This is a genomic window from Allorhodopirellula solitaria, assembly GCF_007859855.1.
Classification (GTDB): domain Bacteria; phylum Planctomycetota; class Planctomycetia; order Pirellulales; family Pirellulaceae; genus Rhodopirellula; species Rhodopirellula solitaria.
Genome location: NZ_SJPK01000005.1, coordinates 163,429 through 221,099, shown reverse-complemented (window position 1 = coordinate 221,099; position 57,671 = coordinate 163,429). Strand labels below are relative to the sequence as shown.

Sequence of the window (57,671 nt, the reverse complement as noted above, 5' to 3'; positions counted from 1 at the left end):
GAGATAGTTTGGTCAGTCATATCGGTTGTGAAATGATAGTCTTTCGTGCGGGGTGTTTTGATTCGCGTAACACCATCAACGAGGACTGGTTGATATTGGTCAGTTTCACCGCCAAAGAACCCGTAGAACTTTTCGAATCCTACTTGGCTGGGCCATAGCTTTTGGTTCGCGGCCGGGCCGGTTTGCCAGGGTGGAATCTCGTGATTCTTGCCAAACATTGCTGTTTTGTAACCATTGTATTTCAGGATTTTCGGCAAGGCCGCAATGTAATTTGGCCTCATGCCGGTACTGCCGGGGAAGGCCGTTGCAGTCTCTGCGATAGAGCTCATGTTATTTTGGTGATGATTACGACCTGTTAGCAACGCAGTTCGAGTAGCTGAACAGACTGCTGTCGTGTGGAAATTGTTGTAAACCAAGCCTTGATTTGCGATTGAATCCAAGGTTGGCATGTCTACCAGACCACCGAATAATGATGACTGGCTGTAGCCAACGTCATCAAGCATGACGACGAGTACGTTAGGTGCTCCTTCAGGAGGACGAAGTTCTTCATAGGGTTCAGGACGTTGCACCTCTCTTACATCGAGCTGTGTATAGCCCTTGGGCTCCACATCGGGGATTGGGAGTCGAGTACGATCAGGCGTTTCCGCCAAGACGGGGCTGGCACAGAGTGCGAACACCCCTGCCATTAAGGTTGATTTGATGGTGATTTTCATATGTCTGCCAGGAATTTGCTTTTTGCGTGTGGCGCCCGAGGACGCTGTTGAAAGGGGGGGGATAAATCTTTAACTGTAAAACACCTAGTCTACCTGCGGCGTTCCGCAGGGTGCGAGCCCGATGGAGCGGAGCGGAATCGGGCTCGCGGACGGCTCTGCCATGGGGTGGTGTCGTCCGCCCAAAGCCCCAGTCTGATCAGTGAGCGATCATGGCGAAACAGGTTCGATCCGACACCTTTCACGCTGAAGGCGAACGAGGAGTCACCTTCTGCTCGCGCATCGTTCTCCGGCGTTACCGTTTTTGCATCCTCGGCGCGGGCGCTAAAGACACCGAGTACTCCGATCACCGCTGCAGCACTAATCTCTTTCATTCGCTTTAAATGCATTTCTATGTCCGGCCTGATACTGGTCTTTAATAAATGCACGTGCTTAGCGGTTAGCTTGTCAGTGAACCTTTTTGACGGCGGGCGGTTGCCAAGTGCCATCGAGGATGGCGGGCTTGCCCCAGTAGGCGCGGATGTAGAGACAGAACGTTCCCTGCGGCGCAGGCAGCCAATTGGACTCCTTGTCTTCGCCTGGTGACTCGGAACCGACATAAAGAGTCAACGAACCATCGTCATCGGTCTTGAGCGATTTGTTCTTGGTTCCCAGGGAGAAGCGGTTCAACTCATTGGGTGCGAAGAAATGCGACTTGTCGTAAAGGGTCAGTGACCAGAAGCCGTTGACGGGCGGCGTCTGCCCGGCAGCGAAGGTGACTTCATAGGAACTGGAGCCATCGAGTTGCTCTCCATCGGAGTCAAAGTCGGTGTAGTAGTAGCGTGTCTCGTCGATCTTGTTGTCGTAGATGTTCGAACGGGCGGTGCCGGTGCGGTCATAATAGTCGACGCCCCACTCGGCATTGTGGGTGGAACGATTCCAACGGTTTCCCGCTGGCGTGCCATTGTGTTCCCACCTCAGGAACTCAGAGATAACATTCTTGTCGGTCTCAATCGCGGTCTCCACGAGGGTCTTCTTGATTTCGGGATCGCGATCGGCCACGGCGAGCAATTGACGCAGCTGCGCATAGAGCGCCTCTTCACCGGGCAGTGGTGGCACGACATCGAGCACCTCACCCAAGGTGTCGAAGAAATTTTCGGGAACGACCCACTGTGTTTCGCCGCCCGATCCAGTGCCGCCCATGTCGAGACTCTTGAGTTGGCTCCAGTCCTTCGTCTTCATTTGGCCGTCAAACTCGGAGAGCGGATACATCACGACCTGGTTGATGAAGGGTTGGATGGCCTTCTTGTCCTCGGCGGTCTCATCCTGAAAGACGCGGGGCACGACCATTCCGTACTCGGTCGAGCTCTGCACAACCGCTGTGATGCCTTCGGGCTTCTCACCGTCCCAGTTCGGGCCGACGACAAGATAGAAGCCAGGCTTGGTGTCGTAGGGTTCGCCGAGTTCGGAGAACTGGTCGGTGCGAGCGTCGTACATGGCGTAAACCCAAAACCGATCTTCGAAGTCAGGCACCTGCACAACGACGGGTTCCTTGTCGAGGAACATGTAGCCGAGGCCATAAACAACATCTTGGTTCGGGCACGCTACGAAACGCTGCTCGGGCTTGATGTAGTCGTGCAACATCGCAAGGTGACCGCCTGGGGCGACGGGGATCGTTCCGTTCATCAGGGACGGTTCGGGCGCCTGAGTGATCTTGGCACGGCGGTTGTGCTGGTTGATCAGCGGCCAGCCCCAAACGTAGGCGCTGGCGGCGAGTGTCTTGGCGTACTCCTTGGGCATCTGGACGTCGGCAGACGGTTGGGCCAGATCGTCAAAACTATTGGGAGCGGGTACCTGTTGGGCGACCAGCGATGAGGTGAGGAGTCCGGCGATGCCGAGGGCAGAAAAGAGAGGTTTCAATTTCATTGTTTTGCAAGTCGTTGAGTAGCGGGTGAGAAGGAATAGTGAGAAGACGGTGCCGGCGTCGCTTGTGTAATGTCGAGGGACGTCGATTTTATTAATGAAGCTTCTGTTGATGATCGGTGTCTCTCAGAACGACATGGTCCTGAGCCGCGAAGCGGCGGCATGATGTAGCCATGGGCGTGAGCCCAAGCAATTGCAGTTGTTTTAGGCCGGAGGCCGACACAACCTCTGCCGGTGGCGTCAGCCACCGGAAAGAGTGGCAAAGAAATCGCAAGCCCCGGAGGAGGCGACACAGGTGGGCAACTGTGTCGCCCCCTCCGGGGCTTGGTGGGTTCGTTAAACATCCAGACCGGTGGCTGACGCCACCGGCAATTCCTGTGTCGGCCTCCGGCCTGGAGGGTCCAATTCCACTGGCTCACGCCCGTGGATAGGGACGGAACACGAATCGCAAAGCTGCAGTAATATAATCGACGTCCCATGCCCTGGGCTTTCGTACAGCCGCCCCGTTGGGGCTCAAGAACGCCGAGTTGAATAGCTGCACTCATTAAATCGACGTCCCTCGCGCTTGGCGTGAAGAAACCGGGGCTAGCGCCCACCGGCTCATTGGGTTATACCGAATGGCTTGCCCACACCTACTTACTTCAGCGAAACAACGACTTCACCAAGCGTGCCTTGGAAGTCGAAAGGCTCGCGGTAGTCATAGGTGACCGGCGTGCCGGTATCCGTGCCGATGTCCTGGTTCTCCGATAGCGAGTATTTCATCGGCGAGGTCTTCTCAACCTTGCCACTGCCCACTTGCTCGCCGTCAACGGACAGCGAGAGACTGCCGCCTTTGCCGACTTCTCCTTGCTTGCCGTCATAGGTGAACTCCATCTTCAGGGTGTGATCACCAGCAGCAATCACATCATCGCTCGACACGGTGTAGCGTGCGACGTCGAGAAAGTTGTGCGTCGCCACCAGTTTTCCGTTGAGCAGATAGAAGCCCCACCCGCCGGTATTGCCACCCTGAGTAAAGATCATGCCGTTGGCATTGTCGTCGATCTTGACCTCAGCGGTGATGGCGAAGGACTTGCTCTTCAAATCCGGCGCCGATGCTTCGGGCAACCCGACGACGGGAATCGGATAGACAAACTTATCGCGGCCTGCCGCCAGATTGGGTTTGCCCATCAACTCGGCGCTAAAACGTTCGGCACCACGCCAGTCGAGTGGGAGGACCTGTGCTTTGGCCGCGGTAGCCCACCAGAGCTTGATCATCTCATCGAGCTTCTTCGGGTTGGATTCGGCGAGGTTATTTGACTGAGAAAAGTCCTCTTCCAGATTGTAGAGTTCCCATTGGACACTCAAGGGATCGAACTCACCCCGGTTGGGGTTCCAAGGCTCGAACGATAAAGCGCCGGCCCACCAACCATCTTTGTAGATGCCGCGGTTGACGAACATCTCGAAGTACTGGCTGGTGCGAATTTCTTCGGCGTCTTTATCTTCCAGAACGCTGAGGAAACTGCGGCCTTCGATCGGTTTCTGCGCCGTGCCGTTGACGCTGCGTGGCTCTTCGATTCCGGCGGCATCCAGGATAGTTGCAGCCACATCGATGACGTGTGTGAATTGGCTACGAACTTCTCCGCCATTGTCGTACTTAGCAGGCCAACTGACCAACATCGCGTTGCGGGTGCCGCCCAGGTGGCTGGCGACTTGCTTGACCCACTGGAACGGCGTGCACACGGCATGCGCCCAGGCGGCGGGGAAATGATTGAAGTGTTTCACGGTGCCGATCTCGTCGATGAAGGGCATCATGTCTTCGGTTTGCATCTGCACGCCGTTGAAAAAGGCGTTCTCGTTGAGAGTGCCGGGGATGCCGCCCTCGGAGGATGCTCCGTTGTCACCGATGATGTAGACGACCAACGTGTTGTCCGAATCGGGAAGTGTTTTGACATAGTCGAGCACGCGGCCGACTTCCTGGTCGACGTGTTTGCCATAGGCGGCGAACACTTCCATCATGCGGGCCGACAGTTTCTGCTCGTCCGCCGAAAGAGTGTCCCAGGCCGGCAGGCTGTCGTGGCGTTTGGTCAGCTTGGTATCCTTGGGGACAACGCCCATCTCGATCTGGCGGGCGAGGGTTTTCTCGCGGTATTTATCCCAGCCATCATCGAATTTCCCTTTGAATTCTTCAATTAACTCTGTTGGCGCCTGGTGGGGTGCGTGAGTTGCTGCAGGCGCGAGATACATCATCCAAGGTTTGTCGGGCTGGATGGCCTCGGCTTGCTGTAGCCACTCGATGGAATGATCGGCCAGATCGACGCTGAGGTAGTAATCCTCGGCTGTCCGCTGGGGCAGTGGTGTCTGGTTCTCATACAGATTTGGCCTCATCTGGTTGGTGTCACCCGCCATGAAGCCATAGAAGTAGTCGAAACCCAGATTGTTGGGCCAGTGATCGAAAGGCCCCATCGCGCTGGTTTCGTATGTTGGGGTGTTGTGATTTTTACCGATCCATGAGGTGATGTAACCGTTCTGCCGCAGGACCTCCGCGAAGGTCGCGGTGTCTTTGGGGATGATTCCGGTGTAGCCGTCGAAGCCCGTGGCCACTTCGGTGATGTTGCCAGAACCGGCGACGTGATGATTGCGGCCGGTCAGCAGTGCTGCGCGGGTGGAGGTGCACACGGCCGTGGTGTGGAATCGATTGAAGAACACACCTGTTTGGGCCAGTTCTTCCATGTGAGGTGCGGGGGTACCGCCGCCCGAAACAGAGAACTGGCCAAAGCCGACGTCATCGAGTAGCACCACGAGCACGTTGGGTGCGTTCTCAGGAGCCGCAACCTGCTTAGGGAATGCTGCAGGATCAGAATTGAGATAAGTGGTACCGACGTTGCCCCGGTACTTCTGCTCGGCATAGGGCAGGCCGAGCTGCGGCGCGGTCACGCCCGGTCGACCTTCCTGGGCCACGGCTACTGCGCTGCACAATCCGATCGTGCAGGACGCACTGAGCGTCAGCGCCATCATTCGAGTGAACTTCATCTTGAGATTCTCCTGGTAACAGATTGACGGTGTTCTGCCGATCGTTCAGCACTAGCGGGTCGACATCGACTTTGGACCGCGTGCCCACTCTCTCGTCGTCTATTCGTGAAGACCTTCTGTTCGGTGAAACCAGAACCTAGACCGCCGGCGGCCGTGTGAGATCACGGGGTACCGAGGGGACGCGTTCCAATGGCGAAGACAAGAGCCGTAGCGGGGGCGAGAGATAACTCCGGTGCACCGTTATGTTCTTACGGCCACTTGAGTCAATCGATCGTCCCACGCCAGTACCGGCTGGAAAGAACCGCATGGTATCGACCAGGCAATCGAGATGCAAGGAAATTCAGCTCCCTCAAGCCGTTGAGTCTTGCGGGGTGGGGGGGGGGTAGTCCGCTGGGCTGGCCCAGACAACCAGATGGCCCCTGGTCGCGTGCGATCGGGGGCAACGCCGAATACCGCTTCGCAAACTAAAGTAAGTGTCATTCGAGCAACGCCCCGGTGGATTGCTCAGGCCAGATCGGAAATCTGATTTGCCCGGAAACTCAGTTCACACATCAGCCGTCGTCACGATAGAGAGCCAAGCATCGAGATTGCTGCTCAATTCTTGCTGAACATTGGCCCCGTCTCGAATGCTGAGACACCGCGTACCGTGATCGTTTCATGCGAGATCCAGCCTCGCATCATGCGTCCCCGATGGTTGCCAGCCCGTTGAATGCAAGCTTTCTCCGGTCCATTGTTTTGAACACGAGTTTTGAAGACAAACGACACACTTTCTATCTTTGCTCAGCCCACAGAGTTTGTCTCCACGCAAGACATGCTCGTCATGCTTTTGCCGAGTTGCGATAGTGATCGACACCCCCTACCATTGGAGTCCGTTCGCAAAGCAATCCGTTTCAACCATGCCCACCCCGAAAAAGGCACCTCATGAAAAGAACACTTCCACTGACAGTCGCCATCCTGATGCTAGGCTTGCTCGGATGTGGCTCTTCCTCTCAAACAAATGTGCGAGAGGGGGCCGATGATCAAGCGATTGCGGATTATGAAGCCGCAATCGCAGAACTCGAAGAGAGTGACAACAACGCTGAGCAATAGTCACCAGCGTTTGGCAACATGCAATGCGGGCGAACCAGATCAGTTGGCGCCGCATCAAAAACTGTCGCTAATGGTTTCACGGGCTCCACGCGTGCCCAGGGCGCCCCAAAGTCCATAAGGACTCTTGGCGCCAGGCTGATTGTTATTGGCGTCGTTGCCATTGAGGTACACCATCGGATTGCGGCTGTTTCCTGCTTCGATTGAGTCGGTAATGAACTTGACGGCCCCATCAGCCATCAAGACATGTGCTCCACCTTGATGCCGACTCGAAGCACCAACGAGATTATTCCGTGTTGAGCTACCCATCGAACAGAATTCACTATTGGGCGGCAAAATGGTAAAGAACATCCCAAAGGTGGGGATGTAGTCAGCCCAGCGGAATCCTCTGCCTTCTACCGAATTGAGCACGTTCACGCCACCATTCCAGAACTGTGGTCGCTCGGGATCGATAAGAGGGGGTGACTGGTCTCTGCACCACGATGGATTGTCTCGGAGCACGGCTTCACTATTGTCGGTGCTATCACTACCTCCCGTGCCCATGGTACGAGTGTCTCGGTCGCCAAGATCGGTAGCGATCTCGCCAGCGGCGATGGTATTCGACGTTCCGTCGAGGATGTCGCGAAACCTCATCGATGCATGCGACACAAAGACTCCTCGCGAGGCAGCTTGGGCATGCATGGCCTCGCTGCTGCTTATCGGATATGGCAATTCCGTCGCACTACTTCTCACCCGAAGCCGACCATCACGGGCTCGATAGGTTGAGTCACCGACACAGGCAACGTAATTCGTACGACCCAGGGCCGGCAGACCGACTCCCGGATCACTCGGGCAACGAAACGTGGCAATATCCGAAACCCATGGATCATACTGAATTTGCTGAGGTGTTGGCCCCATCGGGTTGTAATTAGGACCCCTGTTATACGGATTGCTAATTTCCTGCCATAGCGCCTGCTGCTCAATCATTGGAAGGAGCCCGACCAGGAAGCTCAGCCGCATATTGCTGGATTCATTGCTGCTCGACCAGATGTTCAGGGGCGACGAGGGATGCGTTCCAGATCCGTGGATCGGCAACTGATTGAACGAAGCGTGATAGTTATGTATTCCCAGTCCAATCTGCTTGACATTGTTGCTACAACTCATTCGGCGCGCTGCCTCGCGAGCTGCCTGTACAGCGGGCAATAACAATCCGACCAACACCCCGATGATCGCGATCACCACCAACAATTCTACCAGAGTGAATCCTGGCAACATTCGAACTCGATTCATCGCTAACTCCAACTGACTTACAGGCAAACAAATCCCACTAAGGGGAAGCTATCTCTCGATGCTACGCGATAGCGTGTGACGAGACAGCGTAGCAGTCCGGTCGAGGCCACGCAAACGCTGTACGGCCCACACGCCAGTCTTTCGAGGCGAGGGGGCGAGCTTCGTCTACCCGAGACTGGCCTGACCTCAGATAGCAACGGGGGATCACTCACTGCCATAGCCGACAGGGGGCAGCGTGCGGTTCTCGCTTTGCGTTACCGCTAGGGCTGGAGGGTCTCGTCGCCCACTCTCGAGTGTTAAACGTGACGCTTCGTCGGCTTGGTTGCCCGACGCACACGAGCTGCCCGCGCTGCGGTACAAGAGGGCGCAGCACAATCGCTGCGGCGACGAAGCCACTTACGCAGTGAGCGAAAACCGACTACGTCCGGCTTTTAGCGGCGTAGAGTTCGGCGTATTCGATGGCCCAGGTATCGATCAGTTGCGAGAACTCTTCCGGATCGACTTCGGGGATCTTTGCGTAATGGGCGCGGTTGAAGATCTCGCGGTTCATTACGGTGCCTTTGGCCTTGAGGTCGAGCACGCGGAGGTTGCTGTAGGGCCGGATCACGAGTTCGAGGCGACTGTAGAGATTGCTTCGGCGACCTGACTCGATGCGTAGATCGTCGCGGTAACAAGCTTCTCCCCAGCCTTCTTCGCCGAAGATCGCCTCAGTACGAAAGCCGGGGAAGTGTTCAGCGACACGCTGGACCGCCGTTTCGATCTGCTCCGAGAGCGACAGGCGGTAGGAGGTGTGCAGTCGCTTCAGTTCTTCGTCACTGAGTTCCTTGCGGCGTTCTTCGGAGGCTTGGTATTCGCCGCGGCGGCGGCCTCGTTGGATCGCGGACTCGAGCCGAGAAGTGAAATCATCGCTCATGAGGAGGTTTCCTCGCTCGATCCGGCGGTGGGATTATCCGTTCCAGCGTTATCAGCGGCTGTTGCGTCTGCAGGCGGTGTCACTTTGGCTTCGCCGGATTGCTTGGCAGGTTGCTCTGCGGGAGGCGTTTTCTCCGCAGGTGCTTTGTCCTTGGTGACAAACTGCATCAGATCGCCGAAGGATCGCAGCGGCTCCTTGCCTTTTTGCATCGCGTCGGTGAGCGGCGCCGAATCGGTTTCTTTGCCCACGACTTCGTAAACTTCGGGGCGTCGCGAGCCGCGTCCGCCGCCACGTTGATCGCGTCGTCCGCCGCCGGAGCGACCTCGGTTGCCATCGCGTCCGCCGCCACGGTTATCGCGACGGGGAGCGCCACCGGATTGCGAGCGATCGCCGGGGCCGGAAGAGCGGCCACCGCGTCCGCCGGACGGATTGCCGCCACGGCCTTGCGGGCCACCAGAGTCTTTCCCAGTCGCTGCGCCGGCCCCGCCGCGTGAACCACCTGGTCCGCCGCGGCCGCGACCGCGTCCGCCGCCGCGTGAATCATGGCGATGGGACTGGAGCTCGGCTTCTCGTTCAGGCGAAATCGCGCTGAGGCCTACGCGGCGTCGCTTGCTGTCGATGCCAGTGACCCAGGCCGACACCACGTCACCGACTTGGACGGCCTCGTGCAAGTCTTCGACGAATCCATCGGACACGCGGCTGACGTGGATCAGCCCGCTGCACTCGGGCGTCAATTCCACGAAAACACCAAAAGGCATCACGCCGACAACGACGCCGATCACTTGGTCGCCTTGCTTGAGTTCGCTCAGAGCGGGCATACGATTCATCACGGCTGGGGCGGGTCCGCTGACGGTGCCCTCTCCAAACGGTTCGCATAGCCAGCTGACGATCTGCAGCGATCGATGGACGCCGACTTGCCATTCTTTGATCAGCTTCTCGACCTTGGCACGCTCCGGCTTAGCTTGGCGGAATGGTTCAGCTGCCGATGGTGCCGCTTCGCCGTCCTGCGTTTGAGATTCCGTGCTCGAAGCATCGGCTGAGGCCGTTGCCGGTTCTGCCGCAGCTTCAGCGGATTCGGACGCCTCGGTGTCAGTAGATTGCTCGCTCGCCTCGCCGGACTCGGCCTCAGGCGACAGTGGATCACCGGCGTTTGCGGACTCTTCCGCACTGGCCTGATTGGCCGCGGGCGGATCGCTATCGTCCGGCGCGGTCTCACTCTCGGCGTCGGGCGTGTCGGCGGCTCCGGTATCGGCGGAATCCGTATCGGCGGAATCGGTGGGGCCGAAGGCCGCCGTGTCTGCGGCGGGATCGGCCGCATCGCCGGAAGATGCTTCGCCTTCAGCGTTCTCGGCGGTTTGCGGCGCGTTGGCGGGAGCCTCGCTCGGTTGCGGGGCGCTTGGTTGTGGTTCGCTGAAATCGGGGAGTTCGTAGCCAGCGGGTGAAGCCGGTGGCAGTTCGATCTCGAGGGCCTTGGCCAATCGTTTGGCCAAGGGGTAGTCATCGGGATGAATCAGGGTGCCATCGAGAGTCTCGTCGCTGCAGAAGACCCGCAGGAACGGGAGTGCTTGGCGGGTGTGAATCGGCGAGGGCCAATCCGCTCGAGCCAGCAGGTCGTCACGCGAGCTGACGAGTTTTTCTCGCCGCTGGGTATCGATGGCGTCGGCGGTTTGCCGCGTCATGCCCGGCAATCGCTCCAGCCAAGAGGGGGTGGTGGAATTGACGTCGACGCCACCGCGAGCAGCACCGCTGACGAGCACATCCTCGAGCGCATCCAAGATGGCTTGGTCGGAGAGTTCCCGCTGGAACGATCCCAGACGCAGTTTGAGTGGGTCGACTTTGACCATCGCTTGGGATGGTTGGAGCGTGGAGAATGCGATCCAGGCGGCGGCGCGGAACCGTCGCGGCGTCGATTTCATCTCTTGATCCCCCGCAGCGCTGCCCGCATAGGCATCGGCGCCACTGCGATCAGCGAGCGTCCAGCGAATGGACTGCTCGGCGGACTGTTTGATCAGCTCGCCGATCGCGATCATGCAGGCGCGGCGGGCGGGCCCGTTGCTGATCACGATCAGGTCAACATGATGCTGATGGATCAGCTCGCCGATCTTGGTCACCGCGAGCGTTCGCATCGCAGCGGACAGTTGGCAGGGAATGTCCTCGTTGTGTAGCACACGACCATCGGCTGACACGATCGAAGTCGCGGCGGTTCTGGGGCCGACGGCATCGATCGACATCACCACCTTCGCCGAGACGCCACCGCGATTGATTTGGGCGTGTAGGTTATCTGCGGCGATCGAGACGAGTCTCGCTGAGGCTTGTTCTTGAATCTCGTCCCACCATGCCCCTTCGGCGGCGTCACGCAGGGCGGCTTCGTTGGTGGCAACGATGCCAGCGAGGTGTTCACCGAAATGGCGATTCAAGTTGCCGGCGGCCTTTTGCATCTCGGCCACCAATTGAGCGGCATCGTAGTCAAAGGCACACTGGGCCACTTGGCTCCGCAACGCCCGTCCGAGCATCACGATTTGGAAGGCGCTCAGTTTCGACGCAGGCATGCGTTTGCCGGCAAGCGGTTTGAGCGTACTGACAAGCCATCGGCGGCGGCGCTGACGCGGCGAAATCTTTTTCTTCTTGGGCGGTTTGGCAGCCGCTTTTTGCTCAGTCGGCACCTTGGCGGGTTTCGCTTCGGCGACAGCTGCCGACGTTCCGGTTGCCCCAAACTCGGTTGTCGCGGGAGCGGCGGCGACGCCGGTGTCGGCAACGGGTGTGGTCGCGTCGGCGCCCTCGGCGGCTGCCCCAGAATCGGGGGCCCCCGTTGGCTGCGTTTCCGGTGCCGGTGCCGTCGCAGCGGCGTCTGCGGCGGGCGGTTGGGCTGTCGGAGCCTCAGCAGTTGGAGTCTCGGTCGCAGGAGTCTCGGTCGCTGTCGGTTCCGTTGCTACGGGGTCGGCAGCAGGCGATTCTGTTGCCGGGGCTGCTGCTTCGGTGGGTGCATCGCTCGTCGCTGGGGGGGCAGTGTCAGACGGTTTCGCTGTTTCGGCAGGCTCGGTCGACTCCGGCGAGCCTGTTTTCACTTCGGCTGGATCAGCGGCCGGTGGCGTGGCCGCTTCGGCTGCAGCTGTTTTTTCGCTTGCATCGCTATCCGCGGCGGCCGGGGCCGCGTTCTCGCTCGGTTGGGGTTTGCCCTTCTTCTTTTTCTTCTTGGCGCCTTTGCCCGAGCCTGACTTCGCGTCGTTCTCGTCGCCACCGTGTGGGTCGGTGACCTCGACGACGTGGATCTTCGCGTGCTTAGAAAGCCACCGCACGGCGGCGCCCATGATACGCGGATCACCGCTGAGCCGTTTGGCCAAGGCGTCATCGAGCTTCGCCAAGACAGCATCGGTAGCCGGGGCCGCCGGTGCTGTATCGTCCGTCGCTGTATCGTCCGTCGCTGTATCGTCCGGCGTCTGCGAGGCTTCGCTCGCGGCGTCGCCCGGGGGCTCTGGAGTAGGCGTTTTCGCTGCCGATTCGATCACCGCTGCGGCGATCCCCTCGAGGTCATCGCCGTCGCCCTTCTCGGGGCTGAGCAAGCGAACGGCCAGCCGTTGGGCGAGGCTGCCGGATTCCCCGGCCTCGGATTTGACCCGGCGACTGAGTCGATCGAGCAGGCGGCGTGATTTCGCGCCCGAGATCGCCCGCCCCAAGGCTGGATCGGCCAATTGGGTGGATTGCCAAGCCGCGTGCAATTGGTCGCGATATTCATCGAGTTTCTGTTGCGACCGCACGGCGTGCGAGAGCGCCCACAAGCTCGACTCGTCGAGGCCCCCCAATTCGTCCCGCCGATATCGGGCCAAAAACGGGGGCGTGTAACCTTGCTCAATCAACGGCAGGGCCAAACGTAAACTCGACACCTCGCAACGCCCGCGTTGGGCGATTGCGTCCAGATCAACGTTCATCAGATGTTCGGTCGCTTTACTAGCTTGAAGGGGACGACGCGAGAGTCAAACGGTCGTCCGCGAAACATGCAAAAGTGGGTAAGAAGATCAAGCGGTCGCCGTCGCGTAGGGTATCTCTATCAGGCACAAACCCGTCTTTTCAACCAGACGCATTCACTACCCCATCGAGACGCTGCGAGGACCATAGACGAACCGCTCGCAATCGAGCCTGGGGAGAATACGGTCGCGACCCCAACATTGTCAACATGGTTGACATTGTCGACCGACGGCTCCGCCCGTCGTGAGTTGGTCGTGGTGTGTTAGCTCAGACGGTCGGAGCGGTCTGGCTACGATGTTTTGCGTTGACATTGTCGACCGACGGCTCCGCCCGTCGCGAGCTGGGCGTGGTGTGTTAGCTCAGACGGACGGAGCCGTCTTGCTACGATGTTTTGCGTTGATATTGTCGACCGACGGCTCCGCCCGTCGCGAGCTGGGTGTGGTTTGTTAGCTCAGACGGACGGAGCCGTCTGGCTACGATGTTTCGCTTTGATATTGTCGATCGGCGGCTCCGCCCGTCGCGAGTTGGGTGTGGTGTGTTAGCTCAGACGGACGGAGCCGTATGGCTACGATGTTTCGCTTTGATATTGTCAACCGACGGCTCCGCCCGTCGCGAGTTGGTCGTGGTGTGTTAGCTCAGACGGTCGGAGCCGTCTGGCTACGATGTTTCGCGTTGACACTGTCGACCGACGGCTCCGCCCGTCGCGAGTTGGTCGTGGTGTGTTAGCTCAGACGGTCGGAGCCGTCTGGCTACGATGGATTCGGAGCGAATTAGCTATTTTCAACATTTTTCTTGAATCGGCCAGTCAGATCGGCTATACAGGAATCCGGGGACCAGGTGGTGTCCCCTCGCTATTCTTATCGCCCCTTTGGTGATTTCTTGCAATTTCGAAGCTCGCGAGTCGTCTTGACGATGGTGTGCGGCGCGGTTTTGGCAACTGTGTTGGATTCGGGGCCAAGGGTCTATGCGGCGGATCCGGTGTCGTGGTCGACGCCCATGGGTGAAGTGCCTGCGGCGACGGCCGATGACGCGTTAGTCGTCGTGCTGATGACCAATGATGTCGCAGCACAGCAAAATGCTAGGAAGCGACGTTCCCAGCCCGTGTCCTGTTGGTGCCAGCGTTCGTTTGAGCGGTCGGTATCGCGGGTACCCGCCGGTTACTCTCTGCCGTCGGCACCCATCGATTTCCAGCATTGGGCCGTCGGCCTGCCGCCAATCGTCACAGGCGGCGAGCGGCCGAGCGATGTCGAGCGTGCCATCGCGATCGTTACCGATGGCAAATATCGAATTCTGGCGTTGTCGGTGGGGGTGCCACACGGTCAGGACCTCAGGCAGTTGATCGAAGACGCCGAGGACACGCGGGTGTTGCTGCGCCAAGATAGCAGCGACGCCAATGAGAGCAGCGTCAAGGAAACCGTCGGGCGGATCGTCGATCGCATTCGCGGGCGTCTGAATCGAATCTGGCAACGCGAACTCGATCGACAGTTCGATGCTCTGGGAGAACCCGACGGCGATCCCATTGATGATCTGTTTGAGGAGACGACGCGTTACACTTCTGCGGTGAAACTGCGACTCGGTTCCATCGCCGGTCAGCTCCATCAGGTCTACCTGCAGGACGCTCAGACCCGATTTGGCTTGACCGAGGCCAGTGACCTCAATCGGCTGGCCATCCTCGAGCAGCATCCCGCCACACGACTGCCATGGGTGACAACGCTCGCGCCCTTTGTCGTGGGCTCCGACCTCCGCTCGCTCTACACCGATCTCGCCGAAGTCACCTGGGGGCAGTGTGTGATGCCCGTTGAAAGACCGGGCGAGCAACCGAGCGAGGCAGCGGACGATCCCTTGTCGCTGGCGGAATGGGTGTCTCAGCGTGACGAGAAGCGTCCCTTCACGCTGCAGCTGCGACCGCCCCTGCTCGAGGACCGTATCTCTCCGCAGCGCGCGCAAGTCACCGACGTGGCACGCCGCCGCGGATTGGGATGGCAGGACCTCGATGCCGTCGTGAAGGTCACCCCCAGCCGCGAGGTTAGCCCGGGGGAAATCGCAGCCTGGTTATCGCAAACCGATGGCAAGCCGATTGACCTACGCCGTCCCAGCCGCGCGCGCTTTCTCTTCTTCCGATCCCCCAGCGATCCCCCCTACCCGATTCGTGACGGCAGCCCTCCCGGCCGCGCGATCTCCATGATTCGACAGGTGCAAAAATGAAATTCAAGTTGTTGACGATCGTTCTGCTAGCACTCGTCCCCACGACCGCGTGGGCGGTGTCGCCTCCGGAAATTGCCGGTGGCGCCCAGCTCTTCACGCAGGAGTGGCAACCGCACAACTCGGCCCTTGGTGGTGACGGGTTGGGGCCACTCTTCAACGCGACCTCCTGCGCGACCTGCCATCAACAAGGCGGCATCGGCGGAGGCGGTGAAGCGGCGTTCAACGCCACCTCTATCGGGATCGATTCCATTGAAGTCTACGGCCGCCGAGTCACCCTGGCGGTGCTCGCCAACCTGGTCTCGCAATTCCACCCAGGTTTTGTCCAGCCCGACGGGAACGTGGCCAACGTTGCCGGGCTGCCGCATCATGGCGGGAGTTCGATGCTCCGCGGATTCCATGAAAAGGTGCTCCAGCAGGCCGGTGCCAACTACGCTGACGAAGGCGGCCCTACCGAGGCAGCCGAGGTGCGGATCGCCAACGGGAACCCTATTGTTTTCGACGACACCATCAACGGCTATCGAATCCGAATCAAGGCCCGGATGTACAGCCGCAACACAACCGCGTTGTTTGGCAGCGGTTTGATCGACCAGGTCTCCGACAAGCAACTCGATCGACAGGTCCGATTGCAGAAGAAGCACCCGGAAATCAGCGGTCGCCCCTCGACCTTGCAGGACGGTCGGTACGGCAAGTTCGGTTGGCGTGCCAATATCGCTTCTTTGATCGAATTCAACGACCAAGCCTGCGCCAACGAGATGGGACTGCAGACCCGCCGGAAGGTTCAGACGAGCGACTCGACGGTGCGTGGGTACCAAAACACGAGCTCAGACATCAGCGACGAGCAGATCGAAATGCTGACCCATTTCACCGCCGCGCTGCCGGCCCCCCGGCAATCCATCCCAAGTGACTCAGCCGTCGATATTCGCCGTGGTGAGGCCTTGTTTAATGAAGTCGGATGCAATGTTTGCCATGTTGCCGATATGCCGCCGGCCAGTGGTTTGTATAGCGATTTGTTGCTGCATGATATGGGACGCGAGTCCATCGATTTGAGCCATGCCGAGCCCTATATTGTTCGCCGCGAGTTGGTCACCAAAGACGCGGAAATTCTCCCAGAGGCACCCGCCGGGTTTACTGCTAGCACCGCATACTACGGCAATGTGACGATGATGCCGATTACCTTTGAAAGTCCTCGCGGCTATGAGTCCAGTCGGCCTGCGTTCACGTTCCAAGCTCCCTCGGGGCCGACGACACTGGTTACGTCCCGGTTAATCGATTCCAAGGTTAACCCAGACATCAAGAACAATACCGTGGCGATTGCTAGATCGTTTACGAATCAACGTAGTACAAGCGCCGTCGTCCGGACGGAACTTCGCGAAAAAATGAAGTTGCAACCGACCAACTTCAATCAAGAGTGGCGCACAGCACCGCTGTGGGGTGTCCGTGATTCGGCACCGTACTGGCACGATGGTCGCGCCGAGACTTTGCTCGAAGCGATCGCGATGCACGACGGGGAAGCGGCGGGAACTCGAGACCGCTATCTCAACCTGTCCTACGAGGACCGGCAGAGTGTGCTAGCATTTCTCGAGTCTCTCGTAGCACCCTGAGCGGAGTCTGGCCGAAATCGAGACCGGTCCAGAAGCGACCGCACCCACCTCGAAGGAAGTCATGACTACTATTAACCGAATCGCCCTGTTTAGCTGGATCGTAGCTCTCGCAACTTATTCGTCCGCCCAAGACACCGCCATCGCTGATCTCGACCCCGAGATGCGGGTGAGTCAAAAGACGGTTGACGGATTGGATTGGTACGATGTGACTCAGTGGGGCGTGGAGGGGCGAATTCTTCCGGACCAGGAAAGGCAGCAATGGTTCGATCGCTTGCCTGCCTCGGCGCAGTCATCGGTCACCAAGGCGGTCTGGAGTCTCAGTCGCGACAGCGCGGGGATGATGGTGAGGTTCCGAACCGATGCGACCGCCATCCATGTGCACTACAAGCTCAAAGACAAGAACCTTGCCATGGCGCACATGCCTGCGACGGGGGTGAGCGGCGTCGACCTCTATGCTCGCGATTCTCGGGGTGATTGGAGATGGGTGCAAGTCACCCGACCGCACTCGCAAGAGATCAAGACCGAGATCGTCAGTGGCCTGGCGCCGGGCACGCGTGAATATGCCGCATACCTGCCGCTCTATAACGGCGTGGAATTCATGAGCATTGGTGTCGCCGAAGGGAGCGAATTCCAAGGTCTCGGCCCGCGACCGAATCCCATCGTGTTCTACGGAACGAGCATCACCCATGGAGCCTGTGCCAGTCGTCCGGGAATGGTCCATACCGCTATCCTCGGGCGGCGTCTGGACATGCCAGTTGTCAATCTCGGTTTTTCAGGCAACGGGCGAATGGATAAAGAGGTGGGCGACTACTTGGTGCAAATTGATCCTACTGTCTTCGTCATCGACTGCCTGCCGAACATGGGGCCAGCCGACGTCGCCGCCAAGTGCGTCCCGCTGATCGAGCAGTTGCGTGCCGCCCATCCCTCCACACCGATCGTGCTCGTCGAAGATCGACGCAACACCAACGATTGGATTTTGCCCAAACGCCGTGAACACCACACGCAAAACCACGCTGCATTGAAAGCGGCTTACCGCCATCTCGTCGATGCCGGCGTGCAGAACCTTCACTACATCCCCGGCGATCATCTCTATGGCGATGACGGGGAAGGTGCGACGGATGGTTCGCACGCCAGCGATCTTGGATTCATGCGACAGGCCAACGTGTTTGAACCTGTCTTGCGGCAAGCGTTGAAGGACTGAGACGAGCAGCAGAAACGGCTTTGCCGCAGCGGACGCGGCAACGAGCTGCCAGTCACCCGCGAGTATCCCCACGTGATACCCGAGAGCAGTCGTTGGTCAACGCAGGGCCACCTACGGTGGTACCGTGTCCTGAATGATCTTCAACCCCATTCGGGGTTGGTTCTTGCGTTTGGCGGCGTATCCGGTGGTGTTCGCTTGCGCTCAAGCCACCGGCTATTTTCCATAACGCCTTCGGCGTAGGCATCCTCGTGGGGAATCAACAGCCCAGCATCTCGTCCACTACGGATGTGTGGGACTCGTCGCCTCCTGTTGATTACCCGCAAGTTTGCTCCCCTGTGTGCTTGTCACACGCCGAAGCGACGTTTTCAAATTAGAAAACCGCGGTATCGACACAAGTTCCCCTGTCAGCTTGTCTGACAGGAAACCAAGTCGACAAACTTCGCTGTCATGCGGGGCAAGCCCGCATGGGAGCGGGGTGAATGCTCCATCTTGATCTAATCGCAAAACGGAGATTCCTGTCAGACAAGCTGACACGGGATCGGGTTTTGTGGGTAATGACCAGCTCGTCGTTTCGTCCACTACGGATGTGTGGGACTCGTCGTTTCGTCCACTGCGGTTGCAGGCAAGAGCTGGACGGCGTCGACGACGACATAGCCATTGGTGTCCGTGTTGCTGATTTCGACGACTGCCTCGCCTTTGGGAAACGCGAACTGGCCGAGCGATGCAAAAGCACCGTGTTTCGGTTTCTTTCGTTGGTTCAATCGCAGCTCATTCGTCTCATTTCCACGATGGATCGTGACGGGAACGTTGGTCGCTCGATTGGCGTTGGCGGAGTAGGCGACGCGAACGTCGTAGGTGCCGGGGTTTTCAACGCTGAGAGAGAACCGAATACGATGTTGGCCCTTGCCGGAATCGCTGTCGTGGCGATACCCCGCGGCGATGAAGGGGCCGATCGAAACGCTTGCCGATTCGAACCCTGTGCGGGATGCGTCCTCGTCATCGGCGACGATCCCGTCGAGTTTTTGCGGGTCCACCGACTCGGCCGATTTGCGTACGGGCCCTGTCCACTCGAGAACCTGCCCGTCGGCAGCGAGTCGGTCTCGCAAGGCTTCGTAGCGAATGGTTTGTACCGGCACATCGTTTTCGATGGCCTGCATCGCAGCGGTTGCTGAGGATTGGCCGAGGACCATGAACACGGGCTCCATCCGGATCGATCCAAACGCCATGTGTGAGGCACTCAAGCAAACCGGGACGAGCAGGTTTTCGCATTCGTCGGCCTTCGGAGTCAACGCGCTATAGGCGATGGGATAAGGTGAAAAACCACCGACCTGGACATCGCCTTCGTTTCGAACGTGCCCATCCGCGTTGACGTGGCGTTGGACATTGTGGGAATCCATCGTGTAGGCAGCCAATCCGATGGCGTCCTCGGCGACCTGGCGTCCCTGGCAATGGTGCTGCGTCATCACGCTGTCTCCGATCATCCGCCGCGCTTCGCGAACGTAGAGTTGCTGCTGCCATCCATCCTCCCGCTCGAACTCGTCGCGACAGGTTCCCCATCGTGCGAATTCGTTGCGGATCTTGTCAGGCACGCGCGGATGGTTGGCGAGTGTCCACATCAAGCCTTGTTGATAGACGCGGTGGCGGTGTGCCATTTTTTCCCGCTGCTCATAACTAGATTCGGGATATTCGTAGTTTTCGCCGATAAAATCGGTCGAAAAAGCGGTTCGATTATTCGTATCCGTTTTCCGGTTGGGCATGCGTGAATTGATCCAGGGCATGCCTCGTTCGCCAGCTTCGAAGTTCCGTAGCAGAAGCTCATAAACGAGGGCGTTGTACCCTTCGGGCTTGGCAAAGGGAATCCGGTTTTCAGGATGGTCGGTCAAGCACATTCGGTAGCAGTACGCCTGCACACGTCGATCACCGCTACCTTCCTCGCCGGGGCCCTCGGGATCGATCCCAGGCAGCAAACCGCTCGACGCGTCACCTGGGACAACGTAGGGGGCCACGCCCGGGACAAATTGATGATGCCTTGCTTGACGAGTTTGCACTCCGCTCAATGATTCGTCGTAGACCGCGACAGCCTCACGTCCGACCGTGTAGGTGACGCCCGCTTCGGCCAACAGGTCTCCTTCGTAGGTAGCGTCTAAGAACACACGGCCGCGGTAGGTGTCCCCGTTCTGCATGGTGATCGCAACGATTTTCTGGCCCTGCATCTCGACGCCTGGGCCCTCTGCGTTGGGGGCCGGCCCTGAGGACCGTTGGAGTCGCTGTTCGTAGACGACGGGGATTTCATGTTCGGCTACCAAATCTTGCATGATTGAGAGGGCGGCCGACGGTTCGAAGGTCCACATCGCCCGTTCGGAATCGGCGGTTTGAGTTTGCCCGCCATCACGGTACTGGTCCTGTCGTTGCCAGCGCCAGTGCTCGGGCTGTTGATAGTACTGGTGCACGCGTTGGTAGAATTCACGAGCGATGCCACCGATGGCAGCCTTGTTGCCAATATCCGTCTGTCCGAGCCCCCCCGTCGTCAAGCCGCCGATCCGGCGACTCGGCTCGATGACGATCACCGTGCCACCCATGCGTTTGACCTGGACCGCTGCGGCAATGCCCGCTGAGGTGCCGCCGTAGACAACCACATCGTACGCGATGTCGTCGGAGGCTCTTTGTTTGTCATCCCTGCCCTCGGCGGTTTGTCCTACCGCAGCGATAGGGGAGGCAACAAGGAAAACACAGAGCGAGAGACTTCGAATCAAAGATTTCAATTGCATCGTCCAATCGTCCAAGGGGAAGGGGGCGTGGGGAGTTCCCAAGAGATGATAGCTCATCTGGCATCACCGTGAGGCTCGCGGCCCGACCGCGAGCCTTCCTCGGGAGGCCAGCGTCGCCGGCGAGCTCCTTTTGTTTCTTCCGGCATCGTCAGATTATCAGCGATGTCGTCGCCACTGCCACCGAAGTACGCTTCAGCCGGATGAGCCATTTTTTTGGCCAGTAATGGAGCCGGCCCTGTTGCCAGTCGAATATAATTTGCGACCAACGCCCTCCAATTTCTCCCTTTGTTTCAACAGCAGGCATGTCATGCGATTCCACCGTTTCCTCACTTTTGCAATTTTGGCTCTCGCTTCGGTTTCCGCGTTCGCAGTGGATGTCGGTGAGAAAGCACCCAGTTTCGAAGCCAAGGATGACACCGGCAAGATTTGGAAGTCATCCGAACACGTCGGTGAGAAGGTCATTGTGTTGTACTTCTATCCCGCAGACATGACGGGTGGCTGCACGGCACAGGCTTGTGGGTATCGCGACAAGATGGAGGAATTTACACAGGCCGGCGTGGAAGTTGTCGGTGTCAGCGGTGACTCGGCGGAGAACCATCGTATTTTCAAGCAGGCTCACGACTTAAATTTCACCTTGTTGGCTGACACGGATGGGAAAGTCGCTAAGAAGTTCGGAGTGCCAGTGACGCTGGGCGACAAAACGGTGGTCAAATTGATCGATGGTGAGCAAACGTCGCTGCTACGAACCGCAACCGCCAAGCGTTGGACGTTCGTCATCGATCGCGATGGAAACGTTGTGCATAAGGATTCCGCTGTCAAAGCCAAGCAAGATCCGGCGACCATCGAAAAAGTGATCGAATCGCTCAAATAGACCTTCGTCGCGCACGGCGGTTTCTGAAACTGTATTAGGCAAACCACAGCCCGATTGCCAAGATCAGGTACCCTGTGGCGATCCAGTCTCGGACGGTCCAGCGATCGCTTTTCGCGTTGAAACGTAAGTACTCTAGCAGTCGTCCGGTGGGGCAGCCGAAGCGGCAGTAGGCCATCGGAACGAACAGCGAGGCCACGATCCCCAGCACCGCGATGGCCACCGTCGCCCAGCCAGCGATGGGAAACAGGTACGCGTCGAAGGGTTCGATGTCGACCAAGCTGAACGAGAGGCCAGCGATCCCAACGACCAGGCACCAGGCCAACAACAATGCTGGAATGATATGCAGGACTTTGGAAACTGACCGACTCCACTTGAGCTGGTAGCCGATCCGTCCTTTCACCAGTTGTTGCACGGCACCGTGGGGGCAAAGATGGGAGCAGTAGAGGTTTCGCTTGGTGAAGATGGGGCACGCCAATGCCGCGATGGCCAACATCGCCAGCCCGGCGGCGTTTCGCCAGGGCACCCCGTGCTTGGCCCAACCCACCACCATGGCTTGAGAGAGCAGGTTTCCTGTTGTGAGTCCGAGGTAGCAAACCAGAACGAGTTGAAAAGCGATACGCACGCGTTTGTTCGCTCGCAGGGAGGTGAACCCGATGACGACTGCCGCTGCGATCACCAGCAGCGTACCGACGTCGTTGGCGGTCAGCGAAAATGATTTTGCGTCCGGCGTCTTCTGTTGTGCCGCTCTCACCCGCTCTTGCGCGGCAACCACCATTCCTTCGGCAACCGCGTGGCTCGTCATCGTGGCACCGGAGACACCCTCGACCTGCATGGCAGCGAGGTCGGCAGTGGCAAGCTCGTCGAGTGAAAGACCGTTGAACGTTTTTCGGAAGTAATCGTCTTCGCGTAGATACCCAACGTAGGGTTCATTGTCGTACGATTGACCGACGGTGAATCCCACCACATGACCGTCGAGATCGAGGCCGATCAACGTGTCCGATGGACCTTGGTAGCCGACGATGTTATCCGTCGCCGGTGAGCTGCGGATGACACGCCCTATCAGGCGTGAACCGGAGAAAACGTCCCACCGCGATTGATCGGCATCGAGCTCGGTGCGATCGGCGGTGGGAAAAAACGTTTGCATCTCCGCGAGCGTCAAAGGTTGGGAGAATCGCAGGGATGACTTGGCACCACCGAGCCGATGGATGATGGATTCACTGATCGCCAGACTGGTCAGGGTGGCGCCCGAGACGGCGTCCACGTGCGGCGAGTTGGCCACCTCATCGCGATGCATGCCATCGAACGAGGACAAGAACGCTTCACTCTGGCGGACTTCATCTAAATGCTCTCGCGTGTCACCACTGCTGAGGATTTCGATACCGGAGATCACGTCGTCGGGATTGAACGCGACGAGTACATTTGTCGGCCCTGAGAATCCGACAATGTGATCGCTCTGAGGAGACGTTTGCAGCACGTACCCAATCGAATTCTGCTGAGGATCATCAACGCTCCGAGAGCCATCCCCGTTGGCAGCACCCAACGACGCAGCGTCGGGCAGCAGTCTCACGACATCATCGAGTCGAATCGGTGAGGGCGTGGTCGACGGGAGGGAGCTGCCTGCAAATCGCTGGTGGATCAACAGGATGATCGCCGCAAACAGGCTCACGCGCAGCGCGTGTACAAAGACGCGCCGCGCTGACTGAGGAAGCATCGACCGAAGGAATCGCATCACTTGTCGACGGGGCTCACTCGGATCGCATCAGCATGCACATGGCCACCGGCGTTCTTGGCCGAAAGCGTAACCGAGCCCTGCTGGTCCTTGGCCAGGTCAACGGTTCCTAGCGATAGGAATAGTCCGTCGATCTGCGGCGCGACCGTCATGTCAATCGACTTCTTCACCGTCTCGTCTCCTACCTGTAGCACCACAGAGACCTGCTCACCACGGTTCTCGTGCGATTGATAGGCGAGTTGGACTTCGTATTTGCCTGCCTCAGCAGCAGTGAAATCGAAGCGAATCTTGGCATTTTCACCACTGCTGTAGAGGTAGCGGTCGCCAATGAATTTTTCCAACCCGGTGCCGGCCGTCCAGTTCCCTGAACGCTTGGCGGCATGATCATCGACAACCGTTCCACTGAGCTTCTTGGGATCGATGCCCTTGGCAGCATCGCGAGCCCTTTTAGGAACCGGAGGTGGAGCCAATTCCATGGCATCGGCGGGAATGACAAATTCCGCATCGACTGTTTCGCGATAAGCTTTACCGGGCAGTTTCAGCATCGAGTCCAATTCGGACCAATAGTTGTAATAGACATCGCGCGGCAGACATTGATGGAGACGGCACAGAGAAGCGGCTTTGCCGATCACTTCTCCCATCATCCCACATGTCTTCATGACCCGCGTCGTGCCGAGTGCTTCATGGGTAACGCTGATGCACCGACCGGCCATGAACAGATTGGGAACGTTGCGTGAGTAGAAGCAACGGTAGGGAATGGGGTACCCAAAGGTTCGATCGACACCGGAGCCATGAACTGCGATGGAAATGAAAGGGTTGTCTGGGAATTTCTCGGCATATTGCTTTTTGGGATAGTGAAGATCGACCGACCACGTGCTCGGCACGGTGCCGTCGACAAACTCTTTCTTCTGCATGATGTCGTCATGGGTCAGAAGGACATCGCCCATTAGTCGTCGCGATTCACGGGGACCACCGATGTACGCCAACCACGTCATTGTTGCGTTTTGGTGCTCGGCCGCTCCGCCACGATTCTTCATCGCATTGAACGCACCGTAGGCAGCTCGCAGATTCCAATCGCGGATCCCTTCGGCGTCACCGACGGCATCTTTGTCGAAGCCAGACTCCCAGAACCACTGGGCATGGTGGTCCCGCGGATAGGGGAAATCCTGCATTTCCAAATCCAGTGCCCAGGGGGTTTCGGGGAACGAAACCTTTTCGTCGAGTTCATCCCAAGCCCACATATTGCTCATTCCCATCCGCCCATCGGGTGACATGTCGAAGTCAGCGCCAGCTAGGTACCCGATGGTGGCGTGCCCCGTGCAGTCGGCGAACAAGGGGGCGACAAACTTCAGCCGATGGCTGGTTTTGGTATCGAAAGCTGTGACGCTTTGGATTCGATCACCATCCATTTCCACCTGGTAGGCATGATGGTTGAGAAACAAATCGATGTTGGGTTCGGCACGAACAATGGTCTCTTTCTTGGCATCTTCGAATTCCTCGTAGGTGCCCGGTGATTTCTTAGCACTGTCAGCGAGTTCTTCCACGATCTCACCGATGCGAGGATACTTACCACGTCGTATCTCACCTTTCGCCCAAACGCGAACTTCACTCGATCCGTTCCCGCCGAGCACGCCACGATCTTGGATCAGTGCGACCCGGCAACCCGAACGCGCTGCTGAAATCGAGGTGCCGAGGCCGGAGTAGCCACCGCCGATGACGACGAGATCGTAATCGTCTTTCACGGTTACCTCTTCGGCGATGTCGAGTCGCTCCCGTCGCCAGGCGGGCAGGATCGAGTCGTCCTGAGGTGGCCCCTCGCTCGACTGCGTGAGGTAAATCGCATCACACCGACCATCGAATCCGGTGAGGTCGTGCAGAGCGAGATCCACCGACGTGTCAGGGATCTGTACCGTGCCTCCGTCCTGCCAATGCCACTGTGCCCCTTCGCTGCCGAATGTTGTTTCGAGCGGTTCGCCATTGACGAGCAGCTGGAAACGCCCCGGCGAGCCCGGAGCACCCCAGCGAGCGACCCAGTCCTTCGTGCGCACGTAAACGCGGTACTCGCCCGCCCGGGGAACCTCAACTGTTCCGGATGCATCGGCAACCGGTGTCCCCAGTCCGTGAGCCAAAAGATACGGCGAACCCATCTCACGGATGAACTGGGTATCGAGCTTCCAGCCACCCGCAGAATCCAGCGATTCGGCTTCCACCAGCACGCCGCCGCCGGCCCCGTCGTCGGCGCTTGCCGAAACGGAAGTCGTGGCGGCGAGAGTAACGGCAAGGAGTAAAAACAGACCCCAGGACGGCTGCGGTGCAGAGGTCGGAAGCATACGGAAGATCGTCGTGAAAAAATGTGGCATCAATGGTATCTCGTGGAAAGTGAATGATGGGGTGCCTCCTCCGCTGGCCCTTTCAGAGCTCGTGGTGCGGAACGCCTCCCAGCAGAGGTAACGACACAGCATAGATTATCTGTTCACGAAATGCGATTCTTGTCGTCTTCACGTTGCAGTCAGCTCGCCGAACTCGGTCGAATCGGTGAAAATCGCATCGCTAGACTGTATTCATTTTTAAGTCTACGATCCCACCAGCCAAACGAATTGTACGAGTATTTTGGCCTCTCCGATCCCTCTTCCAACGCAATTGAATGTAGCGATGAGTACTGCCAACCCGATTTTCACCGGTTGTATCCCTGCACTGATGACGCCCTGCGACGCCAACGGAACCCCTGATTTCGACGCGCTCGTTCGCAAGGGCCGCGAGCTGATGGAAGTTGGCATGAACGGGGTCGTCTACTGCGGGTCGATGGGGGATTGGCCATTGCTCAGTGACGCCCAGCGTCAGGAGGGTGTTGCCAGTCTAGTCGAGGCCGGCGTTCCTGTTGTTGTCGGCACGGGGGCCCAAAACCCTAAGCTCGCAATTGAGCATGCGGCACACGCCAACCGTGTCGGAGCCGCTGGCTTGATGGTGATTCCTCGCGTGTTGTCTCGCGGCATATCCGTTGCTGCCCAACGCAGTCATTTTGGCGATATCCTGCGCGCCGCCAGCGACATCCCGGCGGTGATTTATAACAGTCCCTACTACGGTTATCAAACAAAATCCGATCTGTTCTTTGATCTTCGCCGCGAACACGCCAACCTCGTTGGTTTCAAAGAGTTCGGTGGCGCCGAGTCGCTTAGCTATGCAGCCGAGCACATCACCAGCGGCGACCCCGACTTGGCATTGATGGTGGGCGTCGACACTCAGGTCTTTCACGGATTTGTCCGTTGCGGCGCGGTCGGCGCGATCACCGGTGTCGGGAACGCGTTGCCACGCCAGGTATTGCGTTTGGTCGAGCTATGCCAATTGGCAGCGAGCGGTGACGTCGAGGCGCGGCGATTGGCACTCGAACTCGAGGCGGCCATGGCGGTGCTGTCCAAATTCGATGAAGGTCCCGACCTGGTGTTGTACTACAAACATCTGATGGTGCTCGAAGGAGATGCCGAATACCAATACCACTTCAACTCCTCCGATGCGATGAGCGACAGCCAGCGAGCGTTCATCGAAGACCAGTGGCGGCTGTTCCAAGATTGGTGGGCGAAATGGCCAGGTGCTCAGAGCACGCCCAGCGAATCCGCTTCTGTATAGCTGAGCAATCATCGAGTCAGTAGGACTGCTACCTATGACGCTGCCGTATCACAATGTGAGAGTCATCGACACGCATACCGGCGGTGAACCGACACGCGTGGTGTTCAATGGTGGCCCCGATCTAGGGGACGGGCCGTTGATCGAGCGAGTGCGGCAAATGCAGCGTGATGCGGATCACTTCCGGCGCATGATGATTTCCGAACCGCGCGGCAGTGAGGCCATGGTCGGTGCCCTGTTGTGCCCACCTACCGATCCGTCCTGCGTTGCCGCGGTGATCTTCTTCAACAATCGGGATTACCTCGGCATGTGTGGTCACGGCACGATTGGAGTCGCGGTAGCCATGGCCTATGCCGGTCGCATTGAACCTGGTTTGCATCAATTGGAAACGCCTGTCGGCGTGATTACATTCCACTTGTCAGGGGCTAACGAGGTTTCGATAGACAATGTCCCCAGCTATCGTTTGCTTCATCGCGTTGCCGTCGAAGTCGATGGTCTCGGGGTCATCCACGGCGATGTCGCATGGGGGGGGAATTGGTTTTTTTTGGCAGAATCACCACTGCCGCTTTCTCGACCGCATTTGAACGAACTCTGCCAGGCGGCACAGGATGTTCGTGATGCGTTGCGCAACCAGGGGATCGGCGGTGTCGGCGGTGCGGAGATCGATCACGTGGAATTCTTTGGTCCGCCTGAGTCACCCGACGCCAATAGCCGAAACTTCGTGTACTGTCCCGGTGGTGCCTACGACCGCTCACCGTGCGGGACGGGCACGAGCGCCAAGCTAGCCTGCTTGGCCGCCGATGGCAAACTGCAACCCGGTGAGCTGTGGGTCCAAGAAAGCATCATTGGCAGCCGCTTTGTCGGGAAGTATCAAACGAGCATCTCCGGTACCATCATCCCGACGATCACGGGTACCGCTTATGTGTACGGAGAATGTCAGTTCGTTTTGCAAGCTGGCGACCCGTTTCCCCATGGCATCACATAGCGATTCAATGGCAGGTAGACAATGGACGCAGAACCGCCCTACTTCAGTGTTTTCGATTTGTTCAAAATCGGGATTGGCCCCTCGAGTTCCCACTCGGTTGGGCCGATGCGGGCCGCCGAAATGTTCCTCAACGAACTGGCCCATCAGCACCTGATCGAGACAACACAGCGAGTGCGTGTCGAGCTATACGGGTCGTTGGCCCTCACAGGGCGCGGGCATGCTACCGATATCGCCGTGCTGATGGGGCTCGAGGGTGAAGTGCCTGACCAGATTGATCCCGAGTTGACGGACGAGAAGCTGCAAAGGATTCGGAGCACTCACCGAATTCGCTTGGCAGGAAGTCGGGAAATCTCGTTCAACGAAGAGACCGATCTCATTTTCAATCGCCGCATCACGCTCGATGCGCATCCCAACGCCCTACGTTTTCAAGCTTTCGAGGATCCCGACGACAGCACCGCCCGATGCGAAACGACCTATTATTCCGTTGGTGGCGGCTTTGTTGTTCGGGCATCCGATGAAGCCCCGGAAGACGCGGGCGCGCCGTCCCAGCCCACCGTCCCTTATCCATTTTCGTCGGGCCGGGATTTACTCGAGCTAACCGACCGGCACCAGATTGCCATCAGCGAGCTCGCTCGCCAGAACGAACTCGCCTTCCGAAGCGACGAAGAAATTCACGCTGGACTCGATCGCATTTGGCAGACGATGCAGGCGTGTGTTCACCGTGGGTGCCGGACGGAGGGAGTATTGCCGGGTGGCCTGAATGTGAAACGCCGCGCACCGTCGCTCCTTCAAAATCTCGAGCAGCAGAGCGCAGCGGTCGAGGGCGACCCCATGCTAGTTTTGGACTGGGTCGACCTCTATGCGCTCGCCGTGAATGAGGAGAACGCAGCAGGGGGCCGGGTCGTGACCGCACCGACCAATGGCGCAGCGGGTATCATCCCGGCCGTGCTGCACTATCTCGACCGATTCTGCCCGACCTCCACACCGGAAACCATTCCGCGGTTCCTTTTGACCGCGGCGGTGATCGGTTCGCTATACAAGAGAAACGCATCCATCTCCGGTGCTGAGGTTGGTTGTCAGGGCGAAGTCGGTGTTGCATGCTCGATGGCGGCCGGCGCCTTGACCGAAGCCCTCGGTGGGAATCCGCGTCAAGTGGAACAGGCCGCTGAGATCGGCATGGAGCACAATCTGGGGCTGACCTGCGACCCCATCAAAGGTCTCGTGCAGGTTCCCTGTATCGAACGGAATGCCATGGGAGCGGTCAAAGCAATCAACGCCAGTCGATTGGCACTGCGCAGCGATGGCGATCATTTCGTGTCACTCGACCGGGTCATCTGTGTGATGAAACGCACCGGAGCCGACATGTCATCCCGCTACAAAGAAACATCTCGAGGCGGATTGGCCGTCAATATCAGTGAGTGCTGAGCAGCCGAGTCTCTCGGGAGACTCGGCTGGTGAGACCAGGGTCGCTTTAGAATGCCGCGGCAATGCGGTCACCGGTGGCTTGATCGATGTTACGCCAATATTCAAACGCCCGTTCCAAGATGGGTCGCGAGACGCCTGCCTGAAGGTGCCCGGTCACGTTCGAAACCAAGCGGTCCCGCGCTGCGTCATCCATGACCTCCCGGACCAACGTTCCGGCTTGGCCGAAGTCGTCGTCATCTTCACGCAGCGTGTAGGCGGCACGGATGAACTCACCGCCGGCTTCCCAAGTGGCGGACTCGGGATGACGCTGGGGATCGGCAGCTGGGCCGCCTTTGGAGTTCGGAGCGTAGACGGGATCGCTGACATTCTCGACCCGCATCGGTCCGTCTTTGCTGTAGCTGAACACCGGGCATTGTGGTTTGTTGACCGGGATCTGTTTGTAATTCACGCCGATCCGGTGTCGGTGCGAATCGGCGTAGGCAAACATCCGTCCGAGCAGCATCTTGTCAGGGCTGACCCCGATTCCGGGGACGAGGTTGCTCGGCTCGAAAGCAGCCTGTTCGATTTCGGTGTGGAAATCGGTGGGATTGCGATCGAGGGTGAGGCGACCCACCTCTTGAAGTGGGTGGTCCGCATGAGGCCAGACCTTCGTCAGATCGAACGGATTGAACCGATACGTTGCAGCATCTTCAAACGGCATGATCTGCACGTTCAACGTCCAGCTCGGGTGGTCTCCTCGCGCAATGGCGTCGAAAAGATCGCGCCGGTGGCAATCGCCGTCGCTGCCCGCTAAGCGATCGGCATCCGCTTGCGTCAAACAATCAATTCCCTGGTTTGTTTTGAAATGATACTTCACCCAGAACCGCTTGCCGGCCGCATTGACCCACATATACGTGTGGCTGGAATATCCGTTCATGTGCCGATAGGTCTTCGGAATTCCGCGATCGCCCATCAACCAAGTGACCTGGTGGGCCGACTCGGGTGAGAGCGTCCAGAAATCCCACTGCATATCATGATCGCGCAAGCCATTGTCGGCACGACGCTTTTGCGACCGGATAAAGTGTTGAAACTTCATCGGATCGCGAAGGAAAAAGACGGGCGTGTTGTTGCCGACCATGTCGTAGTTGCCCTCGCTCGTATAGAACTTCAACGCAAAGCCACGAGGGTCACGCCACGTGTCGGGGCTACCACGCTCACCGGCGACAGTGGAAAAACGGATCAACGTATCCGATTTCGTACCGGGTTGGAAAACAGCCGCTTTTGTATAGGCGCTGACATCATGGGTGACCTCAAAACGCCCGAAGGCGCCGGAGCCCTTGGCGTGGGGTTGCCGCTCGGGGATCCGCTCCCGATTGAAGTTCGCCATCTGCTCGATGAGGTAGTGATCGTGGAGCAGGATGGGGCCGTCTGGACCAACGCTCAACGAATGCTCGTCGCTGGCGACCGGAATCCCCGCATCGGTAGTCGTCGGTTTTTGTTCATCATTCTTCATGGTGGATTCTTCAGAGGACCTGGGCAACGGAGAGAAAACGGTTGGGAAGACGCGGAATTGTAGCACAGTCGATTTGCTCGCCCGCAGCGCCGGCGAAGCGGAGGACGATTGGCGCCGGTGACTTCCCTCGGCCGCGGTCATCGGTCGCCCGGCAGCCACGGTGGTCGATTGGCTGCCAGCGTTTGAGGTGTGAGGCGATCGTAGAAGCATCGTTCGAGAGTTGGCACACGAAATGCGAACCCGTGGGCGCCGATGTCAGATCCTGCGAAGGTCGCTATACTCGCGTCCTCAGACAACCGCATATCAGACTGGATCCTCGTCGAATCGTTTTCACTCAATGAGCAGGCACCCATGGGTTGGTTGATAGGTTGGATTGTTTTTGGACTCTTGGTAGGGTTGATCGCGCGAGTACTCACCCCCGGGGAACAGCAGATGGGTTGTTTCAGGACCCTGTTGCTGGGTGTGGCGGGCTCCTTTGTCGGGGGTGCTCTGGGCTATCTATTTCAAGGCGGGTCGCTCGTTCAATCGAGCGGTTGGCTCGGGTCATTAGTTGGCGCGATCGTGTTGTTGGTCCTCTGTGTTCGCCGCGGGAAGTTCCGCGACTAGTTGCCAGCGTCCCCTCTTTCGATTTCACAGCACTGATCGCTTTTACATGACCGAATCCACGGGCTACCAGCTCTCCCGCGCCCATCGCCAGTCAGTCGACCGCGCCTCCCAGCGGGCTACCTTGATCTACTTGGGAATCAGTGTCACGCTGCTGGCAGTGATGCTCGCTGACTATCTCACGCCGTTGGGGGTGGCGACCTGGGTGTTCTACATGGTTCCGATCACCCTTTCCCTGTTCTTGAGGTCCAAGAGCATGCCGCTGGTCGTGGCTGCGGCGTGTACGGTGCTGATGTCGGTGGCATTTATCACGGACACCGATGGCACGAATCGGGAAATCGCACAACTTAACCGTGTTTTCGGCGTGATATCGTTTTGGGTGATCGGCTCGGTCGGCTATTACTACATTGCGAACAATGTCATCGTCAGGCAGCAGGCTTGGATCCAGTCGGGGAAATCGGGGCTCGCTGAAACGATGGGCGGCGACCTCAAACCGGCGGTGTTTGGTGAAAACGTACTGACCTTCTTGGCCGAGTTCTTGGACGCCGAGGTGGGAGCTTTCTTTGTCAGCGACGGGGAGGTTTTTCACCGGACGGCAACATACGGCGTTCCCAGTTCAGCGAACCTGATCGAGCAGGCGACAGCGTCGGAGGGATTGATCGGCAAGGCGATCAAGAGCGGCCGAGTGTTTCAGCTCACCGACATCCCCGACGGTTACCTCGCTGTGGGGTCTTCATTGGGTCAATCGAAGCCGCGCGATTTGATCGTTGTGCCGATGAATACCGAAAAGGATGTCAATGCGGTCGCAGAGCTTGGATTCATGCGCCCCGTCACAGCGGACATGATCAGTTTCCTCGAAGCGATCTCCGAACCGGTAGGTGTTGCCGTCGCATCGTCGCGGTATCGCTCCCATCTGCAGAAATTGCTCCTTGAGAAACGGCAGCAAGCCGAGGAATTGCAGCAGCAGGGTGAGGAGTTGCGAGTATCCAATGAAGAGCTCGAAGTCCAAAGCCGGGTGCTGCAGCAGTCGCAGGCGCAGTTGGAACAGCAGCAGGTCGAGCTTGAACAAAGCAACATCCAGCTGGAGGAGCACACCCAGTTGCTGCAATCTCAGCGAGACGAGTTGGCTCGCGCGACTCTCGATACCCAGGCCAAAGCGAGAGAGTTGGAAGCTGCGAGTCGCTACAAGTCCGACTTCCTCGCCAACATGTCGCACGAATTACGCACACCACTGAACTCCTCCCTGATCCTTGCGAAACTCTTGGCTGAAAACTCGAGCGGCAACCTCACCGATGAGCAGGTCGAGTCCGCTGAGACGATCCATTCGGCCGGCAACGATCTCTTGCGACTGATCAACGACATCCTCGATCTGTCCAAGATCGAAGCTGGGAAAATGACCATCCGTCCCGAGACGACTTGGTTGGCCGACGTGGTATCGGAACTCGACAAGACGATGCGCCCCTTGGCGGTCCAGAAAAATCTCAGCTTCCATACGAGCCTGGATAGTGATGTCCCGGAGCAAATCGTTACCGACCATCAACGACTCGAACAGATCCTCAAAAATCTGCTTTCCAATGCGATCAAGTTTACCGATCATGGCGAGGTTGGGATGCGGGTCTCGAAGCACTCATCCGTTGCGATCAAAATAGAGGTCACCGACACTGGGATCGGTATCGCCGATGAGGACCAGCAAGCTGTTTTTGAAGCATTCCGACAAGTCGACAGTGCCGCGACTCGAAAGTTCAGCGGCACCGGGCTGGGACTATCCATCACGATGGAGCTGACTCGGATCTTGGGCGGTGAGATGCACTTGAGCAGCCAACCCGATCAGGGCAGCACCTTCACGCTGATTCTGCCGACGGCGTTTCGGCCCGCAGCCGAGGACTCCCAAGGTGCGGCGGCGGATCCGCCTGCCCAGCTCCCGCAGACTGACCCCGCGACCGGATCATACCGTGATCAAGCAACGGCCACGGCGGCCACAACGGCGACATCGCCCGCTCGCGATTCGGCGCAAGCTGTCGCCAACAGCTCGGCGATCAAACCACCGGTGCGAGCGAAAATCACGGACGATCGGGAAAATCTGCGCGGGGATCGACGGTTGATTCTCGTCGTTGAGGACGACGAATCCTTTGCAGCGATTTTGGCAAAGGTGGCGCATGAAATGGAGTTCCAGTGCTTGATCGCCGCCAGTGCACAGGAAGCCTTGATCCTTGCTGCGCAGTTCCTCCCGCAAGCCATCGTTTTGGATATCGGACTGCCCGATGAAACGGGGCTCGTTGTCTTGGATCGGCTCAAACAGGATGCTCGGACGCGGCACATCCCCGTGCACGTGATCTCTGCGAATGATTTTGCTGAAACGGCCTTGGCCTTGGGGGCCGTCGGTTACGCGTTCAAACCGGTAACACGAGAGTTGCTCTTGGAGACGTTGCAATCACTCCAAATGCAATTGAACCAACGGACACGGCGGGTTTTGGTCGTCGAAGACGACGCCGTGCAGCTCGAAAGTCTGCAGAAATTGTTGGCTTCTCGCGACGTTGAAACCGTCGGTGCTCAGAGTGTCGCAGAATGTCTAGAGCATCTCAAATCCACCACGTTCGATTGCATGGTGCTCGATCTATCGCTCCCCGATTCATCGGGCTATTCCCTGCTGGAAACGCTCAGCAATAATGACGACTATTCTTTCCCACCAGTGATCATCTATACCGGCCGTGAGCTATCGGCTGAGCAAGAGCAGTCGCTCCGCCGGTATTCTAAGTCCATCATCATCAAGGGTGCGAAGTCGCCCGAGCGATTGCTCGACGAAGTCACTCTGTTCTTGCACCAAGTTGTCGAGGAGTTGCCTGAAGCGCAGCAGAAGATGATCCAGAAAGCTCGGAGTCGCGAAGCGGCTTTAGAGAATCGGCGAATCCTCGTGGTCGAAGATGATGTGCGAAATATCTTTGCTCTGACCAGCATCCTCGAGCCAAGGGGAGCGATCATCCAGATCGCACGCAACGGCAAAGAGGCGCTCGTCGCGCTCGATGAAGCGGACGCTGGAGAGGAGGGGCGAGTGGATCTGGTGTTGATGGACGTGATGATGCCCGAAATGGATGGTTTGACCGCGACGCGAGAGATTCGCAAACAAGCTCGATTTAGCAACCTTCCAATCATCATGTTGACCGCCAAAGCGATGAAAGATGATCAACTCGAGTGCATCGACGCGGGAGCCAATGATTACATGGCGAAACCACTGGACATCGATAAATTGCTGTCGTTGGTGCGCGTCTGGATCCGAAAATGATAGCTGGAGGGCTCGCCACGGCTATGTCCGTACCCGGGAAAAAGCATTGAACAAGAAGACGCACGATATCGAACTGCGGTTGTTGCTGGAGGCAATCTATCTCAAGTATCACTACGACTTCCGCGACTACTCCTCGGCTTCGCTCAAACGTCGACTGGCCCTCGCTCTGGAGCGATTCGACTGCGAGACAATCTCGCAACTTCAGAATCGGGTTCTACACAATGAAGAGACCCTGCCAGAGCTGCTCTCTTACCTGACCGTCCAAGTGAGCGAGTTGTTTCGCGACCCACCGTATTTCAAGGCGCTTCGTGAGGAGGTCATCCCGCATCTGCGGACCTACCCATCGCTGAAAGTCTGGATCCCCGGCTGCGCCAACGGCGAGGAGGTCTATTCCATGGTGATTTTGTTTCGCGAAGCAGGTCTGGAAGACCGCACGATTTTTTATGCGACGGACATCAACGCCGAAGCCTTGAAACGCGCCGAAGCAGGCCGCTATTCTCTCGATCGAGTCGGCTTGTTCACCGAGAACCATCGTCAATCCGGTGGCACCACCTCACTTTCGGACTACTACACGGCGGCCTATGGGGCAGCAATTTTCGACAAGAGCTTAAAAAAACGCATTGTCTTTTCGGATCACTGTTTGGCATCGGATGCCGTGTTCGCAGAGGTCCACTTGATTTCTTGTCGCAACGTGCTGATCTACTTTCGCAAAGAACTGCAGGACCGCGCCATCGGGCTGTTCCGGAACTCGTTGCCGCGAAACGGGTTTTTGGGACTCGGTGCCAAAGAGAGCATTCGATTCTCCAGCCATGTCGGTGGCTTCGTTGATTTCAATCCCACCGAACGGATCTACCGTCGCCGAGGTGACCTATGAGCATCAAGCCTGAAGTTGTCGTCATGGGCGCGTCGGCGGGCGCGATTGAAGCGATCACCGAAATATTGTCGGGGCTGCGGGAGCGAACCGGGGCACCGATCGTGATCGTCGTCCACATGCCATCAGCCAAAGACACGCACTTGGCCACACTCTTGCAAAATCGCTGCAGCCGCCCGATCATTGAAGTCGAAGACAAACAGCCGCTTGAGCGCGGGCACGTGTACTTGGCACCTCCGGACTATCACGTGCTCGTCGAAGACGATACATCGCTGGCTCTGAGCAGTGAGGAACCGGTCAACTATTCGAGACCGTCCATCGATGTTCTCTTTGAGTCGGCGGCCGACGTATTTTCCCAGCTTATCCTCGGGATCATTTTGACAGGCGCCAACCAGGATGGCGCCAAAGGACTCCGCGAAATCCTCGATGTGGGAGGCAAGGCTTTGATCCAGGAGCCCACTGAAGCCCATTGCCGAGCGATGCCGGATGCTGCGATCGCGACTTGTCCCGACGCCAGGGTGATGAGCCTGCGGGAAATTTCACAATACTTGAATGAGCGGATCTGAGTCGATGAATCACGAAATACCCGCCGCTGTCAATTTCCTGCTCGTGGATGATCGCGAAGCCAATTTGACGGCGCTTCAAAGGCTGCTCGAGCGCGATGGTTTGAATCTACTCAAGGCGCGTTCTGGATCCGAAGCGCTCGAACTCTTGCTACAACACGACGTCGCACTGGCGTTAATCGACGTGCAGATGCCGGGCATGGATGGATTCGAACTCGCTGAATTGATGCGTGGGTCGGATCGAACACGACGTATCCCAATCGTTTTCATTACCGCAGGGAGCACTGATCAACAACGGCGATTCGAAGGCTACGAAAAAGGCGCCGTTGATTTCTTGCAGAAGCCCATCGAAAGTGATGTCCTCAAGAGCAAGGCGACCGTGTTCTTTGACCTCTATTCCGAACGGCAGGAGGTCATCCGCCGCCGCGATGAAATGGAGAAGATCAACCGAGAGAATGCACGACTGCTGGAGGAGAGCCGTCAATTCGCTGCTGCTCTCCAGCAAGCTGATCAACGCAAGGATGAGTTCTTGGCGACCCTGGCTCATGAACTGCGGAACCCGCTTTCACCCATCCTCAGTGGCATTCAGCTGCTAAGCATGACGGCCACCGGCGAGGACGACGGTGACGAGAATGCCGAGATGCTCGAGATGATCGAACGCCAAGTTCATCATATGGTGAGGCTTGTCGACGACCTGCTCGAGGTCAGCCGGATCACGAGTGGCAGAATACACCTCCAAACGGATTCCGTCGATGTTGCCGATATCGTCCAACACGCTATCGAGACCAGCCAACCGAATCTAGAAGCCGGTGGGCATCGGCTGAGCACGCATTTGCCCACACGCCCTCTCATCATCGATGGCGACATGACGCGGCTCGCTCAAGTGGTCTCGAACCTGCTCAACAACGCGGCCCGCTACACGGCTGACAATGGAGAGATATCGCTGAGCGTTGATGCTGACGAGTCGAACGCGGTTATTTCGGTCAAAGACAATGGGATCGGCATCCCCGCGCCGATGCAACATCGAGTATTCGAGCTGTTTTCTCAGGTCGACCGTCAACTCAAACAGAGTGAAGGCGGGCTCGGCATCGGATTGGCGTTGGTTAAGCGGATCGTAGAGCTGCATGATGGGACGGTATCGGTCGCCAGCGATGGGGAGAACCAGGGCGCGGAATTCAAAGTCACCCTGCCGCGGATTGTCAAACCCTCGGAATTAGAGACGGCTCACCCGCGAAAGGAACCGGCCTCCCGCCAGCCTTTGAAAATCATGGCCGTCGATGACAACCTCGACGCCCTCCGTAGCCTGCAACGCCTACTTGTCGCGATGGGGCATGAAGTGGCTATCGCCGAATCAGGCTCGGCCGCCATGGAGTTGTTTCAGTCCTTTGTCCCCTCGGTCGCGTTCTTGGACATTGGCATGCCGGAGATGGATGGCTATGAGGTGGCCGAGCGAATCCGACGATTACCGGGCGGCGATATCGTGAAATTGTTTGCCCTGACAGGTTGGGGACAGGAGCAGGATCGGGCTCGCAGTGATGTTGCCGGTTTCGACTTCCATCTCGTCAAACCCGTGACCAAATCTGCGATCGAGGACCTACTCAGTGCGGTGGCTCATTCGCCCGATTTGGCCTGAACCTCGACAGAGATGACAGCGGGGATCGTCCGTTCGACGCTCAAATCCTTCGGGACGTTCTTGAGGCTTGGTGCCGTTGGCATAGGGAATTCGCCCTGTCGATCAATCTGCTCAAGCTCCAAGGAGACCGTCAAGGTAGCCGGGTCGAGCAGGGAAAACGCTGGCTCGGGCCCCGACAGAGTCACGTTCACAAAGGTTGAGTTGTGTTCGTCGACCTCCCACTCGGCCGGCAAGTTTCGATATTCCACGGGCACGCTAAACGTTCGTTGAATGGTGTCCGTGCGGTAAGCAAAGAGGAACCACAGGGTCGTGGCGAGCAGGACGGCGGTGCACTTCATCGCTAGATTCTGCAGTCCCAAGAAACTCGATGCTCGCGTGGACGGCTGTTCTTTGGCCGCATAGCTGCTCAGCCGATCAGATAGTTCGGCTGCATCGACGACCGTGAGCTCACTCTCGTGAGCGATCGAGATCGTGCCTCGCTCTTCCGAAATGGCAACCACCATGGCATCGCATCGTTCGGCCAATCCCAACGCTGCGGCATGTCGCGTTCCTCCGCCGCCCACTTTCTGCAGCTTGTTCGTCAGTGGAAGGTGCACTCCCAATCGCTCGATTCGCGATTGATCGATCACGATGGCGCCATCATGCCCCGGTGATTCTGCGTGGAAAATACTCAACAGCAGCGGGAAGCTGATGTCGGCGTTCACATCGACTCCACCGCGAACATGTCGGTCGAGCGGTTCGAGACCAGGGAACACGATCAACGCTCCCATCCGTTGTTTCGCCATCGCGGCAACGGCTTCAACTATCGTCTCATTGACATCATCCAGTGGCGCATTGCCACCCGAGGTGGCAAACCAGCGGTGGGCGCCCAGACGCTCAACACCATGCCGAATATCCTGTTGAAAAACCAATACAAACGAAAGCAGAAGTCCAATGAAACCGTACTGGAATGCCGCCGTGGTCATGTAAAGATCCAGCCCACGGGCGAGCAGGAATGTTCCCATCAACAACACCAAAACGATCCCCAGGGAACGTGAGGCGCGACCTCGCAGCCAAAGCAGCAGCAGATAGATGACGATCGAAACAATCGCGATGTCCACGAAGTCGGCAACCCGCACCTGACTGAAGACCTCGCTCGATAACATGTTCGTTCCTACCGAGTTCGATGAGAGGGCATTGGTTGGCGTAATTGCAATCGAGGCCGCCCGGAGTAACGGCCGGGGAAATGACTGTCAAACTTGTGCTGCGCCCGAAAATAGGGCTCGTTGAGCAAGTCCGGCGCCCGAAAACTGCCGCTTCGATAGGGTTGGTATGCGTACCCATAGCCGTAGTAGGGCACCCCTCGAAAGTCGCTATAACCAGTGTAACCGCGATAGCTCATGCTGTGTCCACGACCATATGTCATGGAGGAGCCGTTCACAGTGACGGCTGGCGCGGAGGCGTGTGCGGAGTGATGGTGATGCCCCCCGCCTCGCACCGTGGTCGCGGGTACAGTGAAAAAGAGGCAGATGCAAAGTAGGGATAGGCGTGACATGCTTCGTTCGCGCAGGAAGGGTTCTCGGGCAGGACGCATAACTCTACGTCCCATTTCCGAACTCGTCAGACGAAAAGCCAGTAATTCCGGCAGCACCAACCGGGCTCACCCGCCGCTTGGATGCCGGCCCTGCCCCACTTGACGCGTTCGATCGAAGTCGTGAGAATTGCAAAAAGTTAGCTCGAGCTAATATCTGGCTCGGGTTTCTTGTTTGGCCCAGGAGTTAGCAGTGGCTAACAGTCGGGCGATCGGTTTCACCACAGGAGCACGCGAGTGATGCGAGAACGAACACAACGGGGTTTCCAACCAGCATTCACATTGGTCGAGTTGCTGGTGGTCATCGCGATCATCGGTGTGCTCGTCGGCTTGCTGCTACCGGCAGTCCAGGCGGCGCGGGAGGCAGCACGGCGGATGTCGTGCAGCAATAACCTGCGGCAGGTGGGCTTGGCGAGCCAGAATTATCATTCCGCATACAATCAATTTCCCTCGGGATACCGGTCCTTTGCTACCCGGAACGGGTCGGCGCCACCGGCGGTGCGAATGGATCCTGTCACCTGGGACGCCGGGCCCGGGTGGGGATGGGCAGCCGCCTTGCTGCCTTTCGCCGAGGGTGGCGCGGTGATCGAGAACCTGAGGCTCGATCGTCCGATTTGGGACCCCGTCAATCGCACTACGATCGCAACGACACTGCCTATGTTCTTATGCCCCAGCGCAACGGGGGGCGACCGACCCTTTGTGGTTCAAGACTCAACGGGACAGGAACTGCTGCTCGACGGTTCATCCTTGCAGCTCGGACGCAGTCACTATGTCGCCAGCCACGGACAGGAAAGCTGTTGGGGAGAGTGTGGTTCGGCCGCGACCGGTGAAGTCTTCACGGATATCTACACCTCCGAAACAACAATCGTGTCGATCGACGGGGATGCGGGACAGGTTGCCGACGGACCCTTCTTTCGGAACTCCCGAACGCGATTTCGCGACGTCCTCGATGGGACCAGCAATACGATTTTCTTTGGAGAGCACAGCTCCGCTCTGAGCGACAAGACCTGGGTGGGCGTGGTTCCTGGCGCGTTCACGCACCCTCAATTCCACTCGCCTGAAAACGGGCCCGACGCTGCTGCCACACTGACGCTTGTGCATGCAGGACCGTCGGGCGGGGAGCTGGATATCACGGGCAGCCCGATCATTCACCCGATGAACTTTCCGACCTATCACGTCGGTCAAATGTTTTCGGAGCACCCCGGTGGCGGGCACGTCGCCATGGGAGATGGCTCGGTGCGATTCGTGACTAACTTTGTGGATCTCTATTTATGGGCGGAGATGTCCAGCATGAACGAAGGCGAAGTCATTGATTGGGAGAAACTGTAATGAAAATCGGAATCGCATTCGCGAGCATCGTCGTCCTGCTGGCAGTCTGGTGGCTTTGGCCTCAGAGAGTCGAACTGAACGAATCCGAATATGATTTCGCCATGGCTTTGTACCGGGTCTGCAATCAATCGAGCGACGAGGGATTGATCCAAATCGAAACCCTCCTGGATCAAGAAGAGCAGGCGCACCCGAGTCAGGAGCCCTCGCCTCTGCGCCCGATCATTGCGGCAGCGAAGTCCGGTCAATGGCGTGACGCGGCCAAGGCATGTCGCCAGGTCCTCGATGATCAAGTCGAGCATTGATGGCCGTGTTCGCAGGCTCATCAGCCCCGGTCTCCGATCACGGGCTCAACGCGGACAGCACCGAGGCTCTCCTCGCTCAATCTCACCATCAATCGATTTTCGCACCCGCATCAACTCCTGATGCTTCTGCTTCGTTCTGTTATGATCGCGTCGCCGCGCGCCAGATCCGGTGAACGGGTAACTTTCTTTCTTGGTGAGATTGACTTGCTCTGGCAGCTAACATCCTACGGTTTACTGATGGTTGCGGGATTTCTCGCCGGCATCGTCAACACCGTCGCTGGCGGTGGCTCTTTTCTAACGCTCCCGGCACTGATGTTATTTGGCCTCGATCCCAAGACAGCCAACGCGACCAACCGCATTGCGATTCTGTGCTCGACGGCGTCGGCCGTAGCCACGTTTCGCAAGCACGGGCATCTCGATCGCGCGTTGACAATCCGATTAGGGGTGCCGACCTTGGCCGGGGTGCCGGTCGGGGCGCTGCTCGCGGTCTATCTCTCGGCGGACGCATTTGAGAGCGTCTTTGGTGTTTTGTTCATCGTGATGGCGGTGCTGCTGATGGCGAATCCCAAACGCTTTCTCGAATCGGGCCAGCACGCCACTTATCCAGCAGCGTGGCAATATCCAGTGTTTTTTTCGATCGGAATCTATGTCGGATTCATCCAGGCCGGGATGGGAATCCTACTGCTGTTGGCGATGAGTTTCTTCACAAATTCGACTCTTGCGGCGTCCAACGCTGTCAAGAACAGCATCGGGTTGGTCGTGACGCTGACCGCAGCGATCGTGTTCATCGCCTACGGCATGGTGGACTGGGTTCCGGGGTTGGTCATGGCGGTTGGCAACGTGGTCGGCGGCGTGGTCGGTGCCCAGCTCGCCATCAAACGGAGCAGCCGCTTCGTGTTCATCTTCCTGGTCATCGTGATGATGGCCACGGGGATCAAGCTCGTTCTCTCCCCATAGACCTGTGCGACGTCCAGGGCTCCCGTTCGGGCCCGCCAAAGTGATTTTTCTTGCCCTCTTACCACCAGAGCTACGATCGCTGCGGGGTTTCGGCTAGGTTCTTAGCAGCGGCGGGCCCAGGAATTTTGTGGTGCACAGGGCTGATGAGCTGGTGTCCACGACCGCCTGGTGGGGCGGCAATCGAACCGGCCCACCGCCTAATACGTAGTCACCCCCCGGGGCCGTCCCCCCGCACGATCCTCCCTCTTTTCCGTCCTTTGAAGCCAATGTCTGCCGAAGCTCAACCGTTTTCCACGCCGGAGACCGTCGATTTTCCTTACCGGGCGATCAGCCGAGGTGCGATCTGGTCGATCGTCTTTTTCGTGATTTCCCTGATTGGGCTCGTGCCCACGTTTGCTCCGCTGCTGGTTCTAGCGGTCCCTGGAATTATTTTTGCCGCCTTTGGGCTCCGTGCGATTTCTCGCTATCCGGACGAATACAGCGGGCGAGGGTTGGCGTTGTTTGGCCTGATCGCATGCAGCCTGTTGTTCGTCGGCGGAGTCGGCCAGAATGTGTACATCTATTTGACCGAGGTTCCCGATGGATATGAGCGGGTGCAGTTTTATCGGCTGCAAGCCGATACCAAGGGGCCGGACCAGCCCACGGACACGGCACTTGCCGTTGACGGCAAACCGGTGTTTCTGAAAGGCTATATTCACCCGAGCAGCGGCAGCGGCAAGCTCCGCCAATTCATTCTCGTCCCCGATTTGGGCACGTGTTGTTTCGGTGGTCAACCGCGCAGCAGCGATATGATTGAGGTCCGGCTGCCACCGGGGCAGTCCGTCCGCGCGAACCTGCTCAAACGCAAACTGGCAGGAGAATTCCGCATCAATCGTGTCGCTCAGAAGAAAGCGGATTTTGATCAGGCCATCTTCTATAAAATGCAAGTCGACCAGTTCAAATGAACGCCTTTCCCAAAAGTGATTTCTGCTTTTGGGAGAGCTCCCTCCTATCACTATTGGATCGCATGATGCCCATTCGCTCTCTCGTCGTTCCATCCATCCTAGTGCTCGCCGCGCTCACGGTCGGATTCACCTGGACGTCCGCCGCTCTCGCTGACGAACCGGCTGACAAGCCGCTATCGATCATCGAGCAGCGACGTGCCATCATGCGTGGCGAGGCAGCGGGACGGACGAAAGTCGAGGAGCGGAAAAGCAGTAAGTCTGACCTCGAGAAAGGTGACATCACGTTCGATGACCTCAAATTCGACATCGAGAAAGACGAAGCGTTCGATCCCGAAAAATTGACCGACACGCTCAAATTTCTCAACGGCCGGACCGTGAAACTGAGCGGTTACATCCTGCCCAGCACGCTATTCAAAGAGACCGATATCAACGAGTTCGTGCTCGTCCGCGACAACCAAGAATGCTGTTTCGGTCCCGGCGCGGCGCTCTTTGATTGCGTGATGATTGAGATGGTCGGAGACAAAACCACCGACTTCGTCACCCGTCCGGTGACCGTAAAGGGCAAGTTCGTCTACGACCCGACGAAATATCAATACCCGCCCGGCGTGGGCCCCAAAGGGGCCAGCCACTTTGCGGTTTTTCGTATCGAAGGTTTGCAGGTCAAATAGCCTCTTAGCTGTTGGCGACTTCCTCGGAGCCCTCTGCGTCTGCTTCCTCCTCGAGAGCTTCGGCGTCGAGCGGTGCTGCGTAGCCACCTGCGGCGAGTACCTTCTGTTTGATCTCATCCCGGATTTCAGGGTTTTCGATCAAGAAGTTTCTCGCCTTCTCTTTGCCTTGGCCGAGATAGGTGTCGTCATATTTGAACCAGGCACCGCTGCGATTGATCACCTTATGTTCGGTGCCTAGATCGAGCAGGTCGCCTTCAAAGCTGATCCCACAGGTGTGCATCATGTCGAACTCCGCGATGCGGAACGGGGGTGCGACTTTGTTCTTAACGATCTTAGCTTTGACGCGCTGACCGACCTGCTCATCACCGTCCTTGAGGGCGCCGATGCGGCGCACATCGATCCGGCAGGAGCAGTAGAACTTCAACGCTCGGCCGCCGGGAGTCGTCTCGGGGCTACCGAACATCACACCGACTTTCTCACGAATTTGGTTGATGAAGATTACCGCGGTTTTGCTTTTAGCGATCGCGCCGGTCAATTTCCGCATCGACTGGCTCATCAGCCGCGCTTGCAAACCCACGTGACTATCGCCGATCTCCCCTTCGAGTTCCGCCTTGGGCACCAGGGCTGCGACGGAGTCGACGATGATCACATCGACGGCGTTACTCTTAACGAGCATCTCACAGATCTGCATTGCCTCTTCCCCGCTGCTGGGTTGGCTGACGAGCAGACTATCGAGTTCGACGCCGAGTTTCTTCGCCCAGCTTGGGTCGAAGGCGTGCTCGGCGTCGATGATCGCGGCGATGCCGCCCATTTTTTGCGCTTCGGCTCCGATGTGCAGTGCGAGCGTCGTCTTCCCGCTTGATTCCGGTCCGAAGACCTCGATGATCCGGCCGCGGGGGATACCTTGGCCGCCCAGAGCCATGTCGAGACTCAGTGATCCGGTGGGGATGCCGTCGACGGTCAGTTTATGAGACGCACCGAGTGGCATGATCGCCCCTTCGCCGAACGATTTCTCGATCTGCTGCAAGGTCGTCTTCAGCCCCGGTTCCTTTTCCAAAATGCGTTTCATGCCCGGATCGAGTTTGACGCCTTTGGATGCCGCTGCGGTCGCCATGCGTGGTTGCTTAGCCATATCCCTGTTTTCCTTAAGTTTCTTGCCTAACTCCAATTTCACGAGCGACGCAAAATCATCGTCAGTTTCATTTTCACCGAACGAAGAAGCCGATTGATGGTACCGTTTTTCCTGTCTGTGGACAAGAAATTTCGCTGTGACTCCCTCATTCTAGCGGGGAAATCGGTCGGAGAACATTGAATTCTCTGACATGTTTTCAACAGCGATTGACCTTGATCGGGCGAGCCCCGTTTGGCTCACGTAAGTAGTATCGCCGCGCCCCTGGACACGTTTGGTCACGGGAGCAAACAAAAGACCGAAATCCATGCCGTCCGCCTGACACATGGGGGTAGCCCTGGGCTGTTCAATCTTTGGGGTTGCGACCCGTTTCGGTTGATTTTCATGGAGGTGATTTCTGTCCTGATTTCACCCTCCCGAGCGAAGCTGGGGAGGGTCGAGAAACGAGCCTTCAGCGAGTTTCTCGGGGAGGGCTCGGTCAGGGTTTTGCAGCGATTGAGGCGTTTTCCCAGTGCTGGGCCCCTCCCCGACGAGGCTTCGCCCGTCGACCCTCCCCAAACTTCGTTTGGAGAGGGTGAAGTCAAGAAATTGCGCAAGACCAATCGAGCGTCAACCCCAAAGATTGAACAGCCCAGGGTAGCCCCTAGCTCCGGTGGCCCCAGTCGCTCCGGTGCCCCCAGTCGCCCGCCATTGCTGGTCGGCTTCTCGCCAAACAATATGATACGTTGGCCGCCAATCCACTGACATCTCACCTGCAGGTTCCCACCGTGACCGACCCAGCCTCCACCGCTCCACGCCATCGCAGCCCCTGGCTGAGCGTGCTCGCTGTCTCTTTGACGGCCGCCTGCCTGAGCGTGCTCGCTGGAGAACTCGCGGGCGATCGATCCGCACCGGTACCAGTTGCTGTCGCTGGCGAGCGTCAAGCCAGTCCGGCGGAGGCGGGTGCTGAAACAGACGCGGGCAAGACCACCACCGTAACGATGTCCGAGATGCTGCGTCTGGCGGGCGATGCGCTCGCCCAGACCGTCGCCGGGCTCGATGACTACACCGCCCGGCTGGTCAAGCAGGAACAGGATCGCAGCGGTGTGCTGCAACCGGCGTCGGAGATGTTTCTCAAAGTCGCCACCCGCCACCGGGGTGGCCAACGGGATGAGCCGCTGAAGGTGTACCTGCGGTTTGAGTCGCCCGACACCCTCAAGGGCCGCGAAGTGATCTGGATAGAAAACGAGAACGACGGCAAGCTGCTCGTCCGCGAGGCCGGCATGATCGGGGCCATGATGACCGTCCCCCTGTCGCCCGATAGTTTTCTCGCCATGCAAGGCCAACGGTATCCGATTACCGACATCGGTCTGACGCGGCTATTGGAGAAACTGATCCAACGCGGTGACCAAGACCGTGACGATCCCCACGTCAAGGTGTTCATGACGGAGGACTACCTGTTCGATGGCCGACCCCTGACGCACCTGCGGATCGAACGCAGCGAACCGAGCGGACAGGAAGACGACTTCGCGATCGCCGAATTGGTGCTCGACCAACCTCACAACCTCGTCGTCAGCTACCGTAGCTTTGGTTGGCCGGAACCGGGGAGCACGGAGCGGGCCTTGATCGAATCGTATGAATATCATGACTTGGAAACGAACGTCGGGTTGACCGATCGAGACTTCGACACGGCCAACCCTGAATACACGTTCGCAAAATAGCGAGTTCGCTCGGGACAAAGGTCCCAAGCGAAACGACGCTCTTTTACACGGCTTGGCTCACCGGGAGTTCCGGCAACGCGACCGACATGGGCACCGTGGCGGGAAAATCGCTTCGCATCGTTTCCGCGAGTCGCTTTCGAGCCGTGTGCAGCCGACGCTTGATCGTGCCGACGGGGGCGTCGAACCGATCGCTCATCTCGATCAACGATTGCCCCTGCAGGTAGAACGCCCGCAAGGTTTGCTGATCGATATCACCGAGCCGTGTCAAACCGCTGCGCACCGCAGCGGCTCGCTCGCGATCCTCGAATGCTGCTTGCGGCGATGAGTCATCGGCGCAGGTGGCCTCCAAGGTTTCCGGGTCGCACGATACGGACAACCGCCTACGCGTGGCGCGGTTGATTGCCATGCGGTGGACGATTTGCCGCAACCAGCCCCCGAAAGCTTCGGGAACTCGCAGTTGGCTGACCTTCTGCATGGCTTGGATGAAAACATCTTGGGCCAGTTCTTCGGCTTCGTGAGCGTTGCGCATCCGCTGCGTCGCCAGCGCCACGATGGCGGGTCGGTAGCGTTCGAACAGTTCACCAAACGCCTCCCGATCGCCGGATTGGGCGCGGACAACGAGCTGCGCGACCGTCGATGGCGCGTCGCGAACAACGGTGACCGGGGGCAAGCGGTTCGTAGAGGTATGGTTCGATTTTTCCAGAGTGATCGTCATGATTGTTCCTCCCCCAAAGCCAAGCGGGGGCATTCCAGTTTCAAGCTGCCAGTGAAAACGTCCAAGATTCGGTTCAGGAATCGCGATGGTCGTGCTGTTTCCAGTGTTCCGCGTGGCGTAAGAGTGCGGTCGAGCGGCTCGTCGATGACTTTCCGTGAATGGTCGCCCAACTGACTCCGTGAGCAGTCCTAGGCGGGAAGGAAAGGCATTTCAGGGCGCTGGCGACGTCTCTTTCGCGCGGCGGCTGGTAACAGCGTGATGGGGTGGTCCGAGTTCGATTTCGGCGGCAGCTGCACCGACCGGATGGATCCGAGCCTGCAAGGCAGACGGTGATCCGGGGCGATAGCGAGCTAGCAAGAAATCGTCTTGGACTCTGTGAGCTGGGTTCGGCGCGTGGGCGTTAGCCGTTAACCGCGTGGTCCTGGCTCATGCGATTCGCACGTCGCGATGACCGGGTCACCGGCACGACAGCGAAAGGCGTCATCTGGGGTATCCCCCATAATCGCGACTGCGATGGACACGTTTGGTCCATCTGTGGCGAGAAACACGTGCGTTTCTCGCCCCCGAGGTCGACAGTTGTCCTGCCGACGCTGGCATACAGAGGCTTCCAAAACCAATCGCGATGTTCTCGATGGTCGACCGGCATGGCCGACCAGGCGAATCTCGCGGTGAGGCCCGCGATGACTGCCGAGATCTCGCTGATACCATTGCTTAGGAAACCGCTGACGCGGGTCGCACGAATGACATTCAGGTTAGAAATCAGAGTTCGCATCGGAACCTCCCGGCACCGTTTCTTGCGGTGCGGTTTTGGAGCACAAATTGGAATGAACAATCCACCGGATGGTCCGTCGTTGGAACCAACTCTCCGCAAAACGGAGAAATCGATGAGATTGGATCGTTAAAAACCTACCCGGTAACCCCCGACGGCGATAACTGCCGCAAGTGGGTGGATGGTTAAGTTCATAGAAGACTATTTCAGCAGAAGGTTCGCCTGGCTACTAGAAAAAACGTTAAAATTTTGAAATATGTCTGCTCCCGCCTCCGCACCCACGCAGAGAAAAGTGCCCAAGCCTTGGTTTTTCGGAGGTTTCACGCCTCGAATCTGGGAATCGCTGGCTCCCCTGGTTTTTCCACCCGTCTGCGTGCTCTGCGGTGACACAACCCGTTGGATCGCCAACGGAAACTCCGCCCGGAGGTACGCCACGTTCTGCCGAGTCTGCGAGACCTCGCTCATTGAATCCCAGCCGATGATGCGGACTGCCTGCCAACAATGCGGTTGGCCTCGGGTGGTCCGCACCCCGCGGGGCGGCGTGAGGGGTCCGGCCGGCGAGCGGCTGAGCCTCGCCGCGGGAGAGCTGGGCCTCGCCGCGGGAGAGCAGCCGAGCGAATGGAGTCCTGCTGACTCGCAGACGGATTCATGGCCTTGTCCAAGATGCCAGACCCGAGACAGTCCGCACCGTTTTTCGCGTATCACGCCCCTGTATCGATATCACGACGCGGCCCGCGATGCAGTCGTCGCGGCCAAGTACCCCTGCAATTCCGCCGTGGCTCGCGAACTGGCGATGCGTTTGGCCGATCGCTGTCGCAGTCGCTGGCCGGACCTGGTCGATTCCCCTCTCCCGGAACCCCCCACGCAGCCATTGGCCAGACAATCCGCCGGTCCAGCCAGCAGTCGCCCGGCTGGCCCTCCCCCGATCGTGACGAGCGTCCCCAGCCCAGCGATGCGTCAGATTCGCCGGGGTGGCAGTGGCACGCGGCTGCTCGCCCAATACACAGCCAAGTGCTTAGGACTGCCCTATGTGAATTTGCTGCGAACGACTCGCGGCGTTGAGAAACAGGCATTATTGGATGATGATGCCCGGCGTGACAACGTCCGGGGGGCCTTTGAAATCGTTCGCCGATGGCGAAAGCGGGATCTGGACCGGGAGGTGCTGTTGGTCGACGACGTGATGACCACGGGGGCGACTGCCGACGAGGTGGCCGGCGTTTTAATCGACGCGGGGGCCCGGGGAGTCTCGCTCGCGGTGGTCGCCTTGGCGATGCGGGACGAGTGATTTTGCTCGATAAGTGAACCTTTTGTGTGAATTCACCGAATCATGGGGTCAGGCCTGTCGTCGACCGGAAATCGCGTGCTACAGTTTTTCAGGCGGCCCAATTTGTTCGACTCACGCACTCCATGGGACTTGTGTTCTGCAGAGCGGGGTGGATGATTCACACTCCTTTTCTATTCGCCTCGCGTTCCTCGCCAGCGGACAACCATGACTGACCCACAAAACCCAGATTCCTCCAGCGAAATCGGCTCCGGTCTCGCCTCGACCGATGCGGAGCCCAAGATGGCTCCAGTATCCGGACACGGGCATGGCGCACGCCGGGCGGTTCTGCGCGGTCTCGGGGTGGTGCTGCCGCCGCTACTGACAATCGTCGTGTTGCTGTGGGCCTGGAGCGCGATCGAAAATCGCTTGCTGATCCCTGTCGAGGGCGGAATCCGCTACCTGATGGTGTGGGGGTTCGCCGATATCCGCAATAGTGTCCCCGAAAATGCGATTGTCGATCCGCAGGCCGACACGCCCGACGCCAAAAAGCGGCCTGGTTTCAACTACCGCTCCGTCGACTACGTGCCCGATCCGACCGGGCGGAAGTATCTGCCCGCCCATGTGGTCCGCGAAGTCGACGACCGGGCCGACGCATTCGGTGCCACTGCCCTGCCGCCCAAAACGGCGTTCGCGTACTGGGACCGCTACTACCATCTCAACTACATGCCGCGTTGGATCACCGTACCTGTCTTTCTGATCCTGTTCATCTCGCTGCTGTATTTTCTCGGCCGAGCCTTCACCGGCGGCATCGGGCGCTGGTTCGTCAGCGCTTTTGATGCCACCATCCTGCGCATTCCGATTGTCAACAAGGTCTACGGCAGCGTGAAGCAGATCACGGACTTCGCCTTCGACGACCGACAGATTGAATTCAACCGAGTCGTTGCGATTCAGTACCCCAGCGCAGGGATCTGGTCGCTCGGTTTCGTTACCGGCAACGGCATGCGAGAAGTCTCCGAAGCCGCTGGCGAACCCATGCTCAGCGTGCTGATGCCGACCAGCCCCATGCCGATGACAGGGTTCACGGTCACGATCCGTCGTAGCGAAGCGATCGATCTCGACCTAACGATCGATGAAGCCATCCAGTTTGTGGTCAGTTGCGGCGTCGTCGTCCCACCTCAACAGCGCATCGAAACCCCAGGCAAGGATCTCACAGGCAAAGCTCCCGCCGTCCAGCCACCCTCGACCATCGATACCTCGTCGACGCCGAGCAAACCCTAGGCGGCGTAGCCCCGCGACAAGCGTTGCGTGGCCTGCCAGATGGCAATCAAGCCTCGATCGGCCCGCCGTGCGCCCCCCTCCGGGCAAGATCGTTCAATACGACAGCCAGAACGAGAAATACAGGTACACGCCGAGCACCAAGGCGAGGATCGCGACGGTCAAGAAGATATCCACCGCCGTCCAACTCTCTCGGATCTCGCGGTTTTCCTCTTCGCTCCGCGATCCCCACGTCAGCCCACGCACCCGCTCGGGATCCGGGGCTCGCGTGCATAGAGTGGTAACGACGATCACGACGATACAGATCGCGAACAAGGCCGAGGAGAAATACAGAAAGTTCGCATCGCCGATCCACGCCAAAACAGCGGGAGAAGAAAGCTTGCCATCACCGCTACCATAGATCGCTTGCACAATCGTTTTCCCCAATCCGAGAGCGAACCCGACGGCCAATCCCACCACGGCGGCGGGTGAATTCATCCGCGGCCAGAGCAACCCCAGCACGAATACGGCCGTGATCGGCGGGGCGAGGTATCCCTGGACCGATTGCAGGTACTCATACAAACCACCACCAGAAATGCGAGCCATCACCGGGATCCAAGCCAATCCCGCAGCGACCACGACGAGCGTGGCGATTCGTCCCACCCGTACCAGATGCTCTTCGGAGCGGCCGGGGCGCAGTTTCTGATAGATGTCGATCGTGAACAGCGAAGCCGCTGAATTGAATAGCGATGACAGAGAACTCATCAGTGCCGCTAGCAACCCTGCCACCACCAACCCACGCATCCCCACGGGCAATAGCGACATCACCAGCGTCGGGAAGACCTTGTCACCATCCAACCCCGTGCTGCCATCGACCTGGGTTCTCGATGGGATCGTGATCAGCCCCTTGCTGTGCAATGCCCAACCGATCAAACCGGGAATCAAGAAGATGAACACGGGCCAAACCTTCAGCACGCCGCCCCACAATGCTCCCCGTCGGGCGTTGCGTAGGTTCTTGGCCGATAACGTCCGCTGCACGATGTATTGGTCGGTACACCAGTACCACACACCGACGATCGGCGACCCGATCAAAATCCCCAGCCACGGGAAATCAGGATCGTCGATCGGTCTCCACAACGCAAAGGCATCCGCATTGGCTTTCGCCATCAGCCGCAGTTCCTCCCAACCACCGAGCTGTTGCAGCCCGATGTAGGTGATGCTGATCGAACCGACCAGCAGGATTAACGCCTGCGCCGCATCGGTGAACAGCACCGCTCGCAGGCCACCGAAGACGGTATACAACCCTGTCAGGAGCACGGTCGCGATCGCGCCGATCCAGAACGCTGCTTGGGGCGAGCCAAAGGTATCCGGCAGCAGCGCCGAAAAAACAACCGCCCCCGCATACACCGTCACCGAAACCTTGGTGAAGACGTAGGCCACCAAGGACACGACCGAGAGGATCCACCGCGAGGTAGAGCCAAAGCGCAGCTCGAGAAACTCGGGAACGGTGTAGACACCGGTCCGGTAGTAAAACGGCACGAAAAACCATGCCAACATGATCATGATCCAAGCGTGCAGTTCGTAGTGCGCCATCGCCAATCCCGATACCGCACCCTGACCGGCCAACCCAACGATATGCTCCGATCCGATGTTCGATGCAAACAGCGAAGTGCCGATCACGAACCAACCGACATTGCGTCCGGCGAGAAAGTAATCGGCCGTGCTGTTTTGGCGGCGAGACGACCAGGCCACGACCCCCGCCATGATGAGGAAGTAACCTCCGATCACCCCCCAATCGATCCAGTTCAGGTTGGTCGCCGCAACGAACGTACTGGAAAATTCGCTGGGCAGTCGAAAGTTGGGCATGAGAGTAAGATGCTTGTGGACGAAACAGGATAATGTCAGTGCTGCACTTCGTTGCCGATCAAAATAGCAGGTCGCCGGTGACGATTGAGCAAGGTACGCAATTTTAATGCTGGGGGGATGCCCGGGTTGCTTGGAACCATAACGGGATCGCCGGTAACGCCAGTACCAATAGAAAGGGCTCATCCGACGGAAGCGTGCGCTGGAGGTTTTGGAGGCATGGCTCCAGTATCCAATGATTGATTTGTCGGAGGTGATAGTGGATGTTAGACTGGAGCTGCCGGGAGAAACGGAGCCGAGCTCGAATGGCGTGGACTTAAGCGATTTACTCGAGTTTCGCGGGCATCTGTTTTCGCTTCCGTCCGGCTTGTCCGGGCGGAGTGGCAACTGCAAGCTACCTGCAAAACGTCCTCGCCATATCGATCTCCGCTTCGGGCTTGTCCCGGCGGAATCAGCGAATCAAGTCGTGTGACCGCCGGGGCAAGCCCGAAACGGAGCACCGTTTCTACTTCGCATTTTTTCGGTAGCTGCCAGTTGGTTCCTCCGCCGAGACAAGCTCGACGGAAGGATGTTTCACAGACGGCAATCGCTTAAGTCCACGCCATTCGAGCCGAGCTCTGCAGAGGTGCTGGCTTGGCAAGGGATATCTCGGTCGATGGTACGCCAATGGTGTTGCCGGTCCCTGGCGGACATTCGTTCGTCAGGGACGCATTTTTGTAAGATTATTGGATACGAGAGCCATGCCTAGAAAAACCTTCCCCCTGTGCTCCGCGCACGCTTCCGTCGGATGAGCTGATTTTGCGGCATTTGAGAGGGTGCTGCATGAAGGGCTTGAGATATTCAAAGTTTAGCCTTCTTGCTACCAACTGATGCACAATCACGATCATCTCGTTCTGAGACCGCTCATCGATGGGGAAATGAGTCGATTCATGGGATGGGTGGGTGGCACTCATACGATGCGGTTTCATGCTCACTATCACGCGAGCGGTCTGGGACATCTGTACCAACAACGATACAAGAGCTTTCCGATCCAAGATGACGATCACTTCTTCATTGTCTGTCGATACGTCGAACGCAATGCACTGCGAGCCGGTTTGGTCACACACGCGGAGAACTGGCGTTGGGGTTCTTTATGGCGATGGTTGCAGAGTCCAGAACCCAACCCTCAGTTGCTTTCGGGATGACCCATACCGAGACTTCCGCGGTGCGTTCAGCGAGTCAACGAACCTCTCGATCAGCACGAACTCGCAGCGGTGCAGCTGTCAGCCCACCGCGGACGTCCGTTCGGAGAGGAAGGGTGGGTGGAAACGATCGCAAGAAGGCGCAATCTGGAGTCCACCATGCGACCCCGAGGAAGACAAAAAGTCCGAGTCGACCAGCCAGAGCAAATCAAAGAGACCTGACCCATTTGGCTTCGTTCTCCATCCGTACCCAAAACAACGTCATGCCGCTCGACTCAAAGCAAGAGCCGTATGAGTTAATCCTTCAAGTACGGATCTGTGCGGGGGGCGGCTGGCAACAGCCGTCCCTACCGCGATCCTCTTTGCCCCTGGTAACCATCAAAGAAGCCTGACCCATTTGGACACTTCTGGACCGAGCAACCCCGAGCTATATCGTCGTTCAACGCCGAGCAATGTCGTAACCGAGGACAATGAAGCCACCAATCAAGCCGAGCAACATCATCACGCCAGTCAGAATCCACGCAATTCGCCCGTCGTACTGTTGAAATGCCGGAATGGCCGCAAGTGCGCCGATCATTACGCCCAATGCCGGCGCTGTCCATGACGGCAATGGCGTATGTTGAGGATCCGGCGTTTCCTTTGGTTTGAAACGAAGGTCATCAGGGGGAGTGACGCCAGGATTGAGCGGGTCCATTTCGTTTGAGTTGGGCATTGAAGATTGCGGGGCGCAAAGAACTCGGGGGGTTCGAGTTTGCCGATACGACGAACGCTAGCGGTCACGGGGTAACGTGGCACCGCAACGGAGGCGGTAAAATGGCGAAGCCAACCGCCGTAGTGGAGGTGACGCGTTACTCCGGTGCACCGCCGTTGTTCGTAGCACACCCTCGATCACGCGCGTAGCGGCACACTACACAAGCAGCGATACCGTAATCGTATCGAGTCGCCAGTGCGCACGCAAGCAAATTCGGGCGCCGGGCTTCTGGGCGCCGGAAATCACGATCGTTGGATTAGTGTGCGATTAGCGAAGATTAGTGTTCGAATCAGCCTGGTTTTTGGGAACACTAATCCGCGCTAATCGAACACTAATCCCAAGTCGCGTCCGAACTGCATTCAGGGATGAGTCGCCCAGTGGAATCAACTCTGTCTACGAACGGTTGCCATCACCGGGCACGGAGAGTGATGCTTCCATTTGTAACACCGCGCAAGCCGTGCTCCGTGTGAATGGTTTGGTTACCCGTCGTCTTGAGGTGTGTCGTCGCTAATGCAGAAATCGGAGGCGATGTTACCGAACGAAGGTTGCCGGCCTGCAAGTACGATTTGAAGTAGTTGCTTGGCGGGCCAAGATTCCGGCGGCACAGTAGCGAGATAGAGTTGCAGATCTTCGAGTTGCCTAACGCGCCGACGATGACCAACCGCGAGTTTAGCGTAATGCCCACCAGTCTGCCAAAGAGTAAATGTCAATATGATGGTACCAGCCACGAGGATGACGCCGACCCAAGGCGTTTGATACTGCGTTTCGATGAAAAATGCGGTCGAAAGCATTGCAATTAGCGGGACCAACGAAACCGCAAATAGAAGTGCAGAAACGAATGCTGGTTTCGCGATCGATCGCCGCTCCGCGTCGATTCGGCTTTCGAGTAGCGTGTGAATGTCCGACGAAGTTGGTGTCATCAATGCGTTTCAGTCGGGTAACGTAGAGGTCACCGGGTAACGTGGCACCGCAGCGGAGGCGGTAAAATGGCGAAGCCAACCGCCGTAGTGGAGGTGACGCGTTACTCCGGTGCACCGCCGTTGTTCGTAGCACACCCTCGATCACGCGCGTAGCGGCACACTACACAAGCAGCGATACCGTAATCGTATCGAGTCGCCAGTGCGCACGCAAGCAAATTCGGGCGTCGGGCTCCTGGACGCCGGAAATCACGATCGTTGGATTCGTGTGCGATTAGCGAAGATCAGTGTTCGAATCAGTCTGGTTTTCAGGAACACTAATCCGCACTAATCGAACGCTAATCTCCAAGTCGCGACCGAGATACAGACACAGATGAGTTACCCTCGTCTACGAACGGTACGCATCAGCGGGAACGGGCGAACGACTTTCAAGCAGACAAGACAACGGACCACCCGTTCTCCGTTGCATGCGATGGTTACCCGCTAATGATCTTTGTTTCGGTTTCTGTAATTCTCAATCGCCGTCTCGATCTCAGTTTTCGTCAAGCTGCGAACGAATGCAATAAGCTGTGGAGAGTATTGTGAAGACCCACCATGCTCCGGCTTCCAGTAATATTGGGGATTGTTTTTGATATCGTGATCCCAAACGATGGCCTGAAACGTATACGATGTGAAGCGAACCCCTTTCAACTCCCTGCCAATATCTGACAGCACGTGCTTTTGAAGCTTCGGGTGGGATTTGTTTGGGTCGACTTTTCGGTCGACCAGGAGAATCCCTTCTGGTGACTCATTCTGCACACCCGCAACGACGTCGGCAGAGGTGATCTTCTTTGTCGACTGAAGACTTACTGAAAACACGGTCAAGAATCTCCCAGTGTCCGTCTCCGACGTCTCCAGGCTCTCCGTCGTCTCAGAAATCAGGTGCAGGTAAGCGGAAAGGAACTTGTTGTCAGAGTCAGCGTTTGAACGAAGGAATTCAATGGGGTCGGGTGGTGCCCTGAATGAAAGCGGCATCAGACTCAGGTTTACCTCGTCCGCAATATCCTGGTTGAAACAGGTTATGAAAATGTCCCGGAAATTGATTATCGCTGTTTGGGACAGCCCGTAGACCAATACGCCGAGCCCCGGTTCATTGTAGAAATGCACAGCGTTGTTTCGGTAGTCAACTAGCGAATTCAGATTTGCAGCGACAGGGGCGAAGGGCACAGTCGGCGGGAACAGTGGCTTTGCCGCCTGTAGCGCGTCACGAAGGGAAAGCGTTAAGTAGGGCTTGTCGCGTTCTTTGGGGTAGAAAATCCTGACACGGTTTTTCGACAGCAACGCCTTGACGCAGAGTTCCCAAGCGTTTGCCAGAAGAATTACGAAGCACTCATCACGGTATGCCAGCTGCGGCTTGTTGTAAATTTCGAGCGATGCAAGGAGCGCAGACTTTGCGTTATCTCGAAGGCAACGGAACTTCCCAAACGGGTTCATGTGTCAGGGCAACCTAAGTCGGGTAACGAATTGCGATCTATCCGCATGTCAGGCGTAGAAAAAGCTCAACTTGGTCGGTTGAGCTGATCGCCTGACGTGCGGATAGATCGTGCGTTGAACTTTGTCGCCACACTGCGGGGGCCATACACCGTGTGGTGAGGAAGCGGCGACTATCGTCTCTATTCTATTGCGTAGTAGTCACCGGATTCCAGTCCGGGGAGCATCAGCTGATTACTTTCGGTACTCAGTGGCACCGGCATCGCCGCCGAGCCTGCATATGCACCTTCTACCTGATGTTTCAGGTACCAATCGTAAAATCCCTCACCATTGGCACCGTCCCAGAACACTCGATCTGAGTCTTGCAGCGAACCGGCGTACCAAGGCGGCACCGTTGTGCTGCCTCGCGAGAAGATCTCACGCCAGGATGGTCGCGGATCCTTCGATACCACTCGCAGAGTGGACTGCCCACAGTGCCGGCACGCGGGCTGAGTCGATCGTGGTTCGGTGGCCTCGGGGGATTGCAGTGGGAACTCCATTGCATCGGCGGCATACGGCAACTCGGCGGTGTTGATATCGTCGATGCAGCGTCGTTGGTAGCTCGCCAATCGACTATTGCTCCAACCGCCGAAGTACCGTGTCTTGGTTAACTGATCGGGCTGGATGTGGAGACACCAACTACGCATGAATTCAGGTTCATCCGACGGAAGCGTGCGCAGAGCACAGCGGGAGGTTTTTTGAGTACTGTCATATCCAGAACGAAAATTTGCAGTGCGCGCGTACGCTCAGCGGCACCACCAATAGGGTAGCTTTTTCGACACTCAAAGTCCACTGTTTGTCGGCCAGCCAGCACGGCTCGGTTAGCTTTGGTGGTTCAGTCTCGCCACCCTGGTAGATATCCGAAGCTCTGAGAGCCCCACACTGTCTCATCCGGCGTTTGAACCGCTAACAGAGCATCTCACTCTAGCACGGGCTTGCTCAGCAGAGCTACGCTCCACCGATACCCTCGGCATGCGACGACGTTGTTAGTGTGCTTGGCAGCACGACAATTCAGCCTAAGACTTCAGAGCTTCGGACGGTTTCGATTCTACAGTGTTTTCCTGGTTCACTCCAAGACGAATTAGTAAGCCGATCAGCAAGTCGCCGATCGATTGAGGGCCTCGACGCTTCTTGCCAGCGAGAAGCTGC

The 57,671-nt window shown here is 58.1% G+C and carries 43 protein-coding genes (1 of these 43 running past the window's edge); 22 read left to right on the top strand and 21 right to left on the bottom strand.

Annotated elements, in window-relative coordinates; genetic code table 11:
- The 4 genes from CA85_RS12120 to CA85_RS12105 form a co-directional block, all read right to left on the bottom strand.
- Positions 1-713, bottom strand: the beginning of a protein-coding gene (locus CA85_RS12120) for an arylsulfatase (protein WP_222435440.1). The gene continues 1,666 nt to the left of window position 1, outside the view; 713 of the gene's 2,379 nt are visible here — the first part of the coding sequence; the start codon lies at positions 711-713; its stop codon lies off the left edge, out of view.
- Between the two features lie 89 nt (positions 714-802).
- A complete protein-coding gene (locus CA85_RS12115; RefSeq protein WP_146391597.1) occupies positions 803-1,084 on the bottom strand; it encodes a hypothetical protein in 282 nt (93 codons plus the stop codon).
- A gap of 73 nt (positions 1,085-1,157) precedes the next feature.
- Positions 1,158-2,615, bottom strand: a complete 1,458-nt coding sequence (locus CA85_RS12110; RefSeq protein WP_146391596.1) for a DUF1254 domain-containing protein — start codon at positions 2,613-2,615, stop codon at positions 1,158-1,160.
- Positions 2,616-3,248: 633 nt separating this feature from the next.
- On the bottom strand, positions 3,249-5,621 hold the full coding sequence (locus CA85_RS12105; protein WP_146391595.1) for an arylsulfatase: 2,373 nt from the start codon (positions 5,619-5,621) through the stop codon (positions 3,249-3,251).
- 921 nt (positions 5,622-6,542) lie between these two features.
- On the opposite strand from CA85_RS12105, the gene CA85_RS24905 reads away from it, so the two are divergent.
- A complete protein-coding gene (locus CA85_RS24905; RefSeq protein ID WP_186774899.1) occupies positions 6,543-6,710 on the top strand; it encodes a hypothetical protein in 168 nt (55 codons plus the stop codon).
- 54 nt (positions 6,711-6,764) lie between these two features.
- Here CA85_RS24905 and CA85_RS12100 read toward each other — a convergent pair whose 3' ends face one another.
- From CA85_RS12100 to CA85_RS12090, 3 genes are all read right to left on the bottom strand, one after another.
- Positions 6,765-7,976, bottom strand: a complete 1,212-nt coding sequence (locus CA85_RS12100) for a DUF1559 domain-containing protein (RefSeq protein ID WP_146391594.1) — start codon at positions 7,974-7,976, stop codon at positions 6,765-6,767.
- A 418-nt stretch (positions 7,977-8,394) separates the two neighbouring features.
- A complete protein-coding gene (locus CA85_RS12095) occupies positions 8,395-8,889 on the bottom strand; it encodes a hypothetical protein (protein WP_146391593.1) in 495 nt (164 codons plus the stop codon).
- The gene (locus CA85_RS12090) at positions 8,886-12,815 is read right to left on the bottom strand and encodes a S1 RNA-binding domain-containing protein (RefSeq protein WP_146391592.1); all 3,930 of its coding nucleotides are present in this window, start codon (positions 12,813-12,815) and stop codon (positions 8,886-8,888) included. The genes CA85_RS12095 and CA85_RS12090 overlap by 4 nt, the downstream gene beginning before the upstream one ends.
- Before the next feature lie 877 nt (positions 12,816-13,692).
- Between CA85_RS12090 and CA85_RS12085 the strand changes: the two genes are divergently transcribed.
- The 3 genes from CA85_RS12085 to CA85_RS12075 all read left to right on the top strand — a co-directional run bounded on the left by CA85_RS12085 (position 13,693) and on the right by CA85_RS12075 (position 17,859).
- Entirely contained in the window at positions 13,693-15,057 is a 1,365-nt protein-coding gene (locus CA85_RS12085) for a hypothetical protein (RefSeq protein ID WP_186774898.1), read from the top strand.
- The gene (locus tag CA85_RS12080) at positions 15,054-16,658 is read left to right on the top strand and encodes a di-heme oxidoredictase family protein (protein ID WP_146391590.1); all 1,605 of its coding nucleotides are present in this window, start codon (positions 15,054-15,056) and stop codon (positions 16,656-16,658) included. Before CA85_RS12085 ends, CA85_RS12080 begins: the two co-directional genes overlap by 4 nt.
- 61 nt (positions 16,659-16,719) lie before the next feature.
- Positions 16,720-17,859 carry an SGNH/GDSL hydrolase family protein gene (locus CA85_RS12075; RefSeq protein WP_146391589.1) on the top strand — a complete coding sequence of 380 codons (1,140 nt, stop codon included), beginning with the start codon at positions 16,720-16,722 and terminating at the stop codon, positions 17,857-17,859.
- Between the two features lie 578 nt (positions 17,860-18,437).
- On the opposite strand, the gene CA85_RS12070 is transcribed toward CA85_RS12075, so the two are convergent.
- Positions 18,438-20,627: an FAD-dependent oxidoreductase gene (locus tag CA85_RS12070; RefSeq protein WP_146391588.1), complete on the bottom strand. Its 2,190-nt coding sequence runs from the start codon at positions 20,625-20,627 to the stop codon at positions 18,438-18,440.
- A 53-nt stretch (positions 20,628-20,680) separates the two neighbouring features.
- The gene (locus tag CA85_RS24900; RefSeq protein WP_186774897.1) at positions 20,681-20,836 is read right to left on the bottom strand and encodes a hypothetical protein; all 156 of its coding nucleotides are present in this window, start codon (positions 20,834-20,836) and stop codon (positions 20,681-20,683) included.
- A 98-nt stretch (positions 20,837-20,934) separates the two neighbouring features.
- Here CA85_RS24900 and CA85_RS12065 point away from each other — a divergent pair, with 98 nt between their 5' ends.
- Positions 20,935-21,498 carry a peroxiredoxin gene (locus tag CA85_RS12065; protein WP_146391587.1) on the top strand — a complete coding sequence of 188 codons (564 nt, stop codon included), beginning with the start codon at positions 20,935-20,937 and terminating at the stop codon, positions 21,496-21,498.
- 34 nt (positions 21,499-21,532) lie between these two features.
- Here CA85_RS12065 and CA85_RS12060 read toward each other — a convergent pair whose 3' ends face one another.
- Both CA85_RS12060 and CA85_RS12055 read right to left on the bottom strand, forming a co-directional pair.
- Complete coding sequence (locus CA85_RS12060) at positions 21,533-23,227, bottom strand: FMN-binding protein (RefSeq protein ID WP_146391586.1); 1,695 nt, start codon at positions 23,225-23,227, stop codon at positions 21,533-21,535.
- Positions 23,227-25,557 (bottom strand): FAD-dependent oxidoreductase, encoded by a 2,331-nt coding sequence (locus CA85_RS12055; protein WP_186774895.1) that lies wholly within the window; start codon positions 25,555-25,557, stop codon positions 23,227-23,229. The genes CA85_RS12060 and CA85_RS12055 overlap by 1 nt, the downstream gene beginning before the upstream one ends.
- A gap of 322 nt (positions 25,558-25,879) precedes the next feature.
- On the opposite strand from CA85_RS12055, the gene CA85_RS12050 reads away from it, so the two are divergent.
- Genes CA85_RS12050 through CA85_RS12040 form a run of 3 tightly spaced genes read left to right on the top strand, consistent with a single transcriptional unit; the run spans position 25,880 to position 29,258 of the window.
- A complete protein-coding gene (locus tag CA85_RS12050; RefSeq protein WP_146391584.1) occupies positions 25,880-26,851 on the top strand; it encodes a dihydrodipicolinate synthase family protein in 972 nt (323 codons plus the stop codon).
- 34 nt (positions 26,852-26,885) lie between these two features.
- Positions 26,886-27,833: a proline racemase family protein gene (locus tag CA85_RS12045; RefSeq protein WP_146391583.1), complete on the top strand. Its 948-nt coding sequence runs from the start codon at positions 26,886-26,888 to the stop codon at positions 27,831-27,833.
- A gap of 21 nt (positions 27,834-27,854) precedes the next feature.
- Positions 27,855-29,258 (top strand): L-serine ammonia-lyase, encoded by a 1,404-nt coding sequence (locus CA85_RS12040; RefSeq protein ID WP_146391582.1) that lies wholly within the window; start codon positions 27,855-27,857, stop codon positions 29,256-29,258.
- 46 nt (positions 29,259-29,304) lie between these two features.
- On the opposite strand, the gene CA85_RS12035 is transcribed toward CA85_RS12040, so the two are convergent.
- Positions 29,305-30,750 carry a catalase gene (locus CA85_RS12035; RefSeq protein ID WP_146391581.1) on the bottom strand — a complete coding sequence of 482 codons (1,446 nt, stop codon included), beginning with the start codon at positions 30,748-30,750 and terminating at the stop codon, positions 29,305-29,307.
- 252 nt (positions 30,751-31,002) lie between these two features.
- On the opposite strand from CA85_RS12035, the gene CA85_RS12030 reads away from it, so the two are divergent.
- The 5 genes from CA85_RS12030 to CA85_RS12010 are packed head-to-tail and all read left to right on the top strand — an operon-like array spanning position 31,003 to position 37,700.
- Positions 31,003-31,356 (top strand): GlsB/YeaQ/YmgE family stress response membrane protein, encoded by a 354-nt coding sequence (locus tag CA85_RS12030; RefSeq protein WP_246112731.1) that lies wholly within the window; start codon positions 31,003-31,005, stop codon positions 31,354-31,356.
- A gap of 46 nt (positions 31,357-31,402) precedes the next feature.
- Positions 31,403-34,633, top strand: a complete 3,231-nt coding sequence (locus tag CA85_RS12025) for a response regulator (protein ID WP_146391579.1) — start codon at positions 31,403-31,405, stop codon at positions 34,631-34,633.
- Between the two features lie 46 nt (positions 34,634-34,679).
- Positions 34,680-35,507, top strand: coding sequence for a CheR family methyltransferase (locus CA85_RS12020; RefSeq protein ID WP_246112730.1), 828 nt, complete (start codon positions 34,680-34,682; stop codon positions 35,505-35,507).
- Positions 35,504-36,070 carry a chemotaxis protein CheB gene (locus tag CA85_RS12015; RefSeq protein ID WP_146391577.1) on the top strand — a complete coding sequence of 189 codons (567 nt, stop codon included), beginning with the start codon at positions 35,504-35,506 and terminating at the stop codon, positions 36,068-36,070. Before CA85_RS12020 ends, CA85_RS12015 begins: the two co-directional genes overlap by 4 nt.
- A gap of 4 nt (positions 36,071-36,074) precedes the next feature.
- On the top strand, positions 36,075-37,700 hold the full coding sequence (locus tag CA85_RS12010; protein WP_146391576.1) for an ATP-binding response regulator: 1,626 nt from the start codon (positions 36,075-36,077) through the stop codon (positions 37,698-37,700).
- Here CA85_RS12010 and CA85_RS12005 read toward each other — a convergent pair.
- On the bottom strand, positions 37,679-38,845 hold the full coding sequence (locus CA85_RS12005; RefSeq protein WP_146391575.1) for a diadenylate cyclase: 1,167 nt from the start codon (positions 38,843-38,845) through the stop codon (positions 37,679-37,681). The two genes, CA85_RS12010 and CA85_RS12005, sit on opposite strands and share 22 nt — an antisense overlap.
- A gap of 665 nt (positions 38,846-39,510) precedes the next feature.
- Between CA85_RS12005 and CA85_RS12000 the strand changes: the two genes are divergently transcribed.
- The 5 genes from CA85_RS12000 to CA85_RS11980 all read left to right on the top strand — a co-directional run bounded on the left by CA85_RS12000 (position 39,511) and on the right by CA85_RS11980 (position 43,470).
- On the top strand, positions 39,511-40,599 hold the full coding sequence (locus CA85_RS12000) for a DUF1559 domain-containing protein (protein ID WP_146391574.1): 1,089 nt from the start codon (positions 39,511-39,513) through the stop codon (positions 40,597-40,599).
- Positions 40,599-40,901 carry a hypothetical protein gene (locus CA85_RS11995; protein WP_146391573.1) on the top strand — a complete coding sequence of 101 codons (303 nt, stop codon included), beginning with the start codon at positions 40,599-40,601 and terminating at the stop codon, positions 40,899-40,901. The genes CA85_RS12000 and CA85_RS11995 overlap by 1 nt, the downstream gene beginning before the upstream one ends.
- 120 nt (positions 40,902-41,021) lie before the next feature.
- Positions 41,022-41,858, top strand: coding sequence for a sulfite exporter TauE/SafE family protein (locus tag CA85_RS11990; RefSeq protein WP_246112729.1), 837 nt, complete (start codon positions 41,022-41,024; stop codon positions 41,856-41,858).
- A gap of 266 nt (positions 41,859-42,124) precedes the next feature.
- Complete coding sequence (locus CA85_RS11985) at positions 42,125-42,802, top strand: DUF3299 domain-containing protein (RefSeq protein ID WP_146391572.1); 678 nt, start codon at positions 42,125-42,127, stop codon at positions 42,800-42,802.
- Positions 42,803-42,855: 53 nt separating this feature from the next.
- Positions 42,856-43,470 carry a DUF3299 domain-containing protein gene (locus tag CA85_RS11980; RefSeq protein ID WP_146391766.1) on the top strand — a complete coding sequence of 205 codons (615 nt, stop codon included), beginning with the start codon at positions 42,856-42,858 and terminating at the stop codon, positions 43,468-43,470.
- Between the two features lie 4 nt (positions 43,471-43,474).
- Here the strand turns inward: CA85_RS11980 and recA are convergent, their stop codons facing one another.
- A complete protein-coding gene (gene recA / locus CA85_RS11975; RefSeq protein ID WP_146391571.1) occupies positions 43,475-44,602 on the bottom strand; it encodes a recombinase RecA in 1,128 nt (375 codons plus the stop codon).
- Between the two features lie 722 nt (positions 44,603-45,324).
- Between recA and CA85_RS11970 the strand changes: the two genes are divergently transcribed.
- Positions 45,325-46,299 (top strand): DUF1571 domain-containing protein, encoded by a 975-nt coding sequence (locus CA85_RS11970; RefSeq protein ID WP_246112727.1) that lies wholly within the window; start codon positions 45,325-45,327, stop codon positions 46,297-46,299.
- Between the two features lie 43 nt (positions 46,300-46,342).
- On the opposite strand, the gene CA85_RS11965 is transcribed toward CA85_RS11970, so the two are convergent.
- Together CA85_RS11965 and CA85_RS11960 are read right to left on the bottom strand one after the other, a co-directional pair.
- Positions 46,343-47,014 carry an RNA polymerase sigma factor gene (locus tag CA85_RS11965; protein WP_146391570.1) on the bottom strand — a complete coding sequence of 224 codons (672 nt, stop codon included), beginning with the start codon at positions 47,012-47,014 and terminating at the stop codon, positions 46,343-46,345.
- Positions 47,015-47,414: 400 nt separating this feature from the next.
- Complete coding sequence (locus tag CA85_RS11960) at positions 47,415-47,786, bottom strand: hypothetical protein (RefSeq protein WP_146391569.1); 372 nt, start codon at positions 47,784-47,786, stop codon at positions 47,415-47,417.
- A 253-nt stretch (positions 47,787-48,039) separates the two neighbouring features.
- On the opposite strand from CA85_RS11960, the gene CA85_RS11955 reads away from it, so the two are divergent.
- Both CA85_RS11955 and CA85_RS11950 read left to right on the top strand, forming a co-directional pair.
- Positions 48,040-49,068: a ComF family protein gene (locus tag CA85_RS11955; RefSeq protein WP_246112726.1), complete on the top strand. Its 1,029-nt coding sequence runs from the start codon at positions 48,040-48,042 to the stop codon at positions 49,066-49,068.
- 204 nt (positions 49,069-49,272) lie between these two features.
- Positions 49,273-50,325, top strand: a complete 1,053-nt coding sequence (locus CA85_RS11950; protein ID WP_146391568.1) for a DUF502 domain-containing protein — start codon at positions 49,273-49,275, stop codon at positions 50,323-50,325.
- Positions 50,326-50,418: 93 nt separating this feature from the next.
- Here CA85_RS11950 and CA85_RS11945 read toward each other — a convergent pair whose 3' ends face one another.
- Positions 50,419-52,167, bottom strand: coding sequence for a sodium:solute symporter (locus CA85_RS11945; RefSeq protein WP_246112725.1), 1,749 nt, complete (start codon positions 52,165-52,167; stop codon positions 50,419-50,421).
- A gap of 866 nt (positions 52,168-53,033) precedes the next feature.
- Between CA85_RS11945 and CA85_RS25400 the strand changes: the two genes are divergently transcribed.
- Positions 53,034-53,348, top strand: a complete 315-nt coding sequence (locus CA85_RS25400) for a transposase (RefSeq protein ID WP_222435439.1) — start codon at positions 53,034-53,036, stop codon at positions 53,346-53,348.
- Between the two features lie 436 nt (positions 53,349-53,784).
- On the opposite strand, the gene CA85_RS11935 is transcribed toward CA85_RS25400, so the two are convergent.
- The 4 genes from CA85_RS11935 to CA85_RS24895 form a co-directional block, all read right to left on the bottom strand.
- Positions 53,785-54,039 (bottom strand): hypothetical protein, encoded by a 255-nt coding sequence (locus tag CA85_RS11935; protein WP_146391567.1) that lies wholly within the window; start codon positions 54,037-54,039, stop codon positions 53,785-53,787.
- Positions 54,040-54,575: 536 nt separating this feature from the next.
- A complete protein-coding gene (locus CA85_RS11930) occupies positions 54,576-55,016 on the bottom strand; it encodes a hypothetical protein (RefSeq protein WP_146391566.1) in 441 nt (146 codons plus the stop codon).
- 480 nt (positions 55,017-55,496) lie between these two features.
- A complete protein-coding gene (locus CA85_RS11925; protein WP_146391565.1) occupies positions 55,497-56,486 on the bottom strand; it encodes a DUF3644 domain-containing protein in 990 nt (329 codons plus the stop codon).
- A 179-nt stretch (positions 56,487-56,665) separates the two neighbouring features.
- Complete coding sequence (locus CA85_RS24895) at positions 56,666-57,169, bottom strand: hypothetical protein (protein ID WP_186774894.1); 504 nt, start codon at positions 57,167-57,169, stop codon at positions 56,666-56,668.
- Between the last annotated feature and the right edge of the window lie 502 nt (positions 57,170-57,671).

What these genes read in the sequence shown, in the direction of transcription:
- CA85_RS12115 (WP_146391597.1), bottom strand. Translation starts at nt 1,084, where the DNA reads ATGAAAGAGATTAGTGCTGCAGCGGTGATCGGAGTACTCGGTGTCTTT.
- CA85_RS12110 (WP_146391596.1), bottom strand. Translation starts at nt 2,615, where the DNA reads ATGAAATTGAAACCTCTCTTTTCTGCCCTCGGCATCGCCGGACTCCTC.
- CA85_RS12105 (WP_146391595.1), bottom strand. Translation starts at nt 5,621, where the DNA reads ATGAAGTTCACTCGAATGATGGCGCTGACGCTCAGTGCGTCCTGCACG.
- CA85_RS24905 (WP_186774899.1), top strand. Translation starts at nt 6,543, where the DNA reads ATGAAAAGAACACTTCCACTGACAGTCGCCATCCTGATGCTAGGCTTG.
- CA85_RS12100 (WP_146391594.1), bottom strand. Translation starts at nt 7,976, where the DNA reads ATGAATCGAGTTCGAATGTTGCCAGGATTCACTCTGGTAGAATTGTTG.
- CA85_RS12095 (WP_146391593.1), bottom strand. Translation starts at nt 8,889, where the DNA reads ATGAGCGATGATTTCACTTCTCGGCTCGAGTCCGCGATCCAACGAGGC.
- CA85_RS12090 (WP_146391592.1), bottom strand. Translation starts at nt 12,815, where the DNA reads ATGAACGTTGATCTGGACGCAATCGCCCAACGCGGGCGTTGCGAGGTG.
- CA85_RS12080 (WP_146391590.1), top strand. Translation starts at nt 15,054, where the DNA reads ATGAAATTCAAGTTGTTGACGATCGTTCTGCTAGCACTCGTCCCCACG.
- CA85_RS12075 (WP_146391589.1), top strand. Translation starts at nt 16,720, where the DNA reads ATGACTACTATTAACCGAATCGCCCTGTTTAGCTGGATCGTAGCTCTC.
- CA85_RS12070 (WP_146391588.1), bottom strand. Translation starts at nt 20,627, where the DNA reads ATGCAATTGAAATCTTTGATTCGAAGTCTCTCGCTCTGTGTTTTCCTT.
- CA85_RS24900 (WP_186774897.1), bottom strand. Translation starts at nt 20,836, where the DNA reads ATGGCTCATCCGGCTGAAGCGTACTTCGGTGGCAGTGGCGACGACATC.
- CA85_RS12065 (WP_146391587.1), top strand. Translation starts at nt 20,935, where the DNA reads ATGCGATTCCACCGTTTCCTCACTTTTGCAATTTTGGCTCTCGCTTCG.
- CA85_RS12060 (WP_146391586.1), bottom strand. Translation starts at nt 23,227, where the DNA reads ATGCGATTCCTTCGGTCGATGCTTCCTCAGTCAGCGCGGCGCGTCTTT.
- CA85_RS12055 (WP_186774895.1), bottom strand. Translation starts at nt 25,557, where the DNA reads ATGCTTCCGACCTCTGCACCGCAGCCGTCCTGGGGTCTGTTTTTACTC.
- CA85_RS12050 (WP_146391584.1), top strand. Translation starts at nt 25,880, where the DNA reads ATGAGTACTGCCAACCCGATTTTCACCGGTTGTATCCCTGCACTGATG.
- CA85_RS12045 (WP_146391583.1), top strand. Translation starts at nt 26,886, where the DNA reads ATGACGCTGCCGTATCACAATGTGAGAGTCATCGACACGCATACCGGC.
- CA85_RS12040 (WP_146391582.1), top strand. Translation starts at nt 27,855, where the DNA reads ATGGACGCAGAACCGCCCTACTTCAGTGTTTTCGATTTGTTCAAAATC.
- CA85_RS12035 (WP_146391581.1), bottom strand. Translation starts at nt 30,750, where the DNA reads ATGAAGAATGATGAACAAAAACCGACGACTACCGATGCGGGGATTCCG.
- CA85_RS12030 (WP_246112731.1), top strand. Translation starts at nt 31,003, where the DNA reads ATGTCAGATCCTGCGAAGGTCGCTATACTCGCGTCCTCAGACAACCGC.
- CA85_RS12025 (WP_146391579.1), top strand. Translation starts at nt 31,403, where the DNA reads ATGACCGAATCCACGGGCTACCAGCTCTCCCGCGCCCATCGCCAGTCA.
- CA85_RS12015 (WP_146391577.1), top strand. Translation starts at nt 35,504, where the DNA reads ATGAGCATCAAGCCTGAAGTTGTCGTCATGGGCGCGTCGGCGGGCGCG.
- CA85_RS12010 (WP_146391576.1), top strand. Translation starts at nt 36,075, where the DNA reads ATGAATCACGAAATACCCGCCGCTGTCAATTTCCTGCTCGTGGATGAT.
- CA85_RS12005 (WP_146391575.1), bottom strand. Translation starts at nt 38,845, where the DNA reads ATGTTATCGAGCGAGGTCTTCAGTCAGGTGCGGGTTGCCGACTTCGTG.
- CA85_RS12000 (WP_146391574.1), top strand. Translation starts at nt 39,511, where the DNA reads ATGCGAGAACGAACACAACGGGGTTTCCAACCAGCATTCACATTGGTC.
- CA85_RS11995 (WP_146391573.1), top strand. Translation starts at nt 40,599, where the DNA reads ATGAAAATCGGAATCGCATTCGCGAGCATCGTCGTCCTGCTGGCAGTC.
- CA85_RS11990 (WP_246112729.1), top strand. Translation starts at nt 41,022, where the DNA reads ATGCTTCTGCTTCGTTCTGTTATGATCGCGTCGCCGCGCGCCAGATCC.
- CA85_RS11985 (WP_146391572.1), top strand. Translation starts at nt 42,125, where the DNA reads ATGTCTGCCGAAGCTCAACCGTTTTCCACGCCGGAGACCGTCGATTTT.
- recA (WP_146391571.1), bottom strand. Translation starts at nt 44,602, where the DNA reads ATGGCTAAGCAACCACGCATGGCGACCGCAGCGGCATCCAAAGGCGTC.
- CA85_RS11965 (WP_146391570.1), bottom strand. Translation starts at nt 47,014, where the DNA reads ATGACGATCACTCTGGAAAAATCGAACCATACCTCTACGAACCGCTTG.
- CA85_RS11960 (WP_146391569.1), bottom strand. Translation starts at nt 47,786, where the DNA reads ATGCGAACTCTGATTTCTAACCTGAATGTCATTCGTGCGACCCGCGTC.
- CA85_RS11955 (WP_246112726.1), top strand. Translation starts at nt 48,040, where the DNA reads ATGTCTGCTCCCGCCTCCGCACCCACGCAGAGAAAAGTGCCCAAGCCT.
- CA85_RS11950 (WP_146391568.1), top strand. Translation starts at nt 49,273, where the DNA reads ATGACTGACCCACAAAACCCAGATTCCTCCAGCGAAATCGGCTCCGGT.
- CA85_RS11945 (WP_246112725.1), bottom strand. Translation starts at nt 52,167, where the DNA reads ATGCCCAACTTTCGACTGCCCAGCGAATTTTCCAGTACGTTCGTTGCG.
- CA85_RS25400 (WP_222435439.1), top strand. Translation starts at nt 53,034, where the DNA reads ATGCACAATCACGATCATCTCGTTCTGAGACCGCTCATCGATGGGGAA.
- CA85_RS11935 (WP_146391567.1), bottom strand. Translation starts at nt 54,039, where the DNA reads ATGGACCCGCTCAATCCTGGCGTCACTCCCCCTGATGACCTTCGTTTC.
- CA85_RS11930 (WP_146391566.1), bottom strand. Translation starts at nt 55,016, where the DNA reads ATGACACCAACTTCGTCGGACATTCACACGCTACTCGAAAGCCGAATC.
- CA85_RS11925 (WP_146391565.1), bottom strand. Translation starts at nt 56,486, where the DNA reads ATGAACCCGTTTGGGAAGTTCCGTTGCCTTCGAGATAACGCAAAGTCT.
- CA85_RS24895 (WP_186774894.1), bottom strand. Translation starts at nt 57,169, where the DNA reads ATGCGTAGTTGGTGTCTCCACATCCAGCCCGATCAGTTAACCAAGACA.